The 47,175-nt window shown below is 69.5% G+C and carries 32 protein-coding genes; 5 read left to right on the top strand and 27 right to left on the bottom strand.

Features of this window, described 5'->3' with window-relative positions; translation table 11 throughout:
* Positions 1 to 13,106 (bottom strand): Ig-like domain-containing protein (locus AB1578_03345; GenBank protein MEW6486934.1); only part of this gene is annotated, 13,106 nt, incomplete at its 3' end.
* Between the two features lie 1,258 nt (positions 13,107 to 14,364).
* Entirely contained in the window at positions 14,365 to 15,624 is a 1,260-nt protein-coding gene (locus tag AB1578_03350) for a diaminopimelate decarboxylase (GenBank protein MEW6486935.1), read from the bottom strand.
* A gap of 491 nt (positions 15,625 to 16,115) precedes the next feature.
* On the opposite strand from AB1578_03350, the gene AB1578_03355 reads away from it, so the two are divergent.
* The 3 genes from AB1578_03355 (at position 16,116) to AB1578_03365 (ending at position 17,313) form a co-directional block, all read left to right on the top strand.
* Positions 16,116 to 16,499: a HEPN domain-containing protein gene (locus AB1578_03355; protein ID MEW6486936.1), complete on the top strand. Its 384-nt coding sequence runs from the start codon at positions 16,116 to 16,118 to the stop codon at positions 16,497 to 16,499.
* A complete protein-coding gene (locus tag AB1578_03360) occupies positions 16,456 to 16,851 on the top strand; it encodes a nucleotidyltransferase domain-containing protein (GenBank protein ID MEW6486937.1) in 396 nt (131 codons plus the stop codon). The genes AB1578_03355 and AB1578_03360 overlap by 44 nt, the downstream gene beginning before the upstream one ends.
* A gap of 81 nt (positions 16,852 to 16,932) precedes the next feature.
* Positions 16,933 to 17,313, top strand: coding sequence for a hypothetical protein (locus tag AB1578_03365; protein ID MEW6486938.1), 381 nt, complete (start codon positions 16,933 to 16,935; stop codon positions 17,311 to 17,313).
* Between the two features lie 1,648 nt (positions 17,314 to 18,961).
* Here AB1578_03365 and AB1578_03370 read toward each other — a convergent pair.
* The 25 genes from AB1578_03370 to AB1578_03490 form a co-directional block, all read right to left on the bottom strand.
* Positions 18,962 to 19,384 carry a type II toxin-antitoxin system VapC family toxin gene (locus AB1578_03370; GenBank protein ID MEW6486939.1) on the bottom strand — a complete coding sequence of 141 codons (423 nt, stop codon included), beginning with the start codon at positions 19,382 to 19,384 and terminating at the stop codon, positions 18,962 to 18,964.
* A complete protein-coding gene (locus AB1578_03375) occupies positions 19,381 to 19,635 on the bottom strand; it encodes a plasmid stabilization protein (protein MEW6486940.1) in 255 nt (84 codons plus the stop codon). The genes AB1578_03370 and AB1578_03375 overlap by 4 nt, the downstream gene beginning before the upstream one ends.
* Before the next feature lie 285 nt (positions 19,636 to 19,920).
* The gene (locus AB1578_03380; protein ID MEW6486941.1) at positions 19,921 to 20,955 is read right to left on the bottom strand and encodes an OmpA family protein; all 1,035 of its coding nucleotides are present in this window, start codon (positions 20,953 to 20,955) and stop codon (positions 19,921 to 19,923) included.
* Positions 20,952 to 22,415 (bottom strand): ATP-binding protein, encoded by a 1,464-nt coding sequence (locus AB1578_03385; protein ID MEW6486942.1) that lies wholly within the window; start codon positions 22,413 to 22,415, stop codon positions 20,952 to 20,954. The genes AB1578_03380 and AB1578_03385 overlap by 4 nt, the downstream gene beginning before the upstream one ends.
* Positions 22,416 to 22,488: 73 nt before the next feature.
* A complete protein-coding gene (locus tag AB1578_03390; GenBank protein MEW6486943.1) occupies positions 22,489 to 23,319 on the bottom strand; it encodes a 4Fe-4S binding protein in 831 nt (276 codons plus the stop codon).
* Positions 23,320 to 23,395: 76 nt separating this feature from the next.
* A complete protein-coding gene (locus tag AB1578_03395) occupies positions 23,396 to 23,629 on the bottom strand; it encodes a hypothetical protein (GenBank protein ID MEW6486944.1) in 234 nt (77 codons plus the stop codon).
* A 3-nt stretch (positions 23,630 to 23,632) separates the two neighbouring features.
* The gene (locus AB1578_03400; protein ID MEW6486945.1) at positions 23,633 to 24,664 is read right to left on the bottom strand and encodes a tetratricopeptide repeat protein; all 1,032 of its coding nucleotides are present in this window, start codon (positions 24,662 to 24,664) and stop codon (positions 23,633 to 23,635) included.
* Between the two features lie 95 nt (positions 24,665 to 24,759).
* The gene (locus AB1578_03405; protein ID MEW6486946.1) at positions 24,760 to 26,055 is read right to left on the bottom strand and encodes a cytochrome c3 family protein; all 1,296 of its coding nucleotides are present in this window, start codon (positions 26,053 to 26,055) and stop codon (positions 24,760 to 24,762) included.
* Between the two features lie 293 nt (positions 26,056 to 26,348).
* Positions 26,349 to 27,731, bottom strand: a complete 1,383-nt coding sequence (locus tag AB1578_03410) for a cytochrome c biogenesis protein ResB (GenBank protein MEW6486947.1) — start codon at positions 27,729 to 27,731, stop codon at positions 26,349 to 26,351.
* A gap of 132 nt (positions 27,732 to 27,863) precedes the next feature.
* On the bottom strand, positions 27,864 to 29,672 hold the full coding sequence (locus AB1578_03415) for an FAD-dependent oxidoreductase (GenBank protein MEW6486948.1): 1,809 nt from the start codon (positions 29,670 to 29,672) through the stop codon (positions 27,864 to 27,866).
* 165 nt (positions 29,673 to 29,837) lie between these two features.
* Positions 29,838 to 30,611: a GTP cyclohydrolase FolE2 gene (gene folE2 / locus AB1578_03420; protein MEW6486949.1), complete on the bottom strand. Its 774-nt coding sequence runs from the start codon at positions 30,609 to 30,611 to the stop codon at positions 29,838 to 29,840.
* A gap of 6 nt (positions 30,612 to 30,617) precedes the next feature.
* Complete coding sequence (gene queD / locus AB1578_03425) at positions 30,618 to 30,989, bottom strand: 6-carboxytetrahydropterin synthase QueD (GenBank protein MEW6486950.1); 372 nt, start codon at positions 30,987 to 30,989, stop codon at positions 30,618 to 30,620.
* A 45-nt stretch (positions 30,990 to 31,034) separates the two neighbouring features.
* Positions 31,035 to 32,411: a glycerate kinase gene (locus AB1578_03430; protein ID MEW6486951.1), complete on the bottom strand. Its 1,377-nt coding sequence runs from the start codon at positions 32,409 to 32,411 to the stop codon at positions 31,035 to 31,037.
* Positions 32,408 to 33,040, bottom strand: coding sequence for a hypothetical protein (locus AB1578_03435; GenBank protein MEW6486952.1), 633 nt, complete (start codon positions 33,038 to 33,040; stop codon positions 32,408 to 32,410). Before AB1578_03435 ends, AB1578_03430 begins: the two co-directional genes overlap by 4 nt.
* Complete coding sequence (gene mltG / locus AB1578_03440) at positions 33,037 to 34,056, bottom strand: endolytic transglycosylase MltG (GenBank protein MEW6486953.1); 1,020 nt, start codon at positions 34,054 to 34,056, stop codon at positions 33,037 to 33,039. Before mltG ends, AB1578_03435 begins: the two co-directional genes overlap by 4 nt.
* A gap of 1 nt (position 34,057) precedes the next feature.
* The gene (gene sdhB, locus AB1578_03445; protein ID MEW6486954.1) at positions 34,058 to 34,804 is read right to left on the bottom strand and encodes a succinate dehydrogenase iron-sulfur subunit; all 747 of its coding nucleotides are present in this window, start codon (positions 34,802 to 34,804) and stop codon (positions 34,058 to 34,060) included.
* Entirely contained in the window at positions 34,801 to 36,552 is a 1,752-nt protein-coding gene (gene sdhA / locus AB1578_03450; protein ID MEW6486955.1) for a succinate dehydrogenase flavoprotein subunit, read from the bottom strand. Before sdhA ends, sdhB begins: the two co-directional genes overlap by 4 nt.
* A gap of 15 nt (positions 36,553 to 36,567) precedes the next feature.
* Positions 36,568 to 37,095, bottom strand: coding sequence for a hypothetical protein (locus AB1578_03455; protein MEW6486956.1), 528 nt, complete (start codon positions 37,093 to 37,095; stop codon positions 36,568 to 36,570).
* A 67-nt stretch (positions 37,096 to 37,162) separates the two neighbouring features.
* A complete protein-coding gene (locus tag AB1578_03460; protein MEW6486957.1) occupies positions 37,163 to 37,699 on the bottom strand; it encodes a hypothetical protein in 537 nt (178 codons plus the stop codon).
* Between the two features lie 215 nt (positions 37,700 to 37,914).
* A complete protein-coding gene (locus AB1578_03465) occupies positions 37,915 to 39,195 on the bottom strand; it encodes an MFS transporter (protein ID MEW6486958.1) in 1,281 nt (426 codons plus the stop codon).
* A 170-nt stretch (positions 39,196 to 39,365) separates the two neighbouring features.
* Positions 39,366 to 39,995, bottom strand: coding sequence for a hypothetical protein (locus AB1578_03470; GenBank protein ID MEW6486959.1), 630 nt, complete (start codon positions 39,993 to 39,995; stop codon positions 39,366 to 39,368).
* A gap of 115 nt (positions 39,996 to 40,110) precedes the next feature.
* Complete coding sequence (locus tag AB1578_03475) at positions 40,111 to 40,686, bottom strand: hypothetical protein (protein MEW6486960.1); 576 nt, start codon at positions 40,684 to 40,686, stop codon at positions 40,111 to 40,113.
* A 58-nt stretch (positions 40,687 to 40,744) separates the two neighbouring features.
* On the bottom strand, positions 40,745 to 42,547 hold the full coding sequence (locus AB1578_03480) for a cation acetate symporter (protein MEW6486961.1): 1,803 nt from the start codon (positions 42,545 to 42,547) through the stop codon (positions 40,745 to 40,747).
* The gene (locus tag AB1578_03485) at positions 42,544 to 42,834 is read right to left on the bottom strand and encodes a hypothetical protein (GenBank protein MEW6486962.1); all 291 of its coding nucleotides are present in this window, start codon (positions 42,832 to 42,834) and stop codon (positions 42,544 to 42,546) included. The genes AB1578_03480 and AB1578_03485 overlap by 4 nt, the downstream gene beginning before the upstream one ends.
* A 161-nt stretch (positions 42,835 to 42,995) precedes the next feature.
* The gene (locus tag AB1578_03490) at positions 42,996 to 44,684 is read right to left on the bottom strand and encodes an AMP-binding protein (protein ID MEW6486963.1); all 1,689 of its coding nucleotides are present in this window, start codon (positions 44,682 to 44,684) and stop codon (positions 42,996 to 42,998) included.
* A 526-nt stretch (positions 44,685 to 45,210) separates the two neighbouring features.
* Between AB1578_03490 and AB1578_03495 the strand changes: the two genes are divergently transcribed.
* Both AB1578_03495 and AB1578_03500 read left to right on the top strand, forming a co-directional pair.
* Positions 45,211 to 46,155 carry a DMT family transporter gene (locus AB1578_03495; protein MEW6486964.1) on the top strand — a complete coding sequence of 315 codons (945 nt, stop codon included), beginning with the start codon at positions 45,211 to 45,213 and terminating at the stop codon, positions 46,153 to 46,155.
* Positions 46,152 to 47,175: hypothetical protein (locus AB1578_03500; GenBank protein ID MEW6486965.1), on the top strand; the 1,024-nt coding region annotated here is incomplete at its 3' end. The genes AB1578_03495 and AB1578_03500, both read left to right, overlap by 4 nt.

Raw genomic sequence — 47,175 nt, forward strand, 5'->3', positions numbered from 1 at the left:
TTGTTCTCATCATAGGTGTATTGGTAGGTGCGGCCGCCGGGGGCCGTGTACGTCTTTCGGAGGCCGTTTCGATAGTAGGTGTACTCGCTTCGTGCCTCGAAGGCCCCGTGGTGAATAACCTCCGAGATCTTCCGGTAGGAGTCGTCGTAGGTGTACTCCCCTGAGGTCGTGCCATCGCTGTAGGTGGTCAAGTTGCCAGCCCGGTCGTATGTGAACGAGGCTTCTTGCACGGGTACGACATCCTCTCCCAAGGCATAGTGCCGGATCGCTGCCAACCGGCCTGCCAAGTCGTACTCCGCCACCATCCGCTGTCCCCTGGCGTCGGTCCGCTCGATGAGTTGGCCCTCCGCATCGTACGCGTACCGGGTCTCCTGCCCCAGGGGCTGCTCCCTTCTGACGAGCCGGTCGTTGCGGTCGTACTCGAACCACGTGGTGTGTCCGTTGGCGTCGGTCAGGGCGATGCAGTTGTCCCGGGCGTCGTAGGCAAAGGAGACCTCGTGGCCGGCGGCGTCGACGAATCGCACGAGCCGGTTGAGCTCGTCATAGTGGTAGCGGGTTGTTCGACCCTCCTCGTCCGTTTGGGAAATGAGACTACCTGCCCTGTCGTACTCGCGGCGGACCATCTGCTCTTCCAGCCCTGTCCCGATCGCCCGCTCCGCTACGGTGCGCCCCATCTTGTCGTACTCGTACTCCACGACGTACGTCGGAAAGACGGTGGACGTGGGTCGGGTGCTGGCAGGATCCGCATACTCGACCGCGACTGCGGTCCCGTCTCCATGGACGGTGCGAATCAGGCGTCCTGCGGTATCGTACTCGCTCCAAAGCGCTCTTCCCTCCGGGTCGGTGACCCGGATGACGTTTCCAGAAGGGTCGTAGGCCCTGCTAGTCTTCCCACCCGAAGGATCGGTGACTGCCACAAGTCGGCCGTCCGTGTCATACTCGTACGTCGTGATCTTCCCCTCGGAGTCCACGTCTCCGACCTTCTTCCCCCGCTCGTCGTATTCGCTGGAGACTGCATTGCCTAGTGGATCGGTCATGCGGAGGGGGCGCCGGTTGCCGTCGTACTCATAGGTCCAGACGGCGCCCCGGGCGTCTTCGCGGCGGATCAGGTTCCCCGCCTCGTCCTTGTTCAGCGTCGTGACGTAGCCTTCGGGATCCGTCACGATCTCCAGCCCGTTTGCGTCGTCATACTCCCACGTGGTCAGAGCCTCCTCGGTGACGGCGTCTCCGAGGCGCCGCTCGGTGTGCCGGCGGCCGTCGGGGTGGTAGGTGTACTCGGTGGTGCGCTCCACGGGGGTTCCCACCGCCTCGACGAGGCGGGTCACGTTGCCCTTGGCGTCGTACAGGTACTCGGTGACGACGCCGAGCTCGTTGGTCGTCCGGGTCATGTTGGCGGTGCCCGGCTGGTACTCGTAGGTCACCGTGGCGCCGTCGGGGTAGACGACCTTGGTGACGTTTCCCCACTCGTCTCTCTCTTCGTAGGTGGCGTTTCCGGCGGCGTCGTAGGTGATGCGGTTTCTCCCGTCGGTCACCACGCGCTCGATGGTGCGGCCGTTCAAGTCGAAGCGGATCTTCTGGCCGAAGCGGTTGAACCAGGTTTCTTCCACCCGGCCGCTCGGGAGGGTGACCTTGGTGTAGGTCTCGCCCTTGGCCCGGTCGCTCGCCCACTCGAAGTAGGTAGCGGCTCCGGTCTCGGTGGTGATGCGGGTGACATAGCCCAGGGCGTCGTAGGCGATGGCCGTGGTCTTGCCCCCGCCTTCGTCCTTGAAAGCCAGGCGGCCTTCGGCGTCGTAGGCGTAGGTGGCCTCGCGGCCTTCGAGGCCCAGGACCCGGGTGAGCCTGCCGCCCGCGTACCGGTACTCCACCTGCCGCCCGGCGGCGCCGCTCACCCGCCACAGCTTCCCGTCGGCGTCGTACTCGTAGGTGAGGACCTCCCTGCCGTCCCTGTCCGCGGCGGCGAGGATGCGGCCGGTCTCTTCGTCGCGGGCCAGGGTGACCAGGACGCCGTTTCGGTTTCCGTAGGAGTGCAGCCGGCCCGCGGCGTCGTACTCGCTCCAGCTCCCGCCCGCGTCCTCCCAGCGGTAGCCCTGCGCGGTGGCGCGCAGGGTGCGGCCGTCCTGGTAGGTGTAGACGCCGGCCCCCACTTGCCGATAGGGCACGCCCCCCCGGGTGATGGTGTCGCCCGCGGAGAGCGGAAGGATCAGGTCTTGGCCCTCGTGGTCGAAGTGCCAGGCGTTGTCGTAGTAGCTCCGGGAGACCCTGAGCTGGGTGCCCGGCGCCTGGACGGCGAGGTCCGTGACCTCGTCGGTGTACTCGCCCGTGCGAAGATCCACGGCGCTGCGGACCCGGCGGCGGCCCTCGGCGATGCAGCACTGGTCCCACACCTCGCACCACCACTGCTTGACGATCTGGCAGGTGACCGGTTGGGCCGAGGCGCAGTGGGGCCCACTGCAGCCTCCCGCCCCGCCGCAAAGCCTGCGAACTCCTTCCCGCACCGTGCCGTTGGCGCACATGTACCGGTACCAGTACTCGGGGCAGCGGCTGTACTGGGGGCACGTCGACGAAGTGCACGCCCCGGCGCCGCCGGCGTTGGGGGGATCTCGCAGGCAGGTGATCTTGTAGGGGACGGTGTAGGACTGCTGGGCCTCGAGGGCCGAAGGAACGGGCGCCAGGAGCTCGTAGCGGTAGAAGTCGTCCTCGCCCGCGAAGTCGAACCGCACGGTCTCGGCACGGATCAAGCCGCCGTTGGTGAAGACGAGCTCCCCGGTGCGCACTTCCCCGGCCCGCTGGGGAAGGAGCAGCACGGCGGGCTCGATTACGACCACCGGCGCCGGCACCTCGGTCTCGTAGGTGGCCCGGGTGACGATCTCGTAGCGGTCCTGGAAGGTCGTGGAGACGACCTCCCACTCGACGGTCACGGCCTTGTACTCGAGGAAGACGAGCTCGGCGCCGGTGACCCCCGGCCGGATGCGCAGGGTCCCCACGGCGTCTTCGTGCTTGTCGGCGCTCACCCGGTACCGGTAGGTGCCGGCGCGCAGCCCGGTGAAGAACACCTCGCCGCGGCCATCCGTGACGAGGGTGCCCCCCAGCGCCGGGTCCACTTCGTGCTCGAGCTTGACCCTCGCACCGGCGACCCCGGGGATGGGGTTGCCGTCGGGGCCCGGGGTGGCGGTGAAGAGGTTTTCGACCTTGAAGACGACCCCGCCGACGCCGTCGGCAACGACGAAGGCGTAGACCTCGGCGGCAACCGCCGGGTGGTTCGACGCCGTGACGGTGAGCCGGTAGGCGTACTGGCCGTCGGCCACGGCGTCGCCGGGACGCAACGTGACGCTGACCGCCCGCGTCTCCCCGGGGACCATGGTCCCCTGTTCGGAAGCGGCATTCAGGAGCACCCAGTCGGCCGCCGAAGGGGGCGTGCCCGGCGCCGGCTGGAGCTCGAGCCGCACGCCTTCGAGGCCGGCGACGCCGTGGTTGGCCAGGGTGAGGGTCTCGGTGGCGACGCCGCCGCGCACGACTCCTGCCTGGAGCACCGGGGGGCTCACGGCCAGCAGGGGCGTGGCCGCGACGAACCGGTAGTGGACCGTTACCGTGCCCCAGGCGCCTTCGTCGCTCACAAGCCGCAAGACCACGGCACCCGAGGCGGGGGCCGTGTTGTCGCCCGAGAGCGCGAAGGGAAGCGCCGCGACCTGCCCGGGGCCGATGACGGCCACCGCCTCTCCGAGCTCGACGGAGACGCCGGGAGGGAAGGCTCCGCCGGGCTGGGCCTGATCTGCGGCTTCGTAGGCCAGGCGCACGTTGCGGGCCGTGGTGGCCTTGCCCGCGGTGGCCGTGAGCAGGTCGACGGCTTGCGGGTAGTTGCGCGGAATGCTCAACGTGAGCTCCGGGCGGTTCAGGGCGACCCGGTGGATGGTGAAGCGGCCCTGCACCGGCCGGCCCGTGAGCTCGGGGTGCAGGGCACACACGGTGTAGGCGCCGGACTCGCCCGCCGAAGGCCGAAAGAGGTGGGTGAAGCCCCCCTCGGGGCCGGTGAGGACCTGGGCGCTTCGCTCGAACCCGTCGACGGAGACGACGACGCTGAGGAGGGCGTTAGGCAAGGGGAGGCCCGTAGCTCGGGCCAGGGCGCGCCCCCGGATGGTGACGCCGTCTTCGCCGGTGGAGCTCTCGGGGGTCACCTCGGTCACCTCGCCGTAGTAGGAAGTGTCTACGAGGGTGCCCTCCCGGTCGAAACTTGGCCCCGGAATGCTCAGGGCGCCGGGCTCGCCGTACCTGTGGTAAAGGGTCTGCAGGGAGAGCCGGATGGTCACCCGGCTGGGCGCGGCTTCCGGGATGGGGAGCGAGGCCGCGGCGGAGGTCAAGGTCGCGCCGGCGGGCAGCCGGGCGATCGCGGTGCCCCCGGGAAGCGTCGTGACGCCTTCGCCCGCGGCCTGCCGGAACGGCGCCTCCGAGAGGACGTTGCCGTCGAGGTCCAAGAGCGCAAGGCGCACCTCTCCCCCCGCGGCGCCCCGGGCGAGGACGAGGTCGAGCGCTTCGCTGCCGGTGTTGGTCAGGACGAAGCCGACGGCGGCGCTGCCTCCGCGGACGAGCTCGTCGCTGCGGAGCTCGAGAGCCAGCATCCCGCTCCCCACCTCGATGGTGCCGGTCTTCGCGATGGAGACCGTTTCGCCAGGGTTGGGTGCGATCTCCACGATGGTGCGCAGGCTCGCCGCGGCGGGGAGGGCGGGATCGCCGCCCACGGCGACCGGCACCGCAAGCGCCGCTCCGGGCTCCAGGGCGAACTCGGCCGAGGCGTGCGGCCGGCCCTCGACCTCGACCCGCAGGCGGGCGCGCTCGACCCGCGAGGAAGAGCGGTTTTCCACCTGGTACTCCAGGCGGTTCATGACCCCCCGGAGCAGGCGGGCCGAGGGGGAGACGTCGGCCTGCACGAACGGCAGGACGACGCTGCGCGCCAGGCTCTCCGCGACGCCGTCGAGGGCCGTTACGGCGTAGCGCCGCTCGGGCTCTTCGGGCCCCGGCGCGTACCCGTTGTCGGCATAGGAAGCGGCGGTGAGGGGGGCCTCGTTGACGCGCTGCTCGTGCCCTTCGGGGCCCACGTAGAGGTTGTAGCCGATGACGTCGGCGGCGGGGTGGGTCCAGCTCACCACCGGCACCCCGGTGTCTTCCTGGCGCACCTCGAGGGACGCCACGGGCAGGAGCTGGAAGTTCAGGTACTCGGAAGGAGAGGGGGCGGATTCGTTCCCCGCGGCGTCCACGGAGGTAACGGCGTAGTAGTGGGAAGTGGGGGAAGGCGCCGGGTCGGTGGCGGCCAGGCCGGAGACCCGGGCCACTACCGGGGTGAGTCCCTCGGTCGAGGCGAGCTCCGCCTCGGCGCGGTACAGGGCGTAGGTGACGGGTTCTTCCGATCCGGAGGGGAGCCACTCCGCCCTGACCCCCGACCCCAGGAGGACCAGGGAAAGGGCCTCGGGGGCCTCGGGGGCCACCCGGTCGGCCGTGACTTCAACAGCCGGGCCGGGCGCTCCGGTGGTTTCCTGGCCGTTGGCGATCCGCACCGCGGCGACAGCATAGGCGTAGGTGCCGTCTTCTGCAGGCTCGTCCTGGTGCTCCGTGCCTCCCGCGCTTCGGACCAGGGGGGCGAGCTCGCTCTCGGCGGGTCCGCGCCGGTAAAGCTGGTAGTCTGCGGCCCCTGCCACCGCCTCCCAGGCGAGCCTCACCCGGCCCCCGGGAAGGGCGGTTCCCACCAGGCCCAAGGGGGCGTCAAGCGGCGGCAGCTCCCCGGCGTATACCTGGAACCGGTTGGGCGCTTGAATCTCGCGGCCTTCGTTGCCCAGGTCGTCTTCGGCCCGGAAATGGAGCTTGAGGCTCTCCGGGTGGGGGAGGCCCGCGTCGGCGGGAAGGGTGAAGCTCGCCTGCCACACGCGGCCGGGACCGAGCGGTCCCGGGACTTGGGTGACCCCCGAGAGCGCCACGGGCTCCCGTTCCGAGAGGCGGTACGAGAGCTCCGGGGAAGCCGCCGGGGCTTCGTCCAGGGTGAAGGTCGCGGTCACCGCCGGCGGGGCCCCGTCGTTGCGAAGGGGCGGCACCGGCAGGAGCTCGAGCCCCGTGACCGAGGGCCCCTGGGTGTCGATGGCGAGGGAGCCCCCGGCGTCGACCTCGGTGCCCTGGTTGCCCGCCAGGTCGCGGGCCGAGAAGACGGCCAAGGCGGTGCCGGAGGGGGTGCCCGCAGAGATGGCGAAGGCACCGGAGTAGAGGAGAGACGCTTCCTTCTGCAGGGTGACGGCGATGGGGCCGCCCCCCGCCGGGGCGATGCTGAGGAAGGGGGTGGTGAGCAGGGGCTCGCTCACGGCGACCCGCACGTTGACGAGCCCCGCGGCGACCCGCCCCGTGGCCGGGTCGCTCCGGCCGGCGGGGGTGTACTCGATGGAAAGGGCCCGGGGGGCCGTGGCGTCGGTCACGGCCGAGGCCTCGTTGGAGAGGTCGCTCTCGGTGCCGGCCCCGCTGACCGTGGCGATGCGGTAGTAGTACCGGACCCCCTCGGCAGGCGGCAGGTTCTGCCAGGAGGTGGCGCCCGCGCCGGCCGTTCCCACCCGCAGAACCGGGTCGGGGGCGGCGATGGGGGCGGTGCTCCGGTAGACGGCGTACCCGGCCAGCTCGGGCTCGCCGGGGGCCATCCACGAGAGCCCTACGGTTCCCGAGGCAGCGGCCTGGGCCGCCAGGTGGACTGGCGCCCGGGGGATGCTCCGGTCCACGACGACGCGGACCTGCTGGCTCAGGGCGCTCGTGCCACCCCGGTTGCGGGCGGCGGCCTGGAGGCGGTTTTCGCCGTCCACCAGACCGACGAGGGCGCTGAACGAGCCCCGGTGATCCGCCGTGGTGGCGACCCCCAGGGGCACGCCGTCCCGGTGGAGGAGGACCTCGGCGTGCCGCGCGGCGGTGCCGGCAACGGTGGCGGTGAGCTTGTTGGTGCGGCTGCCGTCTGCCGGGGAGGTGATGACCGGGGCGGGGGGAGGACCCAGGGCGACCTCGACGGAGTAGTCGAGCCGCGTCACGTTTCCGAACGTGTCGTGGGCCAGAATCGAGAGGGCGTGGATGCCGTCGGTCTCGGCCGCAATGTCCCAGTTGAGGGTGTAGGCGGCCGAGGAGCTCGTGGCGGTGCCCCGGAGAACCCCGGCGACGTGGAGCTCCACCCGGCTCACGCCTGCGGGGTCGGTGGCGGTGAGGGCAATGGTGGCGGTTTGGCGGAACACGCGGCCGTCGGCCAGGGGCGTGCCGTCGGCCCGAAGGTCTGTTACCGCGGGGCCCGTGGTGTCGGTCACGCGGATGTACCGGTTCCTCGCCTCCCGAACGGTGCCCCCCGCCCACGCCGCGGTGAGACTGACGCTGTACTCGCCGCCCCGCGCGTAGGTGTGGACCGGGTTATCCTCGGTGGAGGTCTGGCCATCCCCGAAGGCCCAGGTGTAGCCCGTGGCCGGCCCGCTGGTCTGGTTCTCGAAAGCGACCGTGAGGGGGGCCTCGCCGGTCAAGGGAGAAGCCGCAAAGCTCACCTCGGGCGTGAGGTCCAGGACCACCGCGACGGTATTGGAGTAGCCGGAGGAGTTGCCGGCCTCATCGACCGCCGCCATCCTCGCGTAGTAGAGGGTATCGGGGAGGGGTTCGGCGAACTCGTACACCCCCAGCGGCCCCGCCCAGGCCTCGACGACGAGACCACCAAAAAAACCGGGATCGGTGCCGATCTGGACGACGGTGTCGGCCACACCCGAGCCCACGTCCGACGGCTGCGCCCGGAACCGAAGGGCGCTCGTCCCCACTTGCTCGGCGGTGAGCACGCCGATCTGGGGCGGCACGAAGTCGGTGCGGATGCCGGAGCTCAGTCCGGACCAGCCGCCCCAGGTGGTGCCGCCGTCCACGCTCCCGCGCACGCGGGCGAAGTACTGCGTGGCGTCCGCTACCTCGGCGAGGGCAAAGGTCGGCTCGCTCCCCACGGGCCCGCCGAAGACCACCCCGGCCAGGGTGAGGATCTCGATGAAGTACGCGTCGGCGCCCTCGATGGGGTCCCAGGTCCAGACGAGCGGCGGGGAGGTGGCCCACGGTCCCTGGTCGCGGGGGGTCGAGGGGGTCTTCCACGAGACGTAGACGGTGGACATGCCCGTCGTGCCGTCCCCGAGCTGGCCATACAGGTTCCGGCCCCAGGCGAGGAGGGCTCCGTCGGAGCGGATCGCCAGGGTGTGGGAGTCCCCCGCCGCGCCTCCCCGCCACGTGCCCGGCCCGGCGACGCGGGTGGGAAGGCTGCGGTTGGTGGTCGTGCCGTCGCCGAGTTGGCCGTAGGTGTTGCTGCCCCAGGCCCACAGGCTCCCGTCGGCCTTGAGGGCCAGGACGTGGCCGGTGCCGGTGCCGGCCCACACCCCTTCCCAGTCGAGATCCCAGCCGACCCGGCCCGGGGGACTGCCGTAGCCCCACCACCAGAGGCTCCCGTCAGCCTTCAGGGCCACTCCCTGGGAGCCGGCGGCCACGGCCTTCCAGTCCGAGTCCGCCCCGAGCTGCGCCGGGGAGCTGCTGTAACCAAGACCCCAGGCCCAGAGGGTGCCGTCCGTCTTCATTGCCAGGGTCGTGCCGGAGCCCGCCGCAGCAAAGGCCCAGTCGAGATCCGTACCGACCCGAAGGGGGACGTTGGAGCTCACCGTGGTCCCGTTGCCAAGCCGCCCGTTGCCGTTGCTTCCCCACGCCCACAGGCTCCCGTCAGCTTTCAGGGCGACGGTGTGGGCGGAACCGGCAGACACGGCCTGCCAGTCGCTGCTCGTGCCGATCCGGACCGGCTGAAGCCTTTGAACGGTGGTTCCGTCACCGATCTGACCGTACGAATTGCTCCCCCAGGCCCACAAGCTGCCGTCCTGCTTGCGCGCGACAGCGTGGGTCGTGCCGGCCGAGACCTCCTGCCAGTCGGTGTCCGCGCCTACGGCGACGGGCGCAGCCCGGTTCTGCGTGGTTCCGTCCCCGAGCTGTCCGTAGTTGTTGATCCCCCAGGCCCACAGGCTTCCGTCCTCCCGCACGCCCAGGGACACGTGCGAGCCCGCCGAGACGGACCTCCACTCCCCGGGCAGCGGCGCCCCGGCCGCCAGCCGCATGCCCGAGACGCCGTTGCCGAGCTGGCCGTAGAGGTTGTCGCCGCAGGCCCACACGCTTCCGTCAGCGCGCATCGCCACGGAGAAGGCGACTCCCGCAGCCACGGCCGTCCAGGCCGTCTCGCTACCGATGCGGATGGGCAGACTTCGGGTCGCGGTCGTGCCGTCCCCGAGCTGGCCGTTCCCGTTGGTCCCCCAGGCCCAGAGGCTTCCGTCCGCCTTGAGGGCCACCTGGTGGTTCTGGCCCACGGCCGCCCCTGCCCAGTCGGTCTCCGAGCCGACCCGGGCCGGAAGGGTCGTGTAGTTGCCCCACAACCACAGGCTTCCATCGGCCTTGAAGGCAATGGTGCGATACCCGCCTCCCCTGACCGCCGCCCAATCGGTGTCGGTGCCGATCCGCGTGGGGACGCTGCGGTTCTGGGTCGTGCCGTCGCCGAGCTCCCCCGCCGTGTTCCGGCCCCACGCCCAAAGGCTCCCGTCGGCCTGGAGGCCAAGCGAGTGGGAATCACCGGCGGCAATGGCCGTCCACTGGTTCTCTTCGCCGATCCGGGTGGGGAGGTAGCGGGTCGTCGTCGTGCCATCCCCGAGCTGGCCATTGGAGTTTCGCCCCCACGCCCAGAGGCTCCCGTCCGCCTTCAAGGCAAGGGTGTGCGCCGAGCCGGCGGCAACCTGCTGCCAGTCTGAGGAGGTGCCGATCTTGGCGGGGATGCTCTTGGAGACCGAGGTTCCGTCTCCCAGTTGCCCATAGACGTTGTACCCCCAGGCCCACAGAGTGCCGTCGGCCTTGAGGGCAACCGTGTGGCTCGTGCCGGCGGCCACGGCGCTCCAGTCCCCGTCGTCGTTGACCTGGGCGGCCATGTTGCGGTGGAGCGTCGTTCCATCCCCAAGCTGGCCGTAGGCGTTGTTCCCCCAGGTCCACAGGCTCCCGTCGGACCGCAGCGCCGCGGCGTGGCTGGCCCCGGCGGCCACCGCCGGCACGGCCGCAGGCCCCGACCAGTCGGGCTTCACCCAGGTGCTGCTGGGCGGCGATTCGTTTCCCGCCGCGTCGAAGGCGGTCACCCGGTACTCACAGACCAGGTCGGCGGTTGGTAGCACGTCGACGAAGCTCGCCACTGCGGACGTCGCTACCTCCTGGCCGTCCCGGTAGATGCGATAGCCGGTGACCCCGATGTTGTCGGTGGACGCCGTCCAGCTCAGCGCCACCTGGCGGCTGTCCGCCCGGCGCCGCCCCGCCAGGTTGGAGGGAGCCGTGGGGGCGATCCACTCGAGCTTCGTCCAGGGCAAGCTCAGGGGCGACTCGTTCTCCTGCGCGTCGTAGGCACTTACCCGATACTCCGACACCGCCTCGGAATCCGGCACCGTATCCACAAACGAGGTCTCGTTGCTGGTGCCGACCTCGAATCCGTTCCGATAGATGCGGTAGCCCGCCACCGCCACGTTGCCCGTGGCCGCAATCCACGCCAGGACCACCTCCTGCGGCACCGAGCCCTGGTGCCCCGCGAGGCCCGTGGGGGCGGTCACGTAGGGCCACGACGCCGGTTTCGCCCACGCGCCGCTGAAGGCCGATTCGTTACCCGCGCTGTCGTACGCGACGACCTGGTAAGAGTAGGTGCCTTCGGAGTCCGGTACGGTATCGGTGAAGGTGGGCACGGCAGAGGTGCCCACGAGCTCTCCGTCCCGGTAGATGCGATAGCCCGCCACGCCCCCGCCGCCGACGGAAGCCGTCCAATCCAGGATCACCTGGTACGGGTCACTGCTCCTTCGCCCCTCGACGCGCACCGGCGCGAGGAGCTCCCCGCCGCTCGGTGCGACGTTGAGGTCCACCACCTGCGCCAGTACTGGCACCGGGAGCTGGCCCTCCCCGGTGTAGCCCCAGACCCACAGCGACCCGTCCTCCCGGACGGCGGCCGACTGCTCCTCGCCCGCCGCCGCGGAAACCCAATCCGAATCCGAACCGATGCGGGTAGGGAGGGATGTGTCCTGCGTGCTGCCATCGCCGAGCTGACCGTACCAGTTGCCTCCCCACGCCCAGAGGCTGGCGTCCGCCTTGAACCCGACGGCGTGGTAGTAGCCGGCCGCGGCGGAGATCCACTCCGTGTCGCCGCCGATGCGCACGGGAACGAGGCGATCGTCGTTGGTGCCGTCGCCCAGTTGGCCCCACTGGTTGAACCCCCAAGCCCACAGGCTTCCATCGGTCTTCACCGCAACGCTGTGGTACTCGCCCGTGCTCACGGAAGCCCAATCGGTATCCGCACCGATGCGGGTGGGCACGTTCTTGGCCTGGGTCGTCCCGTCCCCCAGTTGACCTCGATAGTTGTCGCCCCACCCCCAGAGGCTCCCGTCCGCCTTCAACGCCAGGGTGTGGGAGTCACCCGCGGCGACCGCCGCCCAGTCGCTCGCCGTGCCGATGCGGGTGGGAGCGTGCCTGTCTTGCGTGGTGCCGTCCCCCAGCCCCCCGTAGCCATTGTAACCCCAGGCCCAAAGGCTTCCGTCCGCCTTCACGGCAACGGTGTGGAAACGCCCCGCCGCCGCCGCGACCCAGTTGGTCTCGGAGCCCACGCGGGCCGGTACCCGGCGGTCCGTGGTGGTGCCGTCGCCCAGCTGCCCGTACCAGTTGGCTCCCCAGGCCCAGAGGCTCCCGTCGGCCTTCAAACCCACCGCGTGGGAGTATCCAGCCGAGGCGGATGCCCAGTCTGCGTCGGCGCCCACCCGGCCGGGAACGGCCCATCCCACCGTGCTCCCGTTGCCGAGTTGGCCGCTGCCGTTCTCGCCCCAGGCCCAGAGACTTCCGTCGCTGGCTACCGCCAGCGTGAAGCGGCTCTTCCCAACTGCGACCTGGGACCAGTCGTCGCGCATGGAACCCGGAACGTCCCTGTAAATGGGCAAACCATTGCCCAGTTGTCCATACCAGTTGTCGCCGCACACCCATACGGTGCCGTCATTCTTGAGCGCCACGGTGAAGGTGCCGCCTGCTGCGGCCGCCACCCACCCGTTTTCGTCGCTCAGGCGCACGGGGGCAACCCTCTCGCCGAGGAGGTCGCTCCCCAGTTGGCCCGTGCTGTTTTCCCCCCAGCCCCAGAGGCTTCCGTCGGCCTTCAACGCGATGACGTGACGGCCGCCGACCGTCACCGCCTTCCAATCCGCGTCGGCCCCCACCGGGGTCGGAACGCCGCGCTGGGCGGTGGTGCCGTCCCCCAGTTGCCCGTACCAGTTGGACCCCCAGGCCCACAGGCTTCCGTCCTTGCGGAGCGCGAGGGTGTCGCCACCATTGCCTGCGATAGCCTTCCAGTCGGTGCGGGACCCGACGCGGGTGGGAACAACCCGATTCTGCGTGGTGCCGTCCCCGAGTTGACCGTAGTAGTTGTAACCCCACGCCCAGAGGCTCCCATCGGCTTTCAAGGCCAGGCTGTAATTGCCCCCCGCCGCAATCGCCTGCCAGTCTCCATCGTCCCCGATCCGCGTCGGCACACTCCTGTCTTGCGTAGTTCCGTCCCCGAGTTGTCCCGACCAGTTATATCCCCAGGCCCAGAGGGTGCCGTCCGATTTCAGGGCCAGAGTGTGGCTTGAACCAGCTGCAATCGCCTGCCAGTCGCTTTCCGCACCAATTTGGGTAGGCACGTACCTCGACTGGAACGTCCCGTCTCCCAGTTGGGCGTAGTTGTTTTGCCCCCATGCCCACAGGGTACCGTCCGCCTTCAGGGCGACAGTGTGGCTTGCGCCTGCCGCCACCGCGCGCCAGTCGCCGAGTTCCCCGACCTGATGTGGGTAGTTCCTAGATGTTCCGGTCCCGTCTCCCAGTTGGCCAGATCCGTTGTTCCCCCAAGTCCACAGCACCCCGTCGGCAGTCAGCGCCGCGGCATGGGTGCTCCCCGCTGAGACTTGAGGAAGCACGGAAGCCGGGGCTTCGAGGGGCGCAACCGACCCCAGGCATGCGCAGAGGACCAGGGCCAGGCCAGCTCGCAGCACGCGTTCCATGACGGCACTCCTCCTCATATATGGTTCCTCCAGGCCCTAGCCCAGTCGGTGAACAGATTCGGAGAACCCGGGGAATCCGCTTGCAGCGCCTGCAACCCGCGCCTGCTGCCCAGACCACACGTCGGGGCCGTCTCAGCCCCTCGCAACAAGGGAGTGACCAGCGCCCCAACAGCTCGGGCGGGCCCGGGTGCTGGAAGGGGTGACGTCCCACACGGTACGGATCAGGAGCCATGGCAACCCTCGGTTGGCGTGCAGGAAATGCGTTTGCTCAGGCAAGATCCGCGCCCCCGGTCGCGAGGTTCGCCGATGCAGGCCGGGCGAAGGACTTCGTCTTTCGGCGAGTCTGCAGAAGCTCCGGGGTGGCACGTTTCGTGGGACAAAGTGGAAATCCTCTTTCCACCGGGCGGATCCCTCGTGCCCCATCCCCCCTCACGCCCGCGCCTCTCAGCCGCAGGTTGCCCCTATATCACGGGGCACTTGCCGTCCGCTTCACCCAAAGGAGTGAATTTTGCGGGAAACTGAAAAATCCCCCAGGTCCTCCTTGGGCGGGGCGAGCGGAACCTGGCGGCCGAGACCATCGCGCAGGTCTTCGAGGACTGACGCGTCTTCACGTGCGCGACAGGAAGTCGTCGCGTCGGGCCAGGAGGGCACGGTTGTCGGACCGGGGGGTAGGAGGCGAGGCGCTTCTGGTACTCGGGGAGGCCGGCGCGATGAACCCTGCAAATCGCGGAGTCACACTCCATGATTGCGGGCATGATCGGACGCCGCATCTTTCCCGCCCTGGAGCAGCGCGTCGCGGAGGTACCTGCCGTCGTGGTCCTCGGCCCGCGCCAGTCAGTCGGGCAAGACCACCCTCGCCCCCGCCCTGGGAGAAGCGCGGGGGGCACTCTATCTGGACCCGGAGCCCGAACAGGACCGCGCCAAGCTCGCCGAACCGGAGCTCTGCCTGGCCGACCAACTGGACCGGTTCGTGATACTGGACGAGATCCACCGGGCCCCGGGGTTCTTTCCCGTGCGGCCCCTTCTTGCCTCGGTACGGCAGGCAACTCGCGGGAATCCATCGAAGGGGCCTTGCGGTGCTTGCCGCCCCGGCCTGAGGCGGTCGAGCTCCCCATGCCTCCCCCACCGGCGGAAGAGCCCGGAAACACGAGGATGCCCCGGCCGGCCGGCGAAGGCGCGGCGGGCCGCTCTTTCGATGCGTACTCGGAAATGCGGATCGATGCGGGGACAGATACCGGAACGGCCGCGCACCTTCAAGCGGTCGCCGGCGCCGGACTCAAGGCCGCAGAACGTCCGGGGCGAAGCAAAGCGTCGCGAAGTGGTCTTCCACGGTCTCGGCGCGGCGGATGAGCTCCACCGAGCCGTCGGCGCGCAGGAGGAGCTCCTTGGGGCGCAGGCGGCCGTTGTAGTTGAAGCCCATGGCGTGGCCGTGGGCGCCGGTGTCGTGGATGAGCACCAGGTCCCCCTCGTCGATGCGGGGGAGCGGCCGCTGCACCGCGAACTTGTCGTTGTTCTCGCACAGGCTCCCCACCACGTCCACCACCGTGTCCGCCGGGGCAGCCTCCTTCCCGAGCACGGTCACGTGGTGATAGGCCCCGTACATCCCGGGGCGCATCAGGGACGACATGCACGCGTCCACCCCCACGTACTCCCGGTAGATGTGCTTGTGGTTGATGGCCCGGGTCACGAGCACCCCGTGGGGGCCGGTCATGTAGCGGCCGCTCTCCATGAAGAGCCGGGGCACGGTGCCCTGCCCGCCCTCGAACTCCGCCAGGAGGCGCGCGATCTCCCGGCCGAGCCACCCCACGTCCAGGGGCTGCTGCTCCGGCCGGTAGGGGATGCCCAGCCCCCCGCCCATGTTCAGGAACTCGAACCGGATGCCCAGGGCTTCGGTGACGAGCTGCGCCACCGAGAGCAGCATGCGCACCGTGTCCACCATGTACTCGCCGTGGAGCTCGTTGGAGCACACCATGGTGTGGAGGCCGAAGCGCGAGGCGCCGCGCTCCCTGGCCTGCCGGTAGGCGTCGACGATCTGCTCGTGGGAGACCCCGTACTTGGACTCCTCCGGGTGCCCGATGATGCTGTTGCCCGTTCGCCGCGGGCCCGGGTTGTACCGGAAGCACACGAGCTCCGGCATCCGGGGCACCTTGGGGACGAAGGTGAGGTCGTCGAGGTTCAAGATCGAGCCCCCGTCGCCCAGCGCCGCCTCGAACTCCTCCCGGGTGGTGTCGTTCGAGGTGAACATGAGCTCCTCCCCCCGGGCCCCCACCCGGCGGCTCAGGAGGAGCTCGGGAATCGAGCTGCAATCGAAGCCGAAGCCCATGTCCCGCATCAGGGCGAGTATCGCGGGGTTGGGCAGCGCCTTGACCGCGTAGTACTCCTGGAAGCCCTTCACCCCGGCAAACGCCCGCCGCAGCTCGGCCCCCGTGCGGCGGATGCCCATCTCGTCGTACAGGTGAAACGGCGTGCCGAAGTGCTCGGCGGCGGCGCGCAGCACGGGCGCCGCACGCTCCTGGAAATCCGGGGACATGGGCATGGCAGCTTCGACCTCATGGGGAAGAGGAAGGGGGAGCGGAGGCGCCGAAGCATAAGACAGCCCGGCAAGCGATGCAAAGGGAACCGGTTGGCCCCTTCGGGGTGTTCCCGGTTCTGCCCCTTCGGGGCGTGCCCGGTGCCCGGTTCCCAGTTCCCGGTTCCCGGTTAAAATCTCAACCCGGAACCCGGAACAGCGGCCTCCGGCCGCCGACACCGGGAACTCCCGCCGCAGGCGGCACCCCTTCGGGGTGTTCCCTGTTCCCGGTTCCCGGTTAGAATCTCAACCCGGAACCCGGAACAGCCGCCGCCAGGCGGCCGACACCGGGAACAGCGGCCATCGGCCGCCGACACCCGGAACAGCGGCCAACGGCCCCCGACCCGGGTAACTGCGGCCTCCGGCCCCCGACACCGGTACCAGGGGCCTCCGGCCGCCGACACCGGGAACACCGCCGCAGGCGGATGGGAACACCGCCGCAGGCGGAGGAGGAGCAGATGCCAAATCGGGCGACGGACTGGTTGCGGCAGGCGGAGCGCGACCTCGAGCAGGCGCAGTCCTCTCGGCGCGACGGCCGGGACGAGTGGGCCTGCTTCGCCGGGCACCAGGCCGGGGAGAAGGCGGTCAAGGCGCTCCACCTCTTCCTGGGGCAAGAGGGCTGGGGGCACGTGGTGGCCCGACTCCTCAAGGAACTACCCTGCCACGTCCCGGAAGACCTGGTTCACAAGGCCAAGGTACTGGACAACTTCTACATTCCCACCCGGTACGCCAACGGGCACTCCGCCGGGGCACCGTTCGAGCACTACGGGCCGCTCCAGAGCGAGGAGGCGATCCGCTATGCCGGTGAGATCATTGCGTTCGTCCGTTCTCAAGTGGCCTGAGCCGGCGGCAGTCGTCGCCGCCCTCGAGGCCTGGCTCCCCTCCGAGGTGGAACGCCACCCGGCCCTGCAGCGCTTCGGGTACTTCGGCTCCTACGCCCGGGGAGATTGGGGGGTGGGCAGCGACCTCGACCTGGTGGCCATCGTGGATGCACAGACCGCGCCCTTCGAGCGCCGTGCCTTGAGCTGGCGAACCGAAGAGCTTCCGGTCCCCGCAGACCTTCTCGTCTACACCCGCTCCGAGTGGGAGGCGATGGAGCAAGAAGCAGGGCGCTTCGTCCGAACCCTGGAAGACGAAGTGGTCTGGGTGTGGACTCGGGAGGGGGCGTGCCCAGCCCCTTCGGGGCGTTCCTAGTTCCCGGTTCCCTGTTAGAATCTCAACCGGGAACCCGGAACAGCCGCCGCCCCTGAGCCTGGCCAGGAAAAGTACGTCTCGGTGCGGCTGGGCCTTTGTTGCGGGTGGTGCCGGCGGCGCCGGCTACCGCCGTCGGTGCTCTTCCGGGACCGAAAGGTGTACTGGAGCGTGGCGCTGCTGGTGTTGACCGCCCTTGGCCAGCAGCGCACGGAGGGGTACTCGGCTCGGCGGCTCCAGAAGCTCTTCGGGGTCTCTCGTGCGACGCTGGCCCGCTGGATCGGCTATTTCCGGGAGAGCTTTCCCCACAGCCCCACGTGGCAGCGGCTGCGCGGCAGGCTCCTGCCCCTTGTGGCGCCCGAGGCGTTGCCGGGGGAGGTGCTCGGGCGCTTTGTCCAGGCCCGCGATGATCCCGATGAGGCCCTGGTGACCTGCCTGCGCTCGCTTCGCCTGGCCCCGTTCTGACCGGGATATCGGAGGGTTGCGGCGATCCGGGCCGACTCACGCAGAAGACGGTCATCTGCCGGCAGGGCTCGGGGGGCGTAAAACCGGCTCCCATGAGGCCGACGCCTGCTTCTGGCACTCCCGCAGTAGATGGAGGCGTGACCACCACAACGTCGGGCCGAAGGATCGAGGCGTAGGCCTCCATCAGTCCGGGGCGGGAAATGCCGACCTCAAGGACCGCCCGCCGCTGGCGGGGTGAGATCTGCAGGACGGATCGGGCGACGAAGCTGCGGGAGTTCCGGCTCGCGAGACGGGCAGGGCCGGAGCCGATCGCAGCCTGCACGGCGCAGGCCGTGGTCGACTTCCCGACGGAGCCGATCACGGCGACGATGGCCGTGTCGCCGAGGAAGAGGCGGCGGTACGCTCTTGCCGCGTGCCGCAGGACCGGCCACGTCCAGTGAAAGGCTCCGTGGAGGGCCTCCATCCGCCGCAGCGAGGTTCCGTAGAGCCTTCCCATGGTCACCCCGGGGCGCCTGCCCGAAAGGGCACGAAGACCTGGTACTGGCTCTCCGGCGGCACGGCGATCTCTGGCGCAACACGCACGCGGAAGCGGCAGCCGGCGATCTGGCGCGTCAGGGAAGCGGACAATTCCTCGCACAGGGTGGGTGCGGTTGCGGTGTGCGTAGCGGTACAACCCGCCCAGGTAGCTGCCCAGCGCGGAAACGACCCCGGGGCGGACGCGGTTCAGGAGCTCGATGCTCTCCTCCGGGGGCCGGTCCGTGGAGGCCAACTGCCGGTTCCGGCCCGGAGGCTGACTGAGCTCGCGTCCGTAGTAATCCTGAACCTTCAAGTAGGCGGATTTCGGCTGGCGGAACACCACCTCTCGGCGACACCCGTCGGCTCCGAGAATCTCCCGGATCACCGCCTGTTCCCGGGGTCCGAGCGATGCGCTCAGCAGAAGAGCCCGGCGATCGTGCCACACCCCGGCCGGCTGGCCCGTGGTCCCGCTCGTGCGCAGCTCGAGGCCCCGATGTCCCTGTCGCCCCGTCGCGGCAAACTGACCCGGGCTCCTGCGGTAGACGCTCTTGTCGATGAGGGGCAGTCGAGCCAGGTCGGAAGCGGAGCGGAAGTCCCCGGGAACCAGCCCATTGCGATCCATCCAGGAGCGGTAGAAGGGGACCGCGCGGTAGGCATGGGCGACCATCGCGTGAACCCGCCGGGTACGTACCCTTGCGGACGTACCCTTGCGGAAAGGTTCTTCGGAGCTCAGGGTTCGTGAAGGCGCTAATGGGAGAGGCCCAGTGGGAACGGCGAGACGTGCTGCGCCGGGCGCCCCAGGTCACGGGGCTTTCCACCCTTGGAGAGATGCTGGCGCACCTGGCGGGTATGGGTGTGGAGACGCAAGGCGGAAGTTGCCCTCGCGTTGGTTCTCTCCCCCCTGTGCAGAGGGCGCTCCACAGGGCCGACAACGATCGGCTCAGGCTCCGAGCAAATCCCGGTGCCCCTGCACCTGGGCGGCCAGAAGGCCGATGGGCCGCTGGCTCGGTCTTTGGGGACATCGGTGCAGGACGTGCCTGGCGTCACTTTCAGGCTTCCCTTGGCACTCCCCGCACCGACCCCCAGACCAGACACACGCAGACCTTGACCAGAGACCGGATTTGGCCCCTCATCATCCCTTGGCCTCCCACGGATTGATGACGGCAAGGCCCGCCGCCTGAAACGGGGCAACATCGCGCGTGGCAACGGTGAAACCGCGGGCGGCGGCAATGGCGGCGATGTACCCGTCTGGAGTGGGCAGTCCCTTGCCGGCCGCTCGCGCGCTTACGGCCAGTCCGGCATAGTGCCGGGCTGCATCCGCGTCAAAGGCAAGAACGCGATCCTCGAACAACTCCAATAAGCCTTCCAGGACCTGTGCCAGGGCGTCTCTTCGCCGGCCGGCCGGCAGGGTGCCGATGCCGAACAGCAGTTCGGCAAGCGTGACGCTCGACAGGTAGAGGGTTTCGGCTGCTTGTGCGTCCAGCCAGGTCTGCACGGCCGGATGCGGTTGTGGCTTCATCGCCTCGGAGACGACGTTGGTATCCAGGACGATCATTCCAACCTCGACGGTTCCGCCGGGGTCTTGTCGCGCGCCCGCTCGATGGCGGCGAAATCCTCATCGGTCAGGCCGGCACGCCGGCCCAACTGTGCCAAGGCCGTACCCAAGCGAAGACGCTCCGGCGGGCGGACGGTGGCTTCGAGGATGTCGCGGATCTCGGCCTCGGTGCTGCGGCTGTGCATTGCTGCCCGAACGCGGAGGGCCCGATGCACCTCGTCGGGCAGGTTTCGAACGGTAACCGTCGCCATGTCGGCTTCCTCCGCGTTGTGCTGTCAATGCCTGCACTGTAACCTAAATGCTATCTAGCGGCAAGAACGCTCTTCTGCCCGAGCCTTTTGCGTTTCCGAGCGTCCCCTCTTGCGTTTCCCGAGCGTTTCCTCTTGCGTTTCAGATCCGGTGTGCCGGGCGTCACCGGCTTGGTGAGCATGGGCCGCTTGCGGCGACGCGGCGCACGCCCCTTTCCATTGGCAGGGGCTCCGGAACCCGCCCCGAGAACAGGTGGCAGTTCATGGTCGCCCCCCGGCCCGTTGCTCTCACGGATTGGCGGGAGGGGAAGGGTCCGGGGCGGCTTCTGCCGGGGTGCCGGGCTCGGGCCGCCGAAGCAGGGGAGATTCCAGGGGCACGAGCTTGATCTCGATGCGCCGGTTGCGCGCACGCCCCTCGGCGGTGTCGTTGGGCGCCACCGGGCGATAGGGGCCGAAGCCCGCGGCCGAGAGCCGGTCCGGAGGGATGCCGGCCGACTCTTGCAGGTAGCGCACCACGCTGGTGGCCCGGGCGGTGGAGAGCTCCCAGTTGGTGGGGAAGCGCCGCGCCAGCTCCCCGCTGATCCCGACGTCGTCCGTATGGCCCTCGATGACGATGCCCTTGTCGGCCAGCCCGGCGAGCACCTCGCCGACCCGGGCGAGAACCTCTCGGCCCTCCGCCTTCACCGTCGCGCTTCCCGAGTCGAAGAGGATCTCGTCGAGCAGGTTCACGCTGAGCTGCCCCCGGAGCTGGGAGATGGTGACCCGTCCCCGCTGCACCTCCTCCTTCATCCCCTCCACGAGGCCCTCGTAGGTTCGGGAGATCTCGTCGAGCTTTTCGCGCTTTTCCCGCTCCAGGCGCTCCTTCTCCTGGGAAAGGGCGGCGATCTCGGCGTCCCCCTGCTCTACCCGCGCACCCAGGGCCGCGACCTGGCCCATCAGCCGATCCCGCTCGTCGTTCCACGCGCGGAGCTGGGCCTCCCGCTCCGCTTCCCCGGCGGTCCGGGATCTGCGGGTCAGGTCCAGGTCGGCCCGCAGTCCTGCCTCCCGTTCGAGACACCCGCCGAGCTGGCCCTGGGCGTCGGCCTCCCGGGCCCGCACCCGGGACAGCTCGTCGGCGAGCCGCGCGGCTTCCGCCGTGCGGGCCGCGAGCTCCCCTTCCAGCGCCTCCCGCCGGGCCGTCTCCCCGTGCAGCCGGGCTCCCAGGTCGGCCGCCCGGGCCTCGAGCTCCTGGGACTGGACCACCTGGGACTGGTAGATCTCCTTGGAAACGCCGCACCCGGCCAGGGCGATTGCCACCGCCACGGGCATAACCGCTCGCTTCATGTCGCGCTCCTCTCCCGGGGAAGCCAGACGTAGAACGACGCGCCCTCGCCCACCCGGCTCTCCACGTGCAGGCGCCCCCCGTGGGCCTCCACGATCTTGCGGCTGATGGGCAGGCCGAGCCCCGTGCCTTGATTCTTGGTCGTGTAGAACGGCTTGAAGATCTCGCCGTGCTTTTCCGGAGGGATTCCCGGCCCGTCGTCGCGCACGCACACCTCCACGCACCCGGGGCACGGCGTCGCCCCCGCCGACGCAGCCACCGGGTCGGCCGACGTGCGCACCGACACCCTCCCCCCCACGCCCGTCGCCTGCCGCGCGTTGATGACCAGGTTGAAGAGCACCTGCTGCATCTGCTGCGGATCCATGGGGATCTCGGGCATGGCCGGATCCAGGGCCACCGTCACCCCATCGCTGCCGTTTCCCTCCTCCCGAGCCACGAAGAAGAGGGTCTCCTCCACCACGTCGTTGAGGTTCGCCGAGCGCCAGACGGGCTCCGACTCCCGCGCGAAGCTCAGGAGGTCGCGAATGGTCTTGTCCAGCCGGTCCGTGAGCTTGAGCATTTCCTGGACTACCGGATAGCGGGAGTCTCCGGCGCCGAAGCTCCCCGCCAGGATCTGGGTCGCTCCCGCCAGCCCCGCCAGGGGATTCTTGATCTCGTGGGCCACGCTGGCGGCCATCTCGCCGATGGACGCCAGCCTCTCGGCGCGCATCATCTGCTCCCGGTGGAGGCGCTCCACCTCCCGGCTCGTCTCCTCGAGGCGGGAGATCATCGAGTTGAAGGACCGCCCCAGACGCCCGAGCTCGTCGTCCCGGTGCACCGGGGTGCGCACCTCCAGGTTCCCCCCTTCGGCGATCCCCATGGTCTTCACCAGAGACCTCACCGGCCGGCTCACCATGAAGGTCACGAGCAGGCTGATGGCCCCCGTGATCAGCAGCACCATGATCACGGTGGAGGCCATGAACAGGCGGGTGTTCTCGCGGATCTGGCGCTCGGTCTTGGCCATGGAGAGGCACACCTCCAGCACTCCCACGATCTCCTTCTGGGGATCGTGACAGGTGTGGCAGGAGGGCTCGTTGTACATGACCTCGACCATGCAGAAGCTGCGGTGGCCCCCCTCCTCGCTGCGAAACGGCTTGGACCGGTCGGGGCTCTGGAACACGTTGTAGACGAGCTCCTCCACCTCGCGCCCGATCTCTCCGGGCTCGCCGGAGTGCATGATCACCCCGTCGGAGTTGAAGATCCGGATCGTCTCGATGTCCTGGAACTGACCCATCATCCGGATCACCTTCATCACGTCCTTCTGGCAGCGCCCCTCCATGTCGATGCGGATGATGTTGGTGAGGGTCTTGGAGAGAATGCGGGCCTGGTTCTTGGTGTTCTCGATGGCCTGGCGATTCTGGAGCCCGTTGGTGAACAGGGCCACCCCCCCGAGCACCAGGGCGAGCACGGCCACGATGGCCACGTTGATTCGCAGGCTCAGGGATCGCCAGAACACTGGGGTCAGGGTCAGGGGCAGGAAGGGAAGGAGAGGGAAATCACGGGGCCACGCCCTCGGGGACAGCCGCCGAAGGTGAGCGTTCCCGGGAGAGCACGGTGGTGACGCGGATGGCCTCGCAGGCCGTGCAGTCGAGGCAGCGGATGCAGTGCCCGGTGTTCTCCCCCTCGTAGACCTTGATCTCCATGGGGCAGACCTCGAAGCATTTGTCGCAGTGGGTGCAGGTGGCGGCATCCCACTGGAGCCGGACCAGGCTCAGCCGGTTGAAGAGGCTGTAGATGGCCCCCAGGGGACAGGCCGTCTGGCAAAAGGGCCTCTTGGCCACCACCGACGAAGCGGCGAAGAAGATCAACATGGCGATCTTGATCCAGAAGAGATCCCGGATCATCGAGCGCACCTCGGGGCTGATCGTCACCCAGGGCAGTCCGCCGATGAGCGTCCCCATGGGGCAGAGCTTGGAGAACCAGTTCTCCGCCGTGAACCAGGGGATCAGGAACACCAGCCCGACGAGCACCACGAACCGGAACGACCGCAGGTACCGGGGAATGGCGATCTTGACGGAGCGGGCCTTGTAGAGGAGTTCCTGGAAGAACCCGAAGGGACACAGGGTGCCGCAGGGCATGCGGCCCAGGAAGGCCCCGATGAGGCCCAGGTAGCCCATGGCGTAGTAGGGCACCGCGTGCACGACCATGAAGTGCTGGATCGAGCCGATCGGGCAGGAGAAGAACGCCGAGGGACAAGCGTAGCAGTTGAGGATCGGAACGCAGAACCCCTTGCCGCTTCCCTGGTACACGGCCTTGGCCAGGAAGCCATTCACGTACCCGTTGGCACCCAGCGTCATCCCCAGCTGGAAGTAGCGCCTGACCCTCATCGCCTCTCCGCCCGATGCCCGCGCGTCCGATTCCGATACGGTCTGCCTGGGGTCACCCGACCCCGATGCAGCTCAGTCAGAGGAGTTGGCCGTTGAAGAGCACTTCACCCCATTCGTGGCGCCCGACCCCGAAGTAGACGCAGAAACCGAACAGCGCCAGTCCCAGCACCCATGCGCTGCGCTTCCAGCGGGTGGTCCAATGGCCGGCCCCCACCGTGGCCAGGAGCAGCACCGCGATTGCCAGGGGCGCAAACGACCACTCGAGGACGACCTCGAGGAGCTCCTCCCAGTGCAGCGGGAACTCGTCCATTCCCTATCCTCCCTCCAGGAGTCTCTCCAGGGCCTTGCGGTACGCGCCCACTGCCTTCTCGAACTGGCCGGCCCGCTCGTAGACGCGCCCCAGCTCGTAGTAGAGCTTCTCGGGTTTGGGGTTGAGCAGGGCGGCCCCTTCCAGGATCCGCGCGGCCTCCTCGTGGTCACCCTGGATGCTCTTGACCCGAGCGGTCCCGGCCCGGGCATCCACGTCCTTGGGGGAGAGCTCCAGGGCCTTCTCGAAGTGACCGAGAGCCTCGCCCGCGCCCTCCTCGGAGGTCTCCAGGAGGAGATTGCCGAGCACCACGTGCGCCTCGACGTAGGACGGGTCGGACTGCACGGCCTGGCGCGCGGCGGCCAGGGCCTTGTCGGTCATCTTGCGCTGGAGGAGGAGCCGGGCCTTCTCGAGCTCCCGTTCGGCCGCCTTGCGCTCCTCGGGCTTGGCCGGGCCGGACGCGGCTTCCTCGAGGGGCTCGCCTTGCTCCGCCAGACCCAACGCCACCTTGATCAGATGCTCCACTTGACGCCGATAGGAGGCAGTGTGGCTTCCCACCTCTCCTCGAAAGGTGCCGTCGGGGGCGAGCACCCCGGTGCTGGGCGTCACCACGACTCCATAGAGGCCGTAGACCTCGGCGGACGTGTCGAGCAGGACCGGAAACTTCGCCCCCCCCTGGGAGGCCCACGCCGCCGCGTCCCCGTCGGCGGGGTTCACCACCACCGCCACCACCGCCGTCTCCCCCCCCAGCGACGGATCGAGCCGGGAGAGGTCGGCCAGTACGTCGGCGCTTCGGTCCTGGCCCTGCCGGACCAGGGCCAGGACGACGGCCTTGCCCTGGAGGCTGCTGAGCGCCAGAGTCTTTCCTTCCGTGGACGAGAGCGTGAAGTCCGGAGCCTTGGCCCCCTCCTTGACGTTGCGGAAGGCCAGGGCCTCACCGGGCCCCGTCCCCGCCAGTGCCAACACGCCCGCTACCGCGGTCCACGCCGCCCAGCGGCGGGCCCCGATCCTCCGACGGCTTCCCGGCATCGTGGCCATGACCTTCCTCCCAGGGCAAAGCAAGAAAGAAAACGAAACCCCCCCTTGGCCCAGGGGCCGGCCCCTCGGGGCCGGCCCCTGGGAGCCTTGCGCGATCAGTACACCACGGGGTTGACCCGATCGTAGTCCTTGGGCTTGTGGCATCCCACCACGCACCGGCCTCCGGTGGGGGTCTTCGTAAAGTTTACGGGCAGCTTCCAGCTCTTGCCGAAGGGCACCTCCTTGCGGACGTGCTTTTCCTGGTCCCCGGCATGCACCTCGTGGCAGGCCTTGCAGCTGCGGCCCTTGGGGTCCTTGTTCACGTGGAGGAAGTGCATGTTGTGGTCGCCGTTGCGGAAGTCCGTGAGCTTGGTGGTGAACTCGTTGAGCGCGATGTCCTTGTTGTGGCAGTCGAAACAGATGGCGTAGTGCTCGGTCCGGTAGGGCATGTAGAACTCGGGCGGGAACGCCTTCTTGAGCACCCACGCGTAGTTGGAACCGTGGGGGTCGTGGCAGGCGTAGCAGTCGTTCTGCTTCACCGGACCGTGCTGACGCTTGGAATTCTGTATCTGGGCCCCCAGCGCAGCGTGTGCATGGCAGGTGAAGCAGATCTCGCGAGTGGGGGCCTTGAGCTGCCGGGGAAAGTCTGAGGAGTGGGCCGTATGGCAGCCGACGCACTTCTCCGTCTTGAGCGCGGTGTGCTTGACAACCGACTCCTCGATCAGCTTCTGGGTCTCCTTATGGCAGCGGTAGCACAGGTCCTTGTCGTCCCCGTACAGCATGAACTCCGAGTCCGTGGCGTGGGCGTTGTGGCACGTGCCGCACTCCTCCTCCACCGGCTTGTGCACGTACCGCCGCGTGAACTCCTCCTTGCGGTCGATGTGGCACAGCAGGCACAGCTCCGCTCCCTTCTCCTCGGCCAGATGCGGAAACGGGGAGGAGTGGGGGTTGTGGCAGATGTTGCAGTCGCCGGCGGCAACCGGGCCGTGCACGAACCCCCGGTTTGTCTTGTTGTTCTCGTGGCACGAGAAGCACAGGGCGCTCGTGGTCTCCTTCTTGAGCATCAGCTCGGCGTTGGACTGGTGGGGATCGTGGCAGGCGATGCAGTCACCCGTGACCACCGGCTTGTGGACCACCCGATTGGCGTCCACCCGCTCGTGGCAGGCATAACACAGTTCCTTTCCACCCCCGTGGGCCAGTTGGAAGTCCTTCCCGGAGCGGGTGGGGTGCCTGGCGTTGCCCTCCTGGTGGCACACGACGCACTGGCCCGCGCCGATGGGGCCGTGAACGTAGGCTGCCTGCCCGAAGGTCGGGTGACACTCGCTGGTGACGCACCCTTCCTGGGCAGCGGCGGGACCCGCCCATCCGACCCAACCGGCCCACGCTGCCAGGGCGACCGCAACGAGTCCCATTCGGATCCTGCTCGCGTTCGTCATCGGGGCCATTCCTCCCTGTGGCAGGTGGACGACTTCCAACTTCACCGGTCCCACCCCTCGTCCTTCCGTCATGACGCAACCCTCCTCCCCACACGCAATGAAGACGGCGACCCGCAGCCAGCGCCGCGGCCCGCGCCAAGGTGCGCGAACGCATCGTCTCGGCAAGCACCCTTCCCCCCCTGCGGTCGCCGCCGGGGGCGCACGGCCCCACGCGGCAGCCCCGATTCGACCTCTTTTCCCCCGAAACTCAGGTTATAGCAAGACGTGCGCTAGTTTTCAAAGGTTTGTTGCACTTCCTGGCACAAGTCCGAGAACTGCCGTTCGAAGGAACCCCGGTTGCGGCTTGCGTTTCCGCCGAGAAACACGTGGGCTGCCTTGCCGTCCTCCTGAACCCTCGCCCAGATGCGCCGGTGGCTGGCAAAGAAGGCGGCCACGCACCCTATGGTGATGAGGAAGGACCCGGCCCAGATCAAGGGCACCCCGGGATCGTAGGCCACCTGGAGACCCGTGTACCACACGGTGTCCACCTTCTCGACCCGGATCGTGTACTCCCCGAGGCGCCGCATGTTTCCATCGGGAGCCTCGAAGACGACGATGGACTCGGGGGGCTGCCCGGGGCGCTCCAGGGCCACCTCCACCGCCGGGCCCATGCGCCGAAAGTCGCCGGTGAGATCCCGCAGCACCAGCCGGTCTCCTTCTTCCAGGTTGACCCGGCCCCCTCGGGGCACGTTCTGGCGGTGGACCAGGAGGTTTCTGCGGGGGCCGAAGACCGAGAGCACCGCGCCGCGGCCCCCCGCCTGGCCATAGGACGACTGGTAGAAGAAGATGCCCTGGTGGATGAGCGGATCATTGACCACGATGGTCTTGCGGACGGTCTCCGTCTGGTCTTCGATGACTGCGAGGTCGCTCCTGTAGGCCTTGGGCCGCCCCGTGGGCCGCCCCGACGGGTCCGTGTAGTACTCGAGCTCGAACTTGTCGCACCGGACCCCGAAACCCAGATCCTTGAGCTCTCCGCTGCGAAGCCGCACCTGCTCCACGGTGGAGCCCTCGGGAATCTGCACGAACCCCTTGAACCCCCACTGGGCACCCACCAGGGCGCCGATGGCGAAGAGGAACAGGCTCGAGTGGGTCACGTAGACCCCCATGCGGCTCCACGCGCCCTTGGAGGCGAAAAGGTAGACCTTGCCGTCCACGTCCTTGCGCAGGACCGTGCCGAAGCGCTTGCGGAAGGTCTCTTCCACCCGGCTGGCGGCGTCGGCCACGGGAACCCCCTTCACCCGGGACTCCCACTTCTCGTGGATGGCCGCGGGGCGGCCGTCGAAGACCGGCTCCCTGTCCCGCATGAGCCGGATGGCGTGGGGCAGCCGCTTGAGGGAGCACACGGTAATGTTGACCAGGAGCAGGATCAGCAGGAGTTGGAACCACCAGGAGTGGTACATGTCTCCCAGGTTGAACGCCTGGATGATCCGCGCCACGGTGGGGCCATACTCCTGCACGTAGACCGACGGGTCCTTCTCCTGCTGGATCACCGTTCCGAAGATACTCGTCGCCGCCAGGGCGATGAGCACGAAGATGCTCAGCTTGATGGACGAGAAGAAGTCGTTGAACGTCTTGAGCAGCCCCTTCCCGGGCTTGTCGCTGCCGCTTGCCATGGGGTCCGTCCTCCGGTGGCGGCCGGCTCGCCCCAGCCCTGGGATTGGCGGTCCCAGGGGGTGCGCCGGCGCGCGTTGATCGTGTTCTCGATGGCCCTTGCGTGCGAAACTGGATTTCGGTGCGGCAGCTCCTCAGAGCTCGCGGTGACACTGGAGACACCGGCCCGCCTCCCGGCAGGCCGACGCCTCGCGATACCCCTCCTCCACCTCTCGAAAGCTCCCCTTCCGGCTGCGCAGGGTGAGCCTGGGCATCTCCTCCCGTATCCTAGCCTCGGGCGTCTCCCGGTGACCGGGGAATGGCTTTCGCACCCGCCGGTCGGTGAGCCGGGTACGGGGAACCTCCGCGGCCGCGTGGTCCCCGAAGATCGCCAGGGCGGCGCGGCGCCCCTGGGCCATGGCCTGCACGGCCGTGGCCGGACCCGACACCGCGTCGCCTCCCGCGTAGACGCGGGGCAGACTCGTCTTCTGGGTCCCGGGGTCGGCCCACACGGCACCCCCGGAGTCCCGCCGGAGTCCCGCGAGCGCAGGGTCGTCGAAGACCTCTCCCGCCACCCGCTGCCCCAGGGCGGGAATCACCCGGTCCACCGGGAGCGCCCACCGTTCTCCTTCCACCGGCTCCGGCCGTCGCCGCCCGGAAGCATCGCGCTCTCCCAGCCGCATCCGGTTCACCAGGAGCTCTCCCCCCGCTCCTGGATCGCCCGGGCGAAACGCCACGGGGTCCGACAGAAAGTGGAACTGGACCCCCTCCCGGATCGCCTCCTCCACCTCGTCTGCCCGGGCCGGCATCTCCTCCCGGCCGCGGCGGTAGACCAGGTGCACCTCCTCCGCCCCCAGGCGGAAGGCCGTGCGGCACACGTCCATGGCGGCGTTTCCGCCCCCGACCACCGCCACCCTGCGGCCGATCGCGAAGGCCGTGCCGAGCTTTGCCGCCCGCAGCACCTCCTGGAAGTCCGCTACGACCCCGTCTGCCCCCGGCAGGGCAAGCCCCAGGGAAGCCTGGGCTCCGACCCCCAGGAACACGGCCCGGTGCTCCCGCAGCAGCTCTCCCACGCCGATGCCCCCCGGCCCCACCCGGGCCCCGGATCGGAACACCACCCCCCGGTCTCGCAGTTCCTCCAGCTCCTCGTCCAGGATGTAGGGAGGAAGCCGGTAGTCGGGGATCGTGGTGGCCAGGCGGCCGCCCACCGCCGCCTCGGCCTCGTAAACGGTCACCCGCGCCCCGAGCACGCTCAGGTAATAGGCGCAGGCGATGCCGGCAGGACCCGACCCCACGACCCCCACGCTCATCCCCCCGCCCTCGAGCCTCACCATCCGCTGGGTCCCCGTGGCGGAAGCCTCCCGAACGGACTCCCGGTGCCGGTCTGCGAGGAACCGCTTGCACCCGTTGATGGAGATGGGCTCTCCGTCGATCCCCCGCAGGCAGCGGACCTCGCAGGGGTGAGGGCAGACCCGCCCAATCACCCCCACCAGCGGGATCCGCGTGCGCACCAGGGCAAAACCCTGCTCGTACTGGGCGTCGACGAGGAGCTGCAAATAGTCGGGGATCGGCACCCGGGCAGGACAGGTTTCCTGGCAGGGCGCCACGCGCTCGGTGGGACCCAGCAGCGCATCCAGCACGGCCACGCCCAGCACGAAGAGCGCCGCTGCCGCCAGGAAGACGTGCCCGTAGGTGAACCGGGTCCACGTGACGAACACCAGTCCCCCCGCCAGGGGAATCAGGGTCGCGAAGACGATGCCCGTGAGCCACCGGCGCTGGTACATCTGCCCCAGGCCTGCCGCGATCGCCGAGAGGAGCGCCCCCCGCACGCGGGCGCGGCGCGCCTGGCCAAGCTCCTGGAGCAAGCGGTCCCGACCCCGCAACTTGCCGTGGCAGGTTCGGCAGCGCAGCGCCCTTCCCTTGTCCTCGATGCGGCAGAGACTGCAGTCCCAGTACGATTCCATGCGCGTCCGACGCGTTGGAGGGCCGCGGCCGGCCCTCGATCCGGTTGCTTCCCGCACCCGGCCAGACGTCGCCCCACAACGTCGGCTCTCGACCTGCCCGCACCCCGATCCCCACCGGGGCTGGACCCACAGACCTCCCCACCGCCCAACCCAGCCGCGAGCCCGTCAGTACTTCTCCACGTATGCGTATGCGTTGTGGTTGTGAATGCTCTCGAAGTTCTCGGCCTCGACCGAGAACCAGGTCACGTTGGAGTCCTTGAGCAGCATCTGGGCCACGTCGCGAACGATGTCCTCGACGAACTTGGGGTTGTTGTACGCCTTCTCCGTCACGTACTTCTCGTCCGAACGCTTGAGCAGGCTGTACACCTCGGCCGACGCACGCCCTTCCACGAGACCGACCAGGTCCTCGATCCAGACGAACTCCCGAAACCGAACGTTGACGGTCACTTCGGAGCGCTGGTTGTGGGCGCCGCCCGCGCTGATGGCCTTCGAGCAGGGGCAAACGCTGGTGACCGGCACCTTCACCTGCACCACGAGGTCGTACCCCCCCTCGCGGATGGATCCCTTCAGGGCGCACTGGTACGACATGATCGACACTTCCCGGCTCACGGGGGCCCGCTTCTCCATGAAGTAGGGGAAGTGGATCTCCATGTGGGCCGATACGGCGTCGAGCTTCTCGCGGATCTTCTCCAGCAGGTGCGGGAAGTTTCTCACGGCGATGCCGTGACGGTACTCGTTGAGCACCTCCACGAACCGGCTCATGTGGGTGCCCTTGAAGTGGTGCGGCAGGCCCACCGACATGTTCACCGTGGCGACCGTGTGCTGCTCCCCGTGGGTCTTGTCGAGCACGGTGACCGGATACGTGATGTTCTTGACCCCCACCTTGTCGATGGCGATCTGCCGGTGGTCCCGCTTGCTCTGGATGTCCTCGAGGACCATGGGAGCTCAGGTGCGCAGGTAGCTCGCGCAGGCCTTGTCGCTCTCCCACGCGGTCACCCGGTGGACCCACAATCCCTCGCGCTCGATGCGGCGGGCCAGCTCCTCGAAGATGAACCGGGCGATGAGCTCCGACGAGGGGTTCTGGTCGCGAAAGGCGGGCATCTCGTTCAGATACCCGTGGTCCAGGGTATCCAGGATCTGGGAGGTCGCCCCCTTGAGCTCCTGGAAGTCGATGGCCAGACCGGTGGCGTCGAGCCGATCGGCGCGCACCACCACCTCCACCTTCCAGTTGTGCCCGTGGAGCGCCTCACACTGGCCCTTGTAGCCCCGCAGGTTGTGGGCCGCGGCAAAGGAGTCCTCGATCTTCAGCTCGTACATGGCCAGGCCGATTCTCGTGCGAAAGGGAACAAAGCGCGAAGCCTATCACCCGCCACGGTTACTTTCCAGCACTTTCGGGGTGCGCGGCCCCACCAGGAGGACCTGCACGTCCATCACGTTGGTGCGGGTCGGGCCGGTGCGCACCAGATCCCCCAGGGCGTCGAAGAAGGCGTAGCTGTCATTGTCGTCCAGGTGCCGGCGGGGGTCGAGACCTCGGCTCCGGGCCCGAGGGGCCGTGGCGTGGTCGCACACGGCCCCCGCTGCGTCGGTGGGTCCGTCGGTGCCGTCGGTGCCGCCGGACAGGCCCGCGATTCCCGGCCACCCCTCCAGCTCCAGGGCCAGGGCCAGGGCCAGTTCCTGGTTTCTGCCCCCCTTGCCCGTGCCCCGCAGGGTCACGGTGGTCTCCCCCCCGGCCAGGAGGCAGGCGGGGGGAGGCACCGGGTCGCCGGAGAGCTGGCTTTCCTTGGCCACGGCCGCGAGGAAGCGCGCGGCCTCCCGGGCCTCGCCCTGGAGCCGGGAGCTCAGGAGCAGGGGGCGGTAGCCGAGCCGCCGCGCCGCATCCGCCGCGGCCTCCAGGCTCAGGCGGTTGGACCCTACCACGGCGTGGACCACCCCCTCCAGGGCAGGGTGACCTTCCTTGGGGGTCTCGGGCACCTCACCCCGCTCCCCCGCCTCCAGCACCCGGTGCACGGCGGGAGGGACCCGGTCCTCCAGGCCATAGCGGCGCAGGGTCTCGCGGGCACGGGCAAAGGTGCTCGGGTCCGCGCTGAGGGGTCCGGAGGCGATGACGTCGAGCTTGTCCCCCACGACGTCGGAGAGCACCAGGTTGACCACCCGGGCCGGGTGCGCAGCCACGGCGAGCCGCCCCCCCGACACCTGGGAGAGGTGCTTTCGCAGGGCGTTGATCTCTCCGATGGAGGCTCCGCAGGCGAGCAGAAGCGCGGTGAGCTCCCGAAGGTCCTCCAGGGAAACCCCCGGCGCGGGAAGGGTGAGGAGCGCCGACCCTCCCCCCGAGAAGACCGAGATCACCAGGTCCTCGGGCCCCGCCCCCCGGACCAGCTCCAGGATGCGAGCCGCCGCCTCGAGTCCGCGCGCGTCGGGCACCGGGTGGGAGGCCTGGAGGACCGACACCCGCTCCAGGGGCACGCCGTGCCCGTCCTTGACGCACACCGCGCCCCCCCACACCCGCGGGCCCAGGACCTCTTCCACCGCCTGGGCCATGGGCGCCGAACCCTTGCCCGCCCCCACGACGAGGACCCTGCCCGCCCCGGCACGCGGCAGGTCCACCCACGTCTCCCCCTCCGGGGTGCGCACCCCGAGACGGTCTTCGACCACCCGCAGGTGCGCTGCCACCGCCCGGCGGGGCTCGGCCGCCGCCACCGCAGCCTCGAAGAGGATCTGGGCGTGCTCCCGCAAGCTCACGACTCCGGCAGGGGGTTCACCCAGACCCTGCCCTGCTTTATCTGCCGCTCGATCCATTGGTCCAGCTCCCGCTGAAAGACGGTTTGCGCCAGGTGGCTCCTCACGGCCTCGCGCACCTCGGCCAGGGGCCTGCCCCCGAAGTCTTCGCTGCGGCGGCCGTACTGGGTGCGAATCTCGGCCTCCGGCACGAAGGTCATTTCCCGGCGCAGCGCCAGGTACGCCTCCACCAGAGCCAGCCGCGCGAGCCGATCCGCGATGGCTGCCCGGTCCAGACCGAGAAGGGCCAGCTCCCCCCACCCGCTCTTCCCGTGCCGGTCCTCCCACCGGGCCGTCTGCTCGGCCACGGCACCCGAAGCGGGTTCCAGGCGCAGCTTTCGCGCCTCCGCCAGGAGGAGCTCCCGGCGCACCAGGGCGTCGCGCACCGCGGCGGGCTCCAGCGCCTCCCCCGTCGCCCCTTCCCGGCGCAGGAGCTCCCGCTCCTGGAGCACCCGGCTCCAGGTGATGACCGCCGTGTCCACCCGCGCCGCGATGGCGTCGAGCACGGCGGCGCCGGCCCCGGCCGCCGCCAGGCACAGGGAAAGCCCCACCGCCGCCCCCAGCCGCCCCCGGCCCCGCACCCTGCCCTTCACCGGCCGCTCCGGCGCTGGAAGAGGTCCACGTGCCGGCGGTGCTCCTCATAGGTCACCGAGAAGACGTGGGTGCCGTCGTTTCGGCTAACGAAGAAGAGATAGGGCACGTCGGCGGGCCGAAGCACCGCCTCCAGGCTGGCGCGTCCGGGGTTCGCGATGGCCCCCGGGGGCAGCCCGAACCGGGTATAGGTGTTGTAGGGCGTGTCGCGCCGCAGGTCGGCCCGGCGCAGGTTGCCGTCGAACTCCTCCAGGCCGTAGATCACCGTGGGGTCGCTCTCCAGGCGCATCTTGCGGGAGAGCCGGTTGTGGAACACGGCGGCCACCAGGGCCCGCTCCCCGGGGGCGCCGGTCTCCTTCTCCACGACCGAGGCCAGGGTTACCCACGAGCGCAGGTCGAGCCCCCGCGCCTGCGCCTCGGGCAGCAGCGGCTCCGCCACCTCGCGGAAGCGCCGGATCAGGGCGTCGGCCACCCGCTCGGCCGGCAGCCCCCGGGCAAAGCGGTAGGTGTCGGGGAAGAGGTACCCCTCCAGGGTGGGTCCGGGAAGCCCCCACCGCTCGGGTGCCCCCACATCCAGTGCGAGGTCGGCAAACTCCCGGGCCGACACGATCCCGGCAGCCTCCAGCCCGGCAGCCATCTCCCGCACGGTAGCCCCTTCGGGAAACGTCACCCCCAGAAGCTCGACCCGGCCCGCCTCCAGGTCGGCGAAGACGTCCACCAGGCGCACCGGCGCCTCGAAGGCGTAGGTGCCCGCCTTCCAGCGCTCCGGGCGCGCCCAGACCCGCAGGCCCCAGCGGGTTCCCCGCTCCCAGGGCCCGAGGCCGGCCTGCGCCAGGGACCGGGCCACCGCATCCCCCGTGGCCCCTGGCGGAACTTCCAGGCGCACGGTGCCGGTACCCCGCCCCTCGTGGACGTACTGGGCCACCCGCAGCGGCACGAGCACCGCCAGGCACGCCAGGCACCAGGCCGCGAGCCGGGCGACGCTGCCCAGCGGTGCGCACCGAGGAAGAACCGCCATTCTACCGGGTCAGCCAGTTCTTGAAGAAATACCAGGTGGTCGCCCGGTTCAGGTCTGCGATGGCCGTGGTGAGGGGCACTTCCTTGGGGCATGCCTTGGCGCAGTTCTGGGCGTTGCCGCACTCGGTGATGCCCCCGTCCCCCATGATCGCCTCCAGGCGCTCGTCGGCCAGCGCCTTCCCGATGGGCGAGATGTTGAAGTAGAGCGCCTGGGCCAGGGGAGCAGGGCCCATGAAGTTGGTGCGCGCGTTGACCTGGGGACACGCCTCCATGCAGCAGCCGCAGGTCATGCACCGGCTCAGGCGGTAGCCGAACTGGCGCTGCTTCTCCATGAGGCGCGGGCCGGGGCCCAGGTTGTAGGTGCCGTCCACCGGCACCCACCCCTTGATGCGCTTGAGGCTCGCGAACATCGACTCCCGGTCCACGGCGAGGTCGCGCACCACGGGGAACTTAGAGAGGGGCTCGAGCACGATGGGCTCCGCGAGATCGGCCACCAAGGCCGTGCAGGCCTGCCGCGCCCTGCCGTTGATGACCATGGAGCACGCCCCGCAGACCTCCTCCAGGCAGTTGCAGTCCCACGCCACCGGGGTCGTGGCGCTGCCCTGGGCGTCCACGGGGTTCTTCTGGATCTCCTGGAGGCACGTGATCACGTTCATCGAGGCGGCGCGCGCCACGGCAAACTCCTCCCAGCGCGCCGGCGCGCCGGGGGCCTCCTGGCGGCGGATCTTCAGGCGCACCGTCTGGCTCATGCGAGAGCCTCCTTTTTGTCCACGTCGTACACGCGCGGCCGGGGCGGGATGTACTGGACGTCCACGTCCTCGTAGTCGATCCGGGGGCCCTCGGGGGTCCAGGCGGCCAGGGTCGTCTTCAGGAACCGCTCGTCGTCGCGCTCGGGGAAGTCGGGCTTGTAGTGGGCGCCCCGGCTCTCGTCGCGCAGCCGCGCCCCGAGCGTCATGGCGTGGGCGAGCTCGAGCATGTAGTAGAGCTGGCGCGTGAAGTGGAGCGACTGGTTGAGGCGCCGGCCGCGGTCGGCCAACCCGATCCCCCGCCAGCGCTCCCGGAGCTCCCCGAGCTTCTCCAGGGTCTCGTCGAGCTGGTCGTCGTAGCGCACCACCGTGACGTTCTCGGTCATGATCCGGCCGAGCTCCCGGTGGAGGCGGTAGGGGTTCTCGCTGCCTTCGCGCCCCCCGATCTCCAACAGGAAGGCGGCCTGGCGCTTCACCTCGGCGTCGAACGCGGACCCGGCCCCCGCGCCCTCCCCCGCCTCGGCATACTCCATGGCCCGCTGGCCCGCCACCTGCCCCCCGTAGATGCACGAGAGCAGGCTATTGGCCCCCAGGCGGTTGGCGCCGTGGTACTGGTACTCGCACTCCCCGGCCGCGAAGAGGCCCGGCACGTTGGTCATCTGGTCGAAGTCCACCCAGAGCCCCCCCATGGAGTAGTGGACCGCCGGGAAGACCTTCATGGGCACCCGCGCGGGGTCGTGGCCGGTGAACTTGCGGTAGATCTCCAGGATGCCGCCGAGCTTCACCTCCAGGAAGTCCGGGGGCAGGTGGCTCACGTCCAGGTACACCTGCATCTGCCCGTCCACCCCCAGGCCGCGCGTCACGCACACGTCGAAGATCTCCCGGGTGGCGATGTCGCGGGGCACGAGGTTGCCGTAGGCCGGGTACTTCTCCTCCAGGAAGTACCAGGGCTTCCCGTCTCGGGGCACCCAGACCCGCCCCCCTTCGCCCCGGGCCGACTCGCTCATGAGGCGCAGCTTGTCCTCCCCCGGGATGGCCGTGGGGTGGACCTGGATGAACTCCGGGTTCGCGTAGCGCACCCCCTGGGTGTAGACGCTCCCCACGGCGGCGCCCGTGTTGATGACCGAGTTGGTGGACTTGCCGAAGACCAGGCCCGGCCCGCCGGTGGCCAGGATGACGGCCCGGGCGGGAAGCGCCCGCACCTCGCTCCCCGCCAGGTGGAGCGCCGTGACGCCCCGGCACGCGCCCCGCTCGTCGATCACCGCGGAAAGGAACTCCCACCCTTCGTACAGGGTCACCAGGCCTGCCGCCTCGTAGCGGCGCACCTGCTCGTCGAGGGCGTAGAGAAGCTGCTGGCCCGTGGTGGCGCCCGCGTAGGCGGTGCGGTGGTGCCTGGTGCCCCCGAAGCGCCGGAAGTCCAGCAGGCCCTCCGCGGTGCGGTTGAACATCACCCCCAGGCGGTCGAAGAGGTAGATGACGCCCGGCGCCGCCTCGCACATCCGCTTCACCGGCGTCTGGTTGGCGAGGAAGTCGCCGCCGTAGACCGTGTCGTCGAAGTGCTCCCAGGGGCTGTCCCCCTCGCCCTTGGTGTTCACCGCCGCGTTGATGCCGCCCTGGGCGCACACCGAGTGGGACCTCCGCACCGGGACGATGCTCACCAGGTCCACGTGGAAGTTCTGCTCCGCAGCGCGCACCGCGGCCATGAGGCCCGCCAGCCCGCCCCCCACCACCACGATGTTCTTGCGCTCCACCGTTTGCCTCCTCGATCAGAACAGGGACAGGGTGTAGAGGCCGTACGCAGCGAGCACGGCGAACGCCGCGAAGCTCACCCCCACGAAGACCCGCTGGCTGTGGGGTCCCACGGTGATGCCCCAGTCGATGGCCGTGCCGAAGATGCCGTTGGCCAGGTGGAAGACGGCGGCCAAGAGCCCCGCCGTCCATACCCACCGGTACCAGGCGGCCGCCCCATAGGCCGCGCCCCCGAGGAGATCCCCCAGGTGCAGGGGAATGAAGACGACGAGCAAGACCCCCGTGGCCCGCTGCCCGAAGTACATCCAGTTGCGCACCCAGCCGTAGCGCAGGAGGTTTGGGGCGGACTCGTAGGTGATGTAGAGGCCGTAGATCCCGTGGAACAGGAGCGGCAGGTAGAGGAGCAGGAGCCGGTGGGCCGTGCTCGACCACACGCCCACCCCCCGGACGTGGAGGCAGAGGAAGTACCCCAGGAAGACGAACCCGGTAAGGCTGTGGAGCTTGCGAAGCCAGAACTGGGTGCAGCAGACGCGACTCCCGGACATCCCGGTCCTCCTGTCTCGAAGCGGGCGCGCTCCGTGCCGGGTCGACCCCAGGGGGCCGACGGCTGCGCTACTGCCCGCCCGGTTGCACGCCGGTGGTCTGGCGCTCTGCTACCTGGCGCAAAAGCGACTCGGCCCGGGCCACGTCCTCGGCCGCATCCGCCGGCAGGCTCCGGCGAAGCGCCTCCAGGTCCGCCTGGACCCGCAGGAGCGCGGCCCGGGCCTGGATCTGCTCGCTTCGCGCAGCGCGGCCCTCCGAAGCCGCCAGCCGCGCCTCCAGGGCCGCCAGGTCACGGCGCAGCTGCCAGACGGCGGTGCCCCCGAGCCACCCCAGGAGGAGAAGGAGCACCAGGGCGACCACGGCCAGGACCACCGTCCGGTCCGCCTCGCGGGCTCGGGGCACCGGGGTACCCGCCGCCGGCAGGAGGGCCGCGGCGTCTACGGTGCGCTGCTCCTCCGCCAGGGCCGCGGCGTCCTCCGGGGTCGGCCCGCCCTGGGCGCCCGCGGAGGGCTCCAGCAACGGTTCCTCGGGGGGTCCCCCGGCAGAGGGCTCCTCTCTTCGGCCGCCCTTCCCCTCCCCGGTGCCGCACCCTTCTTCCCGATCCATGATGCCTCCTCGGTGGGTTCCGGCATGCTACGAACCGGCCCCGAGCGTTGTCAAGGCGGGGGGCGGCCGGAGCTCGCCCCCCCGGGTCCCAACCGGGCACGCCCACCAGGTCGAAATCGAAATCGAGTTCGATACCGATAGCGATTGCGATTGCAGGGAAGGGGAGGACTCCGTTGCGCCTTCGTCCCCCGAGACGGGGCCGGATACTGGAAGTCTCAGACCCGCTCCAGCGCCTGGGCGGCCCGGCGCCCCTTCTGCTCGTCCACGAAGAAGAGGCACACGCCGCCCGCCACGAGCAGGAAGGTCACGGCGAAGATCGCGCGCCGCGGCTCCCCCGTGGCCACCGCGACCCAGCCCATGGCCACCGGCCCCACCACCGCGGCGAACTTTCCCATCATGTTGTAGAAGCCGAAGAACTCCCCGGCCTTCGACGGGGGGATGAGGCGGGTGTAGAAGGACCGGCTCAAGGACTGCACGCCCCCCTGGACGAGCCCGATCGTCACCGCAAGGGCGAAGAACTCCGCCTCGCTGTCCATGAAGTACGCCCACACGGTCACGCCCACGTACACGGCGAGGGCCAGGTAGATGCCCGTCTTGGGTCCCATCCTCTGGCCGAGCCAGCCAAACCCGATGGCCGAGGGGAACCCCACGAACTGGGTCACCAGCAGCGCGGTGATGAGGCCCTGGGAGGACAGCCCGAGGGCCAGACCGTAGTCCACCGCCATCCGGATGATCGTGTCGACCCCGTCGATATAGAGCCAATACCCCACGAGGAAGAGGAACACCACCCGCAGGCGGCGTATCTCCCGGAAGGTTGCCGCAAGCTGGCGAAAGCCGCTGCGCACCGCCTCCAGGGGCGCGAGCCGCGCCCGGGGCCGGCCTTCCGGCACGAAGAGGAAAAGGGGTACTCCGAAGACCGCCCACCACGCCGCCACGGTGACAAACGACGCCCGCACTCCCTCGGACGCGTCCTGAAACCCGAACCAGGAGGGAAAGAGCGCCATGGACACGTTGGCGGCGAAGAGGAGGCCGCCCCCCAGATACCCCAGGGCGTACCCCAGGGCCGAGACCACGTCCACCCGGTCCTCCCCCGCCACCCCCACCAGGAGGGCATCGTAGAAGATGTTGCCCGCCGCGAACCCCACGAGCCCGGTGGCGTAGAGGGCCGCCGCCGCCGCCCACTGGCCCTGGCCCACGGCATAGAGCCCCGCGGTGGCCGCAACCCCGAGGGCCGCGAAGAAGAAGAGAAACCGCTTGCGGAACCCGCCCCGGTCGGCGATGGCGCCGAGCACCGGGGCCAGGGCCAGCACCACGAGGCTCCCCACCGAGTTGGCCACCCCCAGCCGCAAGGTGCTCACCGCGGGCTCCACCCCGGCGTTCCAGTACTCCTTGAAGAACAGGGGGAAGAACCCGGCCATTACCGTCGTGGCGAACGCGGAGTTCGCCCAGTCGTACAGGGCCCAGGCATAGGTGTGTCGGCGGTTCCCGCAGGTCATGCCCCCTCCTCCGAACCGGTTCTCTCCGTGCGGCACTCGTCGGCGCACGGCGCAACGGGGGCAAGGTAGGCGATGCCGCGGCGCAGATCAATGGAGCACGTGGGGGCACAGAGGCAGGGGCTGTCGAGGGCTCGGGTGAAACGGGGCCCCGGAAGGGCCCCCCCGGGGGCTCACCCCCGGCCGGACAGGTGCCGCACGAGGGAGCGGCGGGCGGCGGCCGGCGCCCCGGCGAACGAGGCCACACACCGAAACCCCCGGGCCGTCCTTCGGCGCACGGAGACCACCTCGGCCGGAAGGGACACCGCCCCCCGGGCGCGAAACGCCAGATGGATCGTCACCCGCTCTCCCGGTTCCCGCGGGCGCTGCGACACGAAGCGGGCTCCGGTAGGCCCCAGGACCTCCACCGTCACGAGCCCCACGACCCCCCCCGGCTCCTCGCAGCCCGCCCGCTCGGGAGCCCTGGAGGGGTTCCCCTCCTCGGCCCCCGGGCAGTCGCCCAGGTAGTCCTCGAGTCGGGGGTATGCCACGCAGCTCACCCAGGAGGGGAAGAGGCCGGCGTCGAAGATCGGCAGGTAGTCCGGGGGGAAGAGGGCGGCCACCCGCTCGGCCGGCGGGCGTTCGGGCCACCGCTCGAGCAACTCCACCCACTGCGCGCGGGCAATGCCGTCGAAGAGCAGCGCTTCCCGGGGACTGCACGCCGTCCCGGGCAGGGGCTCGCCAAACACGCCCCGCCGCGCCAGGAAGGCGGAGAGTTGGACCTCTCCCTCCGGGGAGAACCCGAACAGGTACACCGCGCGCATGGGGACCTCCTCTCCCGTAGCGCACAGCCTAGCATCCGGAACACCGCACCGGAAAAAGTTCTTTCAATTACAATGGTTTACATATACAGAACGAGGATGCACCCTGGAGGGAAGCCTACACCGCAAACGCCACCGCGAAGACGAAAAACCCCGCCAGGAAGACCGCCAGCGCGCTACGCCCCGGTCCGAGGCCCTGGGTTGCGCGCACCAGTCGATAGAGTCCGGGAAGCAGCAGGGCCGGGGAGATCCAGGCCAGGGCCGAGACCAGGGCCGCGAAGGGGAGCTCCGCCCCCGGAGCGCCGGCCGCGGCGCTCTCCAGGGCGAGCCGGGGCAGCGCGGGGGCGCCCAGGACCAGGAGGTAGGCAGTGGCGCGGTACAGGAGCCCGAGGCGTCCCGGGCCCCCGACCCCCCGGGTCATGAGCCACACGATGAGGGTCACGCCCCCGTGGAAGACCAGCGCCGCGAGCACCCCGGAGATGACGTTGCCCCCCAGGAGGAGCTTCCAGGGGATGTCGGCCACCGCCACGCCCTGCAACGGCGCATCGAGGAGCCGCTGGAACCACGCCACCAGCCCTCCGTAGAGGGTGCCGGTGCCCAGAACGAAGGCCGCCATCCACAGGGGAGCCCGGGGGCTCTCGGCGGCGTGGCGGTAGGGGGTCTCGCGCAACAGGAACAGGTCGACGAGGAGCATGGGATTCTCGGGAGGAAGCGGGGAGCCCGGGGCACGACCCCGGACTCCCCGCACGGGATCACTTCTGGGCCACGGCCGCCGCCGGAGCCGGAGCCGGAGCCGGAGCCGAGGCGGTGGCCTTGGCCGGGGCATTGGGCATGGCGGACCAGAGCATCAGGAGCAGGGCCGCCACGGCGCATCCCACGGGAAATAGCTTCCCATTGTAGCGCCGGGGGTCGTAGTCGAGCCAGCCGTGGATGCGGTCCACCTCGCGGAGCACCTTCTCGTTCTTCTCCCCGCCGGTGAGCAGGCTCACCACGACCACCACGAACCACGCCGCGGAGCCGGAGAAGATGGCTCCCACCAGGTGCCCCAGGGGGCCCAGGTTCACGAGCTGCATCCCGAAGAGCTGCCCCTTGGTCCACCACAGGGTCACCGAGAGGACCAGACCCACCACCATGCCGGCGATGGCGCCCGCCTTGTTGGCGCCCTTCCACCAGATCCCCAGGATCAGGACCGGCGTGAAGGTCGAGGCCGCCACCACGAAGGCCCAGATGACGCTGGTGAGGAGGAAGTCCGGCGGCCGCAGGGCGAGCAGGATGGTGACGATACCGCCGAAGGCGGTGAAGAAGAGCCCCATCTTTACCTTGGTGCGGTCATCGGAGCTGGCGACGATGGTGGAGTAGATGTCGTGCCCGATGCCGGTGCCGATCACCATGAGCAGACCGGCCACAGTGGACATGCCAGCGGCGAGCGCCCCGGCGATCGGCAGGGCCGCGATCCACGCGGGGGTGAACGCCTGGCTCATGACCACCACCAGGAGGTCGGCTTCCTTCGGGTCGATGGAGAGGCCCTGGGCGTTGAGCACGCGCAGCGTATAGAGCTTTGCGGCAAAGCCGATGGCGAAGGTGGTGAAGAACACGATCCCGATGAAGAAGATGCCCCACATGGTGGCGACCTTGCCGTCGCGCACCGAGGGCGCGGTGAAGTAGCGCATGGCGATGTGGGGCAGGCCGATGGTGCCCATGGCCAGGCTGAGCACGATGGCGGTGTAGTACTTGAAGCTCAGGGGCACCTTCCCGCCCACGGTCGTGAAGGGGTCGAAGTAGCTGGGGAGCGAGGCCACCATGTCGGGGACCAGCGTGGCGTACCCGAGGGGGGGGAAGAAGCTGCCCATCCCGGCGTTGAGCTTCCATAGGATGATCCCCGTGGGCACGATGAGGGCGATGCCCATAATCACCGCCTGGAGGGTCTGGTTGTACGAGAGCCCGTACATGCCCCCGATGGTCACGTAGGCCGTCACCACCAGACCGCCCACCACAAGACCCGTGGTGTAGTCCCAGTGGAACATCACCTGGAAGACGTTGCCGATCCCCTTCATCTGGCCCACCAGGTAGAGCTGGGCGAGCAGGATCATGCACAGCACCGAGATGATCTTGGCCGTGTGGCCGTAGCGCTCGCCGATGAACTGCATGCTCGTGAACTTGCCCCAGCGCCGCAGGCAGGGGGCCACCGAGACGGAGATCATCACGAAACCCGCGAGCCAGCTCATGACGAAGGCCACCAGGAGGAACTGGAGCTGCCAGATGAGCGCCGTGAACCCCAGGAAGGTCGCGAGGCTCATGTAGTTGGAGGTCATGGCCAGGCCGTTGGAGAGGGCCCCGATGCCCCGGCCCGCCGTGTAGTAGTCGTCGGAGGTGGACACGCGCTTCTTGGCGAGCCAGCCCAACCAGAGGAAGGACGCGACCATCAGGACCGTGTAGATCAGCCCGAGGGTCGAGACGCCCGCAGTGGGCTCGAACTTGTAGGTCTTCATGCCCTCCTGGGCCAGGGCGGCGCAGGGCACCAGGGCGGCGGCGACGGCGAGGAGGAATCGGATCATCGGGCACCCCCCTTCGCGGCCTTCTCTTCCAGGGCCACCTTCTCCATGCTGGTCTGGGCCATTTCCCGGTCGATCTTCTCGCTCAGTACCAGGTAGATCCAGTACAGGGGCATCAGCACCACCCACCCGATGAACAGGGTGAGGAAGTAGTGGGCCGGATACCCGAGAATGTCGAGCTGGGTCAGGCCCGGGAAGAGGAAGTAGAGCGGGTAGATGTGGGTCAGGAATGCCGCCAGGAAGAACGCCACCAGCGTGAGCAGGCACTCCTTCTTGTACGGGTTGTTCATCGACTCCTCCTCGGTGTGCGGTGACCCCCGGCCGGGCTCGGCCGGGGAGCGAACAGGACGGACAAACGGCCGGTCGGTAAGCCGGCGACAAAGCACCGCGGGACGAGCGATCCCAAGGCTCCGGGGCCGCGTCCCGACGCGGCCCCGGAGCGGGAGGGGAATCAGCCCTGGGCGGCCTTTCGCTGCTCCTCGAGCTTGCGAAGCTCCACCCGGCGGATCTTGCCCGAGACGGTCTTCGGGAGCTCCTTCACGAACTCGATCTCGCGGGGGTACTTGTAGGGGGCGGTCTCGCGCTTGACGTGGTTCTGGATGTCCTTCGCCAGGGCGTCGGAGGCCTCGTACCCCGGGGCCAGGATGATGAAGGCCTTGACGATGGTGCCCCGCAGTTCGTCGGGGGAGCCCACCACCGCGCTCTCGGCCACCGCGTCGTGGCTCTGGAGCGCGCTCTCCACCTCGAAGGGGCCGATCCGGTAGCCCGAGGCCTTGATCACGTCGTCGGCCCGGCCCACGAACCAGAAGTACCCCTCCTCGTCCTTGGTGGCCTTGTCGCCGGTGTAGTACCAGTCGCCCGCAAAGCTCTCGGCCGTGGCCTCGGGGTTGCGCCAGTACTCCCGGAACAGGCCCACCGGCCACTCGGGCTTCACCTTCACGGCGATGTGCCCCTCTTCGCCCACGGGCACGGCCACGCCGTTGTCGTCCACCACCTCGATGTGGAAGCCGGGTGTGGGCTTGCCCATCGAACCGAACTTCACGGGCATGCAGGGGAAGTTGGCAATCAGGTTCACCGTCTCGGTCTGCCCGAAGCCGTCGTAGATCGTGGTGCCGGTGTGCTCCTTCCACACCTTGATGATCTCGGGGTTCAGGGGCTCGCCGGCGGCGCAGGAGTGGCGGATGCCCGTGAGGTCGAACTTGGTGAGGTCCTCCAGGATGAGCATCCGGTAGGCCGTGGGCGGCGCGCAAAACGTGGTCACCCCGCAGTCCTGGATGATCTTGAGGTGCGTCTTGGCGTCGAACTTGCCCGCCGCGTCGTGCACCATCACGGCAGTCCCGAGCTGCCACTGGCCGAAGAGCTTGCCCCAGGCCGCCTTGGCCCAGCCGGTGTCGGAGAGGGTCCAGTGGAGGTCGGTGGGCTTGAGATCCTGCCAGAACTTCGCGGTGATGATGTGGCCGATGCCGTAGCTGGCCTGGGTGTGGGGCACCATCTTGGGGAACTTGGTGGTTCCCGAGGTGAAGTAGATGAGGAGCACGTCGTCGGAGCGGGTGGGCTCGATCTCCTCGCGGGAGAGCTTGGGCGAGGCCTTCGCCGCCTGCTCCTCGTAGGACAGCCAGCCCTCCTTCTTGCCACCCACCGACCAGAAGTGCTTGAGCGTGGGGCAGTGGGAGCGCACGTCGTCGATCTTCGAGACGTTGTCGTGCCACATCACCGCGCCCACGGCGTCGGACTGGTTGATCCGGTACTCCACGTCGTGGGGCACCAGGATGTTGGGCGCGGGCATGGGCACCACGCCCAGCTTGAAGCTCCCGAGCATCACCGCGTACCACTCCACCACCCGGGGCACCATCACGAAGAGCCGGTCGCCCTTCTTCACCCCCGCCCGGCGCATCTCGTTGGCGAAGCGGTTCGACATGACCTGCAGGTCGTAGAAGGAGTATTTGCGGATGTCGGTGCCGGTGGAGTCGGCCCACACCATGGCGAGCTTCGAGCGGTCCGCGGCCCAGCGGTCGATCACGTCGAACCCGAAGTTGAAGAACTCGGGCACCTGGAACTGGAAGGTGCGGCACACCTCCTCGTAATCCCACATGTTGGGCCCGTCCATCCGTACCGGAATGTTGTCGTAGGGCGTCGTCATGTCCACGGCGTCTCCTCCCAGATTGCAGGTTTGTCGCAAGCGACCCGGCTGCCAGGTCGTCGTCGGTCTGCGCGTGCCCGCCGGCGCGCCAGAATGGTCCCGGGTTTGCGAAAGAGCTCTCGGCCCTTCCCCAGCAGGTCCCGGCGTCCGTGCCGCTCGAAACCAGGTGCGGCAGCCGCCACGGCACCGCCGCGAAAGGGAAGCCCGGCCTGGCGCTACCGCCGAACCCCGTGTCGGGCGCCCCCCGTCCCCGACCCCCAACCCGCGGTTGCATAACGGTTTTTGAGCCCGGCGCCATGCTAGGTGGGCACCACCGGCGCCTCAATCGGCACACGCCCTTTCTTTCTGTGGGCTCGCTGCCGATGGTCTTGTAGGTGCTCGCCCTACGCCGCGGCGGCGACCCTCTGCCGGGGGGGACCGGGCCGGCCGGCAGCAGGGGAGGAGGCGTCCCACTTTTTGGTGGGAAACGAGTCGGCCCGGGGTTAGGATGTTGGGCTTGCTTTCCCGTTCCCACCGAGGTGCATCCGTGTCCTATCGCCCCTCCGGTGCGGCCGCCGGCTACCTGAGCGTGGCGGCGGCCGCCCTGCTTTGGGCCTCTTCCGGCGTGGCCGGGAAGGCCCTGTTCGCGCAGGGGATCCCTCCCCTGGCCCTGGTGCAGCTGCGGGTCACCCTGGCGGCTGCGCTGCTCTTGGCCTGCTTCGGGTTCGCCAGGCCCGGCCTGCTGCGCATCCGGCGCCGCGACGTCGCGTACTTTGCGGTGCTCGGGGGGTTCGCGATGGCGGCGGTGCAGGCCACTTACTTCTACGCCATCAGCAAGATCCACATCGCCGCCGCCATCCTCCTCCAGTACACGTCGCCCGTGTGGATCGCTTCCTTTGCGATCCTCTTCTGGAAGGAGAAGCTCACCCCGCTCAAGGCTGCCTCCCTGACGTGTGCGCTCCTGGGAGCCTACCTCGTGGTGGGGGCGTACGGCCTGTCCCTGGCGGGGTTGGACCGGGCCGGGGCCGTCGCCGGGCTCGTCTCGGGCGCATGTTTCGCCGCCTACTCCCTCCTGGGGGAGCGGGGGATGCACCGCTACTCGCCCTGGACCGTGCTGTGCTACGCGCTGGTATTCGCCGCCGTGTCGCTACACGTGCTCTACGCGCCCTTTCACTACCTCACCGCCGGCTACACGGCCGCCCAGTGGGCAGGCATCGCGTATGTCGCGGTGGCGGGCACCCTGGTGCCCTTTGGCCTGTACTTCGTGGGGGTGAACCACATCCGGTCCACCCGGGCCAGCATCACCGCCATCCTGGAGCCGATCGCCGCAGGTGCCCTGGCCTTCTTCCTCCTGGGAGAGGCCCTGACGCGGCCCCAGGCCATGGGTGGGGCCCTGGTGCTCGGCGCCCTCGTGCTCCTGAACCTGGAACAGGAGACCCCGGAGCTGACGCCGGCCTCGGTGCGAGCTCGGCGGGAACGCGCCGGGGCATGACCCCCGCCGTCCCCGAAGGGGGACTCACCGCGCGCCGCATCCTCCCCTTCTGGGCCCCCCTGGCCGCCACCTGGCTCATGATGGCCCTGGAGGGCCCCTTCCTGGCCGCGGTGATCGCCCGGCTTCCCGACCCGGTGTTCCATCTGGCGGCCTTCGGAGTGGCCCTGTCGCTGGCCCTCATCCTGGAGGCGCCGGTCATCATGATCATGGGCGCCACCACGGCCCTGGCCCGCAACCGCGCCTCGTTTCGGAAGATGCGCCGCTTCACGTACGGCCTGAGCGCCCTGGTGACCGCCCTCATGGCCCTTCTGCTCGTCCCCCCCGTCTTCCGGTGGATGGCCCTGGGGCTGTTTGCCCTGCCGCCGGAGATCGCGGAGCTCACCTGGGGCGCCGTAGCCCTGCTGCTGCCCTGGCCCGGCGCTATCGGATACCGGCGCCTCTACCAGGGGCTCCTCATCCGGGGCGGACTCACCCGCCGGGTGGGGTACGGCACGGCCGTGCGGCTCGGGACCATGGGTTCGGTTTCCCTGGCCCTGGCCGCGGCGGGGGTGCCGGGGGCGCTGGCGGGGGCCGGCGCGCTCTCCGCCGGGGTTCTGGCCGAAGCCCTCGCGAGCCGGCTGATGGCCCGGGAGTCGGTGCGCCGAGTCCTGGCCCGGGAGGAGTCGGAGCTCGCTCCCCTCACCTACGGGTCCATAACCGCCTTCTACTACCCCCTGGCGGCGAGCTCCGTGCTCACCCTGGCCGTCCACCCCCTGATGACCTTCTTCCTGGCCCAAGGAAGGAACCCGGTGGAATCTCTGGCCGTCTTCCCCGTGGTTCGGGCCCTGGTCTTCCTCTTCAGCTGCCTGGGCCTCTCGTACCAGGAGGTGGGCATCGCTCTGCTGGGCGAAAGGGGCGAGGGCTACCCGGCCCTGCGGCGCTTTGCCCTGGGACTTGCCGCAGCCACCAGCGCCGTGCTGGGGGTCCTGGCGTTTTCTCCGGCCGCCGAGTGGTGGTTCGTGGCCGTCTCGGGGCTCTCCC

The sequence above is a fragment of the Thermodesulfobacteriota bacterium genome (assembly GCA_040756475.1).
Classification (GTDB): Bacteria; Desulfobacterota; Deferrisomatia; order Deferrisomatales; family JACRMM01; genus JBFLZB01.

Coding starts and splice junctions, on each gene's coding strand:
- AB1578_03350 (MEW6486935.1), bottom strand. CDS start 15,624: ATGCCCATGTCCCCGGATTTCCAGGAGCGTGCGGCGCCCGTGCTGCGC.
- AB1578_03355 (MEW6486936.1), top strand. CDS start 16,116: ATGCCAAATCGGGCGACGGACTGGTTGCGGCAGGCGGAGCGCGACCTC.
- AB1578_03360 (MEW6486937.1), top strand. CDS start 16,456: ATGCCGGTGAGATCATTGCGTTCGTCCGTTCTCAAGTGGCCTGAGCCG.
- AB1578_03370 (MEW6486939.1), bottom strand. CDS start 19,384: ATGATCGTCCTGGATACCAACGTCGTCTCCGAGGCGATGAAGCCACAA.
- AB1578_03375 (MEW6486940.1), bottom strand. CDS start 19,635: ATGGCGACGGTTACCGTTCGAAACCTGCCCGACGAGGTGCATCGGGCC.
- AB1578_03380 (MEW6486941.1), bottom strand. CDS start 20,955: ATGAAGCGAGCGGTTATGCCCGTGGCGGTGGCAATCGCCCTGGCCGGG.
- AB1578_03390 (MEW6486943.1), bottom strand. CDS start 23,319: ATGAGGGTCAGGCGCTACTTCCAGCTGGGGATGACGCTGGGTGCCAAC.
- AB1578_03395 (MEW6486944.1), bottom strand. CDS start 23,629: ATGGACGAGTTCCCGCTGCACTGGGAGGAGCTCCTCGAGGTCGTCCTC.
- AB1578_03400 (MEW6486945.1), bottom strand. CDS start 24,664: ATGGCCACGATGCCGGGAAGCCGTCGGAGGATCGGGGCCCGCCGCTGG.
- AB1578_03405 (MEW6486946.1), bottom strand. CDS start 26,055: ATGGGACTCGTTGCGGTCGCCCTGGCAGCGTGGGCCGGTTGGGTCGGA.
- AB1578_03410 (MEW6486947.1), bottom strand. CDS start 27,731: ATGGCAAGCGGCAGCGACAAGCCCGGGAAGGGGCTGCTCAAGACGTTC.
- AB1578_03415 (MEW6486948.1), bottom strand. CDS start 29,672: ATGGAATCGTACTGGGACTGCAGTCTCTGCCGCATCGAGGACAAGGGA.
- folE2 (MEW6486949.1), bottom strand. CDS start 30,611: ATGGTCCTCGAGGACATCCAGAGCAAGCGGGACCACCGGCAGATCGCC.
- queD (MEW6486950.1), bottom strand. CDS start 30,989: ATGTACGAGCTGAAGATCGAGGACTCCTTTGCCGCGGCCCACAACCTG.
- mltG (MEW6486953.1), bottom strand. CDS start 34,056: ATGGCGGTTCTTCCTCGGTGCGCACCGCTGGGCAGCGTCGCCCGGCTC.
- sdhB (MEW6486954.1), bottom strand. CDS start 34,804: ATGAGCCAGACGGTGCGCCTGAAGATCCGCCGCCAGGAGGCCCCCGGC.
- AB1578_03455 (MEW6486956.1), bottom strand. CDS start 37,095: ATGTCCGGGAGTCGCGTCTGCTGCACCCAGTTCTGGCTTCGCAAGCTC.
- AB1578_03460 (MEW6486957.1), bottom strand. CDS start 37,699: ATGGATCGGGAAGAAGGGTGCGGCACCGGGGAGGGGAAGGGCGGCCGA.
- AB1578_03465 (MEW6486958.1), bottom strand. CDS start 39,195: ATGACCTGCGGGAACCGCCGACACACCTATGCCTGGGCCCTGTACGAC.
- AB1578_03470 (MEW6486959.1), bottom strand. CDS start 39,995: ATGCGCGCGGTGTACCTGTTCGGGTTCTCCCCGGAGGGAGAGGTCCAA.
- AB1578_03475 (MEW6486960.1), bottom strand. CDS start 40,686: ATGCTCCTCGTCGACCTGTTCCTGTTGCGCGAGACCCCCTACCGCCAC.
- AB1578_03480 (MEW6486961.1), bottom strand. CDS start 42,547: ATGATCCGATTCCTCCTCGCCGTCGCCGCCGCCCTGGTGCCCTGCGCC.
- AB1578_03485 (MEW6486962.1), bottom strand. CDS start 42,834: ATGAACAACCCGTACAAGAAGGAGTGCCTGCTCACGCTGGTGGCGTTC.
- AB1578_03490 (MEW6486963.1), bottom strand. CDS start 44,684: ATGACGACGCCCTACGACAACATTCCGGTACGGATGGACGGGCCCAAC.